This window comes from Pseudomonas sp. GW460-12-10-14-TSB1 (assembly GCF_017349775.1).
Classification (GTDB): Bacteria; Pseudomonadota; Gammaproteobacteria; order Pseudomonadales; family Pseudomonadaceae; genus Aquipseudomonas; species Aquipseudomonas piscium.
The window spans coordinates 1-54,974 of sequence record NZ_JACNAC010000029.1; the positions used below are offsets into that span (position 1 = coordinate 1).

The 54,974-nt window shown below is 64.0% G+C and carries 55 protein-coding genes and 1 pseudogene (1 of these 56 running past the window's edge); 25 read left to right on the forward strand and 31 right to left on the reverse strand.

The window, feature by feature from the left end:
• Positions 1-679: PepSY domain-containing protein (locus tag J4D52_RS17500; RefSeq protein WP_207272144.1), on the reverse strand; the 679-nt coding region annotated here is incomplete at its 3' end.
• The gene (locus J4D52_RS17505; protein ID WP_063428436.1) at positions 676-981 is read right to left on the reverse strand and encodes a DUF3649 domain-containing protein; all 306 of its coding nucleotides are present in this window, start codon (positions 979-981) and stop codon (positions 676-678) included. The genes J4D52_RS17505 and J4D52_RS17500, both read right to left, overlap by 4 nt.
• A 219-nt stretch (positions 982-1,200) precedes the next feature.
• Here J4D52_RS17505 and J4D52_RS17510 point away from each other — a divergent pair, with 219 nt between their 5' ends.
• The 3 genes from J4D52_RS17510 (at position 1,201) to fecA (ending at position 5,162) form a co-directional block, all read left to right on the forward strand.
• Positions 1,201-1,689 (forward strand): sigma-70 family RNA polymerase sigma factor, encoded by a 489-nt coding sequence (locus tag J4D52_RS17510; protein WP_063428434.1) that lies wholly within the window; start codon positions 1,201-1,203, stop codon positions 1,687-1,689.
• A gap of 22 nt (positions 1,690-1,711) precedes the next feature.
• Positions 1,712-2,677 (forward strand): FecR domain-containing protein, encoded by a 966-nt coding sequence (locus tag J4D52_RS17515; protein ID WP_063428432.1) that lies wholly within the window; start codon positions 1,712-1,714, stop codon positions 2,675-2,677.
• Between the two features lie 124 nt (positions 2,678-2,801).
• Positions 2,802-5,162, forward strand: coding sequence for a TonB-dependent Fe(3+) dicitrate receptor FecA (gene fecA, locus J4D52_RS17520; RefSeq protein ID WP_102677218.1), 2,361 nt, complete (start codon positions 2,802-2,804; stop codon positions 5,160-5,162).
• Between the two features lie 221 nt (positions 5,163-5,383).
• On the opposite strand, the gene J4D52_RS17525 is transcribed toward fecA, so the two are convergent.
• Positions 5,384-5,791, reverse strand: a complete 408-nt coding sequence (locus tag J4D52_RS17525; protein WP_009047054.1) for an HPF/RaiA family ribosome-associated protein — start codon at positions 5,789-5,791, stop codon at positions 5,384-5,386.
• 212 nt (positions 5,792-6,003) lie between these two features.
• Complete coding sequence (locus J4D52_RS17530; protein ID WP_007932401.1) at positions 6,004-6,951, reverse strand: LysR substrate-binding domain-containing protein; 948 nt, start codon at positions 6,949-6,951, stop codon at positions 6,004-6,006.
• A gap of 135 nt (positions 6,952-7,086) precedes the next feature.
• On the opposite strand from J4D52_RS17530, the gene J4D52_RS17535 reads away from it, so the two are divergent.
• The 3 genes from J4D52_RS17535 (at position 7,087) to J4D52_RS17545 (ending at position 10,513) form a co-directional block, all read left to right on the forward strand.
• The gene (locus J4D52_RS17535; RefSeq protein WP_102677217.1) at positions 7,087-8,463 is read left to right on the forward strand and encodes an L-serine ammonia-lyase; all 1,377 of its coding nucleotides are present in this window, start codon (positions 7,087-7,089) and stop codon (positions 8,461-8,463) included.
• Positions 8,464-8,663: 200 nt separating this feature from the next.
• Complete coding sequence (locus tag J4D52_RS17540; RefSeq protein ID WP_102677216.1) at positions 8,664-9,965, forward strand: serine/threonine transporter; 1,302 nt, start codon at positions 8,664-8,666, stop codon at positions 9,963-9,965.
• A gap of 218 nt (positions 9,966-10,183) precedes the next feature.
• Positions 10,184-10,513 carry a DUF3509 domain-containing protein gene (locus tag J4D52_RS17545; protein WP_063428423.1) on the forward strand — a complete coding sequence of 110 codons (330 nt, stop codon included), beginning with the start codon at positions 10,184-10,186 and terminating at the stop codon, positions 10,511-10,513.
• Here J4D52_RS17545 and J4D52_RS17550 read toward each other — a convergent pair.
• Positions 10,510-11,010 carry a phosphate-starvation-inducible protein PsiE gene (locus tag J4D52_RS17550; RefSeq protein WP_009042237.1) on the reverse strand — a complete coding sequence of 167 codons (501 nt, stop codon included), beginning with the start codon at positions 11,008-11,010 and terminating at the stop codon, positions 10,510-10,512. The genes J4D52_RS17545 and J4D52_RS17550 overlap by 4 nt on opposite strands.
• A gap of 346 nt (positions 11,011-11,356) precedes the next feature.
• Between J4D52_RS17550 and J4D52_RS17555 the strand changes: the two are divergent.
• Positions 11,357-11,614, forward strand: a pseudogene (locus J4D52_RS17555) (YebG family protein); the annotation flags it as partial.
• 156 nt (positions 11,615-11,770) lie between these two features.
• Here J4D52_RS17555 and J4D52_RS17560 read toward each other — a convergent pair.
• From J4D52_RS17560 to J4D52_RS17575, 4 genes are all read right to left on the reverse strand, one after another.
• Positions 11,771-12,880, reverse strand: a complete 1,110-nt coding sequence (locus tag J4D52_RS17560; RefSeq protein ID WP_063428422.1) for a dihydrolipoamide acetyltransferase family protein — start codon at positions 12,878-12,880, stop codon at positions 11,771-11,773.
• 10 nt (positions 12,881-12,890) lie between these two features.
• Positions 12,891-13,877 carry an alpha-ketoacid dehydrogenase subunit beta gene (locus tag J4D52_RS17565; RefSeq protein WP_063428420.1) on the reverse strand — a complete coding sequence of 329 codons (987 nt, stop codon included), beginning with the start codon at positions 13,875-13,877 and terminating at the stop codon, positions 12,891-12,893.
• Positions 13,870-14,964, reverse strand: a complete 1,095-nt coding sequence (pdhA, locus tag J4D52_RS17570) for a pyruvate dehydrogenase (acetyl-transferring) E1 component subunit alpha (RefSeq protein WP_063428418.1) — start codon at positions 14,962-14,964, stop codon at positions 13,870-13,872. The genes J4D52_RS17565 and pdhA overlap by 8 nt, the downstream gene beginning before the upstream one ends.
• A 99-nt stretch (positions 14,965-15,063) precedes the next feature.
• Positions 15,064-16,083, reverse strand: a complete 1,020-nt coding sequence (locus J4D52_RS17575) for a Glu/Leu/Phe/Val dehydrogenase dimerization domain-containing protein (RefSeq protein WP_025806470.1) — start codon at positions 16,081-16,083, stop codon at positions 15,064-15,066.
• A gap of 183 nt (positions 16,084-16,266) precedes the next feature.
• Between J4D52_RS17575 and J4D52_RS17580 the strand changes: the two genes are divergently transcribed.
• The 3 genes from J4D52_RS17580 (at position 16,267) to J4D52_RS17590 (ending at position 18,475) form a co-directional block, all read left to right on the forward strand.
• A complete protein-coding gene (locus J4D52_RS17580) occupies positions 16,267-17,070 on the forward strand; it encodes a SirB1 family protein (RefSeq protein WP_025806469.1) in 804 nt (267 codons plus the stop codon).
• 68 nt (positions 17,071-17,138) lie between these two features.
• Positions 17,139-17,918, forward strand: coding sequence for a class I SAM-dependent methyltransferase (locus J4D52_RS17585; protein ID WP_173678553.1), 780 nt, complete (start codon positions 17,139-17,141; stop codon positions 17,916-17,918).
• A gap of 89 nt (positions 17,919-18,007) precedes the next feature.
• Positions 18,008-18,475 carry a GNAT family N-acetyltransferase gene (locus J4D52_RS17590; protein WP_102677214.1) on the forward strand — a complete coding sequence of 156 codons (468 nt, stop codon included), beginning with the start codon at positions 18,008-18,010 and terminating at the stop codon, positions 18,473-18,475.
• A 12-nt stretch (positions 18,476-18,487) separates the two neighbouring features.
• On the opposite strand, the gene J4D52_RS17595 is transcribed toward J4D52_RS17590, so the two are convergent.
• The 4 genes from J4D52_RS17595 to hmgA all read right to left on the reverse strand — a co-directional run bounded on the left by J4D52_RS17595 (position 18,488) and on the right by hmgA (position 23,291).
• A complete protein-coding gene (locus J4D52_RS17595) occupies positions 18,488-19,858 on the reverse strand; it encodes an aromatic acid/H+ symport family MFS transporter (protein WP_102677213.1) in 1,371 nt (456 codons plus the stop codon).
• A gap of 166 nt (positions 19,859-20,024) precedes the next feature.
• Positions 20,025-20,663 (reverse strand): maleylacetoacetate isomerase, encoded by a 639-nt coding sequence (gene maiA / locus J4D52_RS17600; RefSeq protein ID WP_025806465.1) that lies wholly within the window; start codon positions 20,661-20,663, stop codon positions 20,025-20,027.
• Positions 20,664-20,678: 15 nt separating this feature from the next.
• The gene (gene fahA / locus J4D52_RS17605) at positions 20,679-21,983 is read right to left on the reverse strand and encodes a fumarylacetoacetase (protein WP_102677212.1); all 1,305 of its coding nucleotides are present in this window, start codon (positions 21,981-21,983) and stop codon (positions 20,679-20,681) included.
• A 3-nt stretch (positions 21,984-21,986) separates the two neighbouring features.
• Entirely contained in the window at positions 21,987-23,291 is a 1,305-nt protein-coding gene (gene hmgA, locus J4D52_RS17610) for a homogentisate 1,2-dioxygenase (protein ID WP_102677211.1), read from the reverse strand.
• A gap of 166 nt (positions 23,292-23,457) precedes the next feature.
• Between hmgA and J4D52_RS17615 the strand changes: the two genes are divergently transcribed.
• Positions 23,458-24,249, forward strand: coding sequence for an IclR family transcriptional regulator (locus J4D52_RS17615; protein WP_063428408.1), 792 nt, complete (start codon positions 23,458-23,460; stop codon positions 24,247-24,249).
• Positions 24,250-24,280: 31 nt separating this feature from the next.
• Here the strand turns inward: J4D52_RS17615 and J4D52_RS17620 are convergent, their stop codons facing one another.
• The 9 genes from J4D52_RS17620 to J4D52_RS17660 all read right to left on the reverse strand — a co-directional run bounded on the left by J4D52_RS17620 (position 24,281) and on the right by J4D52_RS17660 (position 35,138).
• On the reverse strand, positions 24,281-26,827 hold the full coding sequence (locus J4D52_RS17620; RefSeq protein ID WP_102677210.1) for a LuxR C-terminal-related transcriptional regulator: 2,547 nt from the start codon (positions 26,825-26,827) through the stop codon (positions 24,281-24,283).
• Between the two features lie 148 nt (positions 26,828-26,975).
• Complete coding sequence (locus J4D52_RS17625; RefSeq protein ID WP_025806461.1) at positions 26,976-28,343, reverse strand: DUF1329 domain-containing protein; 1,368 nt, start codon at positions 28,341-28,343, stop codon at positions 26,976-26,978.
• A gap of 23 nt (positions 28,344-28,366) precedes the next feature.
• Positions 28,367-30,160, reverse strand: a complete 1,794-nt coding sequence (locus J4D52_RS17630; protein WP_063428405.1) for a DUF1302 domain-containing protein — start codon at positions 30,158-30,160, stop codon at positions 28,367-28,369.
• 493 nt (positions 30,161-30,653) lie between these two features.
• Positions 30,654-31,007 (reverse strand): hypothetical protein, encoded by a 354-nt coding sequence (locus J4D52_RS17635; protein ID WP_025806459.1) that lies wholly within the window; start codon positions 31,005-31,007, stop codon positions 30,654-30,656.
• Positions 31,008-31,112: 105 nt separating this feature from the next.
• Positions 31,113-32,024: an SDR family oxidoreductase gene (locus J4D52_RS17640; protein ID WP_025806458.1), complete on the reverse strand. Its 912-nt coding sequence runs from the start codon at positions 32,022-32,024 to the stop codon at positions 31,113-31,115.
• Between the two features lie 214 nt (positions 32,025-32,238).
• Complete coding sequence (locus J4D52_RS17645) at positions 32,239-33,141, reverse strand: alpha/beta fold hydrolase (RefSeq protein WP_063428403.1); 903 nt, start codon at positions 33,139-33,141, stop codon at positions 32,239-32,241.
• Entirely contained in the window at positions 33,141-33,923 is a 783-nt protein-coding gene (locus J4D52_RS17650; protein WP_063428402.1) for a class II aldolase/adducin family protein, read from the reverse strand. The genes J4D52_RS17645 and J4D52_RS17650 overlap by 1 nt, the downstream gene beginning before the upstream one ends.
• 152 nt (positions 33,924-34,075) lie before the next feature.
• Positions 34,076-34,762 (reverse strand): LrgB family protein, encoded by a 687-nt coding sequence (locus J4D52_RS17655; protein ID WP_025806455.1) that lies wholly within the window; start codon positions 34,760-34,762, stop codon positions 34,076-34,078.
• Positions 34,752-35,138: a CidA/LrgA family protein gene (locus tag J4D52_RS17660; RefSeq protein WP_007929806.1), complete on the reverse strand. Its 387-nt coding sequence runs from the start codon at positions 35,136-35,138 to the stop codon at positions 34,752-34,754. Before J4D52_RS17660 ends, J4D52_RS17655 begins: the two co-directional genes overlap by 11 nt.
• A gap of 110 nt (positions 35,139-35,248) precedes the next feature.
• Between J4D52_RS17660 and J4D52_RS17665 the strand changes: the two genes are divergently transcribed.
• Positions 35,249-36,145, forward strand: coding sequence for a LysR family transcriptional regulator (locus J4D52_RS17665; protein WP_063428400.1), 897 nt, complete (start codon positions 35,249-35,251; stop codon positions 36,143-36,145).
• Here the strand turns inward: J4D52_RS17665 and J4D52_RS17670 are convergent.
• Positions 36,126-36,581, reverse strand: coding sequence for a flavodoxin (locus J4D52_RS17670; protein WP_016701722.1), 456 nt, complete (start codon positions 36,579-36,581; stop codon positions 36,126-36,128). The two genes, J4D52_RS17665 and J4D52_RS17670, sit on opposite strands and share 20 nt — an antisense overlap.
• Before the next feature lie 155 nt (positions 36,582-36,736).
• Here J4D52_RS17670 and J4D52_RS17675 point away from each other — a divergent pair, with 155 nt between their 5' ends.
• Both J4D52_RS17675 and J4D52_RS17680 read left to right on the forward strand, forming a co-directional pair.
• Positions 36,737-37,210: a PAS domain-containing protein gene (locus tag J4D52_RS17675; RefSeq protein WP_063428398.1), complete on the forward strand. Its 474-nt coding sequence runs from the start codon at positions 36,737-36,739 to the stop codon at positions 37,208-37,210.
• A gap of 55 nt (positions 37,211-37,265) precedes the next feature.
• Positions 37,266-37,871, forward strand: coding sequence for a hypothetical protein (locus J4D52_RS17680; protein ID WP_063428396.1), 606 nt, complete (start codon positions 37,266-37,268; stop codon positions 37,869-37,871).
• Between the two features lie 30 nt (positions 37,872-37,901).
• On the opposite strand, the gene J4D52_RS17685 is transcribed toward J4D52_RS17680, so the two are convergent.
• Entirely contained in the window at positions 37,902-38,861 is a 960-nt protein-coding gene (locus J4D52_RS17685) for a MerR family transcriptional regulator (RefSeq protein ID WP_063428395.1), read from the reverse strand.
• Between the two features lie 213 nt (positions 38,862-39,074).
• Between J4D52_RS17685 and J4D52_RS17690 the strand changes: the two genes are divergently transcribed.
• From J4D52_RS17690 to J4D52_RS17715, 6 genes are all read left to right on the forward strand, one after another.
• Positions 39,075-39,644 (forward strand): antibiotic biosynthesis monooxygenase, encoded by a 570-nt coding sequence (locus J4D52_RS17690; protein ID WP_063428393.1) that lies wholly within the window; start codon positions 39,075-39,077, stop codon positions 39,642-39,644.
• A gap of 173 nt (positions 39,645-39,817) precedes the next feature.
• Positions 39,818-40,528 (forward strand): dihydromonapterin reductase, encoded by a 711-nt coding sequence (folM, locus tag J4D52_RS17695; RefSeq protein WP_063429362.1) that lies wholly within the window; start codon positions 39,818-39,820, stop codon positions 40,526-40,528.
• A 21-nt stretch (positions 40,529-40,549) separates the two neighbouring features.
• Positions 40,550-41,110, forward strand: a complete 561-nt coding sequence (gene folE / locus J4D52_RS17700) for a GTP cyclohydrolase I FolE (RefSeq protein WP_063428391.1) — start codon at positions 40,550-40,552, stop codon at positions 41,108-41,110.
• Between the two features lie 2 nt (positions 41,111-41,112).
• Positions 41,113-41,484, forward strand: a complete 372-nt coding sequence (gene folX / locus J4D52_RS17705) for a dihydroneopterin triphosphate 2'-epimerase (protein WP_007929829.1) — start codon at positions 41,113-41,115, stop codon at positions 41,482-41,484.
• Positions 41,485-41,521: 37 nt separating this feature from the next.
• A complete protein-coding gene (locus J4D52_RS17710) occupies positions 41,522-41,818 on the forward strand; it encodes a DUF1244 domain-containing protein (protein ID WP_009047021.1) in 297 nt (98 codons plus the stop codon).
• Positions 41,811-42,149 (forward strand): HopJ type III effector protein, encoded by a 339-nt coding sequence (locus tag J4D52_RS17715; RefSeq protein ID WP_102677209.1) that lies wholly within the window; start codon positions 41,811-41,813, stop codon positions 42,147-42,149. The genes J4D52_RS17710 and J4D52_RS17715 overlap by 8 nt, the downstream gene beginning before the upstream one ends.
• A gap of 164 nt (positions 42,150-42,313) precedes the next feature.
• Here J4D52_RS17715 and trxB read toward each other — a convergent pair whose 3' ends face one another.
• Positions 42,314-43,270, reverse strand: a complete 957-nt coding sequence (gene trxB, locus J4D52_RS17720) for a thioredoxin-disulfide reductase (protein WP_025806445.1) — start codon at positions 43,268-43,270, stop codon at positions 42,314-42,316.
• A 312-nt stretch (positions 43,271-43,582) separates the two neighbouring features.
• On the opposite strand from trxB, the gene cysZ reads away from it, so the two are divergent.
• Positions 43,583-44,338, forward strand: coding sequence for a sulfate transporter CysZ (gene cysZ / locus J4D52_RS17725; protein ID WP_009042209.1), 756 nt, complete (start codon positions 43,583-43,585; stop codon positions 44,336-44,338).
• A gap of 40 nt (positions 44,339-44,378) precedes the next feature.
• Positions 44,379-45,578, forward strand: coding sequence for a glycosyltransferase family 1 protein (locus J4D52_RS17730; protein ID WP_102677208.1), 1,200 nt, complete (start codon positions 44,379-44,381; stop codon positions 45,576-45,578).
• A 121-nt stretch (positions 45,579-45,699) separates the two neighbouring features.
• On the opposite strand, the gene J4D52_RS17735 is transcribed toward J4D52_RS17730, so the two are convergent.
• The 3 genes from J4D52_RS17735 to J4D52_RS17745 form a co-directional block, all read right to left on the reverse strand.
• Positions 45,700-46,803, reverse strand: coding sequence for an NADH:flavin oxidoreductase (locus tag J4D52_RS17735; protein WP_063428385.1), 1,104 nt, complete (start codon positions 46,801-46,803; stop codon positions 45,700-45,702).
• A 207-nt stretch (positions 46,804-47,010) separates the two neighbouring features.
• Positions 47,011-47,493: a glutathione peroxidase gene (locus J4D52_RS17740; protein ID WP_025806441.1), complete on the reverse strand. Its 483-nt coding sequence runs from the start codon at positions 47,491-47,493 to the stop codon at positions 47,011-47,013.
• Positions 47,494-47,628: 135 nt separating this feature from the next.
• Positions 47,629-48,114 carry a peptidylprolyl isomerase gene (locus J4D52_RS17745; RefSeq protein WP_007929845.1) on the reverse strand — a complete coding sequence of 162 codons (486 nt, stop codon included), beginning with the start codon at positions 48,112-48,114 and terminating at the stop codon, positions 47,629-47,631.
• Between J4D52_RS17745 and J4D52_RS17750 the strand changes: the two genes are divergently transcribed.
• The 3 genes from J4D52_RS17750 to J4D52_RS17760 all read left to right on the forward strand — a co-directional run bounded on the left by J4D52_RS17750 (position 48,083) and on the right by J4D52_RS17760 (position 51,489).
• Entirely contained in the window at positions 48,083-48,421 is a 339-nt protein-coding gene (locus J4D52_RS17750) for a DUF3565 domain-containing protein (protein ID WP_080693479.1), read from the forward strand. The genes J4D52_RS17745 and J4D52_RS17750 overlap by 32 nt on opposite strands.
• A gap of 62 nt (positions 48,422-48,483) precedes the next feature.
• Positions 48,484-50,583, forward strand: a complete 2,100-nt coding sequence (pta, locus tag J4D52_RS17755) for a phosphate acetyltransferase (RefSeq protein ID WP_053277482.1) — start codon at positions 48,484-48,486, stop codon at positions 50,581-50,583.
• Positions 50,584-51,489 (forward strand): acyltransferase, encoded by a 906-nt coding sequence (locus tag J4D52_RS17760; RefSeq protein ID WP_063428383.1) that lies wholly within the window; start codon positions 50,584-50,586, stop codon positions 51,487-51,489. It abuts the gene before it with no gap.
• 163 nt (positions 51,490-51,652) lie between these two features.
• On the opposite strand, the gene cysN is transcribed toward J4D52_RS17760, so the two are convergent.
• From cysN to J4D52_RS17775, 3 genes are all read right to left on the reverse strand, one after another.
• Positions 51,653-53,551 carry a sulfate adenylyltransferase subunit CysN gene (gene cysN, locus J4D52_RS17765; RefSeq protein WP_025806438.1) on the reverse strand — a complete coding sequence of 633 codons (1,899 nt, stop codon included), beginning with the start codon at positions 53,549-53,551 and terminating at the stop codon, positions 51,653-51,655.
• 12 nt (positions 53,552-53,563) lie between these two features.
• Entirely contained in the window at positions 53,564-54,481 is a 918-nt protein-coding gene (gene cysD / locus J4D52_RS17770; protein ID WP_007929849.1) for a sulfate adenylyltransferase subunit CysD, read from the reverse strand.
• Positions 54,482-54,741: 260 nt separating this feature from the next.
• On the reverse strand, positions 54,742-54,974 hold the 3' portion of the coding sequence (locus J4D52_RS17775; RefSeq protein ID WP_009042201.1) for a Nif3-like dinuclear metal center hexameric protein. 526 nt of this gene lie beyond the right edge of the window; the window shows 233 of its 759 coding nt (coding positions 527-759); its start codon lies off the right edge, out of view; it ends in the stop codon at positions 54,742-54,744.

A 54,974-nucleotide genomic window follows, 5' to 3' on the forward strand; every position in this document is an offset into this window, starting at 1 on the left:
GAGTGTCGTCGCCGTAGGTGGCCAGGATGCTGGCCGGCATGGCCATCGCCATGAAGATCACCAGGCTGCTGTAGGTGATCATCAGGTGGAACGGCAACACCAGCACGCCCACCGCGTTGTGCCCGTCGAGCCAGGAGCGCTGGCCCTTGCGGGGGCGGAAGGTGAAGAAGTCCTTGAAGATTTTCTTGTGGGTGATGATGCCGCTGATCAAGGCGACGAACATCACCATAGCCGCCGCGGTGGACAACCAGCGGCCCCACGGATGAGGCATCTGCAACTGGAAGTGGAAGCGGTAGAAGAACTCGCCGCCGCGGGTGTCGCGGGCCTGCAGCTCGGCGCCGGTGGCCGGGTCCAGCAGCTTCTGGGTGAAAGCGCCGCGCTCGCCGGGCTTGCCCGGAAACTGCCACATCACCGACAGGCCCGGCTCACGGGCATCGGGCAGGTTGATGAACCAGCGCGAGGCGCCCTGGGCGTGCTGCTGCAGGTAGCTCTGGGCGAGGATCACACTGGTTTCGTTGCTGACCGAGCGCGACGGCACTTCGGGTTGCATCCAGTGGCTGATTTCGTCCTTGAAGTAGGCCAGGGTGCCGGTCAGGAAAATCGCCAGCAGCAGCCAGCCGAATACCAGTCCGGCCCAGGTGTGCAACCAGGCCATGGACTGGCGAAATCCCTCCTTCATGAGAGATTCATCCAGTACGCCAACGCGCAAATCGCCGCCAGCACCAGCGCCGGCAGCAGCAACCCGAACCAGGCCTGCCAGGCCGTGCGGCAGGCAAAACACCAGAGCACCGCCACCAGATAGAACAGGAAGGACGCCATCATGCTGCCGAACACCGCATCGGCGCGGGAGATGGGGAGCAACAGGGTCATGCAGACGCTGGACAACGCCGCCAGCAGGTAACCGCCGAACACCGCGGCCAGCACCCGCGACGTCACGGCCAGACGATAGGAAGAGGGAATCGCAGCAACTTTGCTTTTCATGTTTCGACCTTGAAACCAGGACCGCCCGGCGCAGGAAATACCCCACCCGGACTCAAGTCGGCGCAATATTAATGATAAATATTCTCATGTGCAAAAAATCACTGACCCGCCGCGGGATCTTCCGCCGGTCCGGGTTGATTGCCCAATGCCATGCCGGGCCACTACAATGCGAACAATTCTTGTTCTCTTAAGCATTTTCATGCTGCCGGAGCGTTCGGCTTGGCTCACTCCTCTACCGTCGAAGTCCTCTATCACGCCCATCACAGCTGGTTGAACAGCTGGTTGCGGCGTCGGCTCGGCTGCCCCGACAGCGCCGCCGACCTGGCCCAGGACACCTTCATGCGGGTGCTCAGCGCCCGGGAAACGCCGTCGATCGTCGAGCCACGGGCGTTCCTCACCACCATCGCCAAGCGGGTGCTGTACAACCACTACCGGCGCCAGGACCTGGAACGGGCCTACCTCGAGACGCTGGCGCAGATGCCGGAACTGCTGGCGCCATCCGAGGAGGACAAGGCGATCATCCTGCAGACCCTGCTGGAGCTGGACCAGTTGCTCGACGGTTTGCCGCGCCTGGTGAAACACGCGTTCCTGCTGGCCCAGGTCGATGGCCTGAAACACGGCGAGATCGCCCGCGAACTGGGGATATCCATCGCCACGGTCAAGCGCCACCTGCACAAGGCAGCCCTGCGCTGCTACTTCGCCCTGTGAACCACGCCATGAACCCAACCCTATGAACGCCGCCCTTCCCCGCCCGCCGGACATCGGCGCCCAGGTCGCCGAACAGGCCGTGCACTGGCTGATCGAAATGCAGGCGGGGCCGCTCAGCCCACGCCAGCAACTGGCCTGGCAGCAGTGGCACGACGCCCACAGCGAACATCAGCGCGCCTGGGAGCATATCCAGCGGGTCAATTCGCGGCTGCGCGGCCTGTCTTCGCCCCTGGCCCATGCCGCGCTCAACGCGCCGAAGTCCTCCAGCCGGCGCCAGGCGCTGAAACTGCTGCTGATTCTCGGCGCCGGTTCCGCTGCGGCCTGGGGCTTGCGCGAACACAATCCGCTGCCCCCGCTGATGGCCGACTACCGCAGCCCGGTGGGCCAGCGGCGCAAACTGCAACTGAGCGATGGCAGCCAGTTGCAGCTCAATACCGACAGCGCGGTGGACGTGAGTTTCGACGGCCAGCAACGGCTGATCCGGCTATTGGCCGGGGAGATTCTGCTGACCACTGCGGCTGACAGCCGGCCGCTGCTGATACAGAGCGCCCAGGGTGTTTTACGCCCGCAAGGCGTACGGCTGAACCTGCGCCAGTTCAGCCAGCGCACCCAGCTGGCGGTGTTCGAAGGCAACGTCAGCCTCAGCCCGTCGGATTATTCGGGAACGCCGTTGCTGGTAAACAAGGGACAACAATTGAGCTTCACCCGCAGCACCTGGGAAAACCCGCGGTCGCTGGACGCCGGCAGCGGCGCCTGGAGCGAGGGCATGCTGGTGGCCGCCCATATGCGCCTGGCGGACTTCCTCGACGAGTTGGGGCGCTACCGTCGCGGCCAGCTCAACTGCGATCCACGGGTCGCCGACCTGCTGATCTCCGGCAGTTATCCACTGGACGACAGCGAACGGATTCTCGACCTGCTGGAAATCAGCCTGCCGGTGAAGGTCAGGCGCTTCACCCGTTATTGGGTCACGGTCGAGGCCCGCGCCTGACGGCGCCGATTCAATGTTTTTTCCCCAACGCCAGTTTTTTTCATTTTGTGTGAGCCGTTTTCCAGCACTCGCGTGACAGAGAAGGAAAGCCCCCTTGACTGCAACCTTCTCAGGATCGATGTCCATGCCCCAGCATCCCACCCGCCTTACGCCCCTTGCCCGTACCCTGCGCCAGTTGCTGCTGGGCGCCAGCCTGAGCTTGGCCGCCCTGCCGCTGGCCATGGCCGCCGACGGCCCGGCGCGTGACTATCACATCGCGGCATCGTCGCTGGAAAACGCCCTGAACCAGTTCGGCCGTGAAGCCGGGGTGCTGATTTCCTTCGGCTCCCAGGTCGCCAGCGGCGTGCAGAGCCAGGGCCTGGAAGGCAGCTACACCACCGAAGAGGGTCTGAATGCCTTGCTCAAGGGCACCGGCCTGCAGGCCCGCGCCGAAGGCGGCAATGCCTTCAGCCTGCAACCGATAAGCGCCGAGGGCGCACCGGCGGCCCTGGAGCTGGGCGCGTCCAGCGTGGTCGGCGACTGGCTGGGCGATGCGGCGCAGACCAATGTATTCGAACACCCGGGTGCCCGTGACGTGATCCGCCGCGAAGAATTCGAACGCCAGGGCGCGACCCAGGCCCGCGATGTGCTCAACCGCATTCCCGGGGTCAACGCCCCGGAAAACAACGGCACCGGCAGCCACGACATGGCGCTGAACTTCGGCATTCGCGGGCTCAACCCGCGCCTGGCCTCGCGCTCCACGGTGCTGATGGATGGCATTCCAGTGCCCTTCGCGCCCTATGGCCAGCCGCAGCTGTCCTTCGCCCCGGTCAGCATGGGCAACATGGACGCCGTGGACGTGGTACGTGGCGGTGGCGCCGTGCGCTACGGGCCGCAGAACGTCGGCGGTATCGTCAACTTCGTGACCCGCGCCATCCCCGACGCGCCCACGGTCAAGGGCGGCTTCCAGACCGAGACCAGCCCGTCCTCCAGCCACGACGGCTTCAAGACCACCGGCAACCTGCTGGCCGGCGGCACCGCCGACAACGGCCTGGGCGGCGCCCTGCTGTACTCCGGCACCCGTGGCGGCGACTGGCGCGAACACAGCGACACGCAGATCGACGACCTGATCCTCAAGGGCCACTACCAGCTCGACGACGCCAACAGCTTCAACGCCATGGCCCAGTACTACGAGGGCGAGGCGGACATGCCCGGTGGCCTCAACGTTGCCGACTACAAGGCCGACCCGTATCAGTCGACCCGCCCGTACGACAAGTTCTGGGGCCGCCGTACGCTGATCAACTTCGGCTACCGCTACCAGGAAGATCGCCGCGAATTCACCGTCAACAGCTTCTTCACCAAGACCCTGCGCAGCGGCTACCTGGACCAGGGCAGCTTCCTTTCGCTGTCGCCACGCGAATACTGGGTGCGCGGCGTCGAAACCCGCTTCGCCCAGGGCTTCGACCTCGGGCCGACCAGCCATGAGCTGGGCATCGGCTACCGCTACATCAACGAAGCCGGGCACGAGTTGCGCTACCGCACGCCGATCAGCGCCAACCAGCAACTTCCGAACACCAGCAGCCGCAACGACCGCGATACCCGCGGCGGCACCGAGGCCAATGCGTTCTTCGTCGACGACCGCATCGACATCGGCAAGTGGACCCTCACCCCGGGCATCCGCTACGAGATGATCGAGTCCCAGCAGACCAACAATCTGACCAACGTCAAATACAAGGGCGACTACAACACCGCGCTGCCGGCGCTGAACGTGATGTACCACCTGACCGACAGCTGGAACCTCTACGCCAACACCGAGGGTTCGTTCGGCAGCGTGCAGTACAGCCAGATGCCCAACCGCGTGAGCAGCGGCGAAGTGAAACCGGAGAAGGCCCGCACCTGGGAAGTGGGTACCCGCTATGACGACGGCAGCCTGCGGGCGGAGATCGGCGCGTTCCTGATCAACTTTGACAACCAGTACGACAGCAACCAGACCAACGACTCGGTGATCGCCCGGGGCGAAACCCGTCACCAGGGCATCGAGACCAGCGTCAATTACGCGCTGGACGGCCTGAGCCCGGCGCTGGCCGGTTTCGATGTGTATGCCACCTACGCCTACGTCGACGCCACCATTCGGGAAGACGGGCCGAACAAGGGCAACCGCGTGCCGTTCTCGTCCAAGCACAAGGGCACCCTCGGCATCGGCTACACCGAAGGCCCGTGGAAGCTGAACTTCGACAGCAGCTACCAGAGCAGCCAGTTCGCCGACAACGCCAACACCTCCGCCGAAAGCGCCGACGGCAGCACCGGGCGGATTCCCGGCTATATGCTGTTCAGCAGCCGCGCCGCCTACGACTTCGGCCCGCAACTGTCGGACCTCAACGTAGCGGTCGGGGTGAAGAACATCTTCAACCACCAGTACTTCACCCGCTCGTTCGACGACAACAACAAAGGCAAATACGTGGGCGAACCACGGACCTTGTACGTACAGACCTCTGTGGCATTCTGATCCACGGCCATCGCCAGCAACGCGCCTTGCCCCGCGTCTGTAGGAGCGGCCGGTCGACGCTCGATTGCCCGCGATGCAGACGCCGCGGTGTGTCAGTCCGAACGCCATCGCGAGCAAGTCGGATCGCCGCCCGTTCGCTCCTACAGAAACGCGGCACAAAAAAAGGGCCTGCATTTGCAGGCCCTTTTTGTTGAGTACTTCTTTGTGGAGTGTTTCAGCCGTCAGCTATTGAGCGCGGCCTGTTCGTTTTCCAGGAATTCCTCTTCAAGCAAGGCGTCGGCCTGACCGGCGCGGGCGCTTGGCGCTGCCGCGGCGCGCTTGTTGCGCAACCGGCCGAACAGGTGTTCCAGGGAATTCTCCAGCTTGGTGGCCGCTCCTTCGATGGCCAGTTCCAGGGATTCGGCTTTATGGGTCACGGAAATCGGTTGATGGCCTTTTGGCCGCGCCTCCAGTTGGCAGCGCAAATCGTGGGGACCGGGCTTGTCGCCGTTCTCGTCCCGCAGATGAACCTCGACTCGGGTCAGGTCCTCCTCGTAGCGTTCGAGCGTGCTCTCAATGGTAGTACGTACCCACTCCTCCAGTCGGATGCTGCTTTGAATATGGTTATCGCTATTGACCTGGATTTGCATAGTTCTTCCCTTATTTCAGCTAGCTCGCGAGAGGAACCGCGTGCCCCTGAGGGCGTACTTTTTGCGGCCTCTTGCTTACAGAGTTGGGCAGAGCGCAGAACAATTCAACCCCTTAAAAAAGATAAATATCTATTCGCAAATAAAGCCGGACAAAGCGCAAAAGCGCTGTTAATGTCGGGAGTTGGGTCGCCCCACTCCCCTGTCCTTTCTGCTTACCCGTGCCCCCCTCCCAGCGGGTGCAAACCGCGAAATATCTCCGCCTCTTCCACCAGCCAGTCGTGCACCGCGCGCACGCCCGGATGGCTCAGCGCGCCCGGCGCATACAGCAGCACATAACGCTTGTGATTGGGCACCGCGAGGCCAAACGGCACGATCAGGGTGCCGCGTTCCAGTTCATCGTTGAGCAGGGTACGTCGGGCAATCGCCACCCCCATCCCGGCAGTCGCCGCCTCGATGGTCAGGTGGTTGCGGTTGAAGGTGTGCCCGCGCCGCACATCCGCGCCCTCGAAGCCGATGGCATTGAGATAGAACTCCCACTCCGCGTACTCATAGCTGCCGCGCCAGGCGGTGATGTCGTGCAGCAACGGGAAATGCACCAGGTCCGCCGGACCGTGCAGCGGCGGCCGTCCGCGCAACAGGCCCGGGGCACAGACCGGGAAGATCTGCTCGTCCAGCAGGGCTGTGGATAACAACCCCGGATAACTGCCGTCGTTAAGGTCGATGGCCAGGTCGAAATCGCCTTCATGCAAGGCCACGCTGCTGTCCTCGGCCACCAGCCGCAGCTGAATGTCCGGAAAACGCTGCTGCAGCCTGGGCAAACGCGGGGTCAGCCACTTGCCGAGAAACGACGGGATCGAGCGCAGGCGCAAGGTCCCGCTGATCATTCCGGCATCCAGCCGGCGCAGTTCGGCGTCGATGCTGCCATAGGCCTCGTTCACCGTGATCGCCAGCCGCTGCCCTTCGGCGCTCAGTTCCACCCCACGGGCGCGCCGGTGAAACAGGCGAAAGCCGAGCCGCTCTTCCAGCAGGCGGATCTGCTGGCTGACCGCCCCCGGGGTGATGTGCAGTTCTTCCGCGCAACGGGTGAACGACAAGTGCCGCGCGGCACAGGAAAACACATGCAGCCAGACGTAGGTCTGGGCATGAAACTGACGACTCATCGTTTAGTCCTGCTAAAGGCTGTCTTAGGAAAATTCGTTGGTCAGTATTGACCGAGCTAGGCAGTATCGCCGACCTAACGCTCGGCCTACAAAAAATGGCAGCGATTTCTCTTCCATTGCTTGTAAGGCTTTAGCATGGCTATCAGTGTTTTCGATCTCTTCAAAGTCGGTATCGGCCCGTCCAGCTCCCACACCGTCGGCCCGATGCGCGCCGCCGCGACCTTCGCCCAGGGGCTGTTCGAGCAAGGGTTGCAGGCGCAGGTGCAGCGGGTGGAAATCCGCCTGTACGGCTCGCTGTCCGCCACCGGCGTCGGCCATGCCACCGACCGCGCCTGCGTCATGGGCCTGATGGGCGAATGGCCCGACAGCATCGACCCAAGCAGCATCGGCCCGCGCATCCAGCAACTGCGCGAAAGCGGCGAGCTGAGCCTGGGCGGGCGCTCGAGCATCGCCTTCGACTGGCAGCGCGACCTGCTGCTGCTCGACGAAAGCCTGCCCTACCACCCCAATGCCATGTCACTGTCGGCCTTCGCCGCGGACGGCCCGTTGTGGCAGCAGACCTACTACTCGGTGGGCGGCGGTTTTATCGTCGAAGAAGCCGAAGTGACCGAAGGTGCCCCGGCGGCCAACAGCGTCGAGCTGCCCTACGACTTCAACAGCGCCGTGGAACTCCTGGCCCTGTGCCAACGGCACCAGTTGCGGGTCTCGGAACTGATGATGGCCAACGAACGGGCCTGGCGCAGCGATGCCGAAATCCGCAGCGGCCTGCTGCACATCTGGTCGGTGATGCGCGAATGCGTCGAGCAGGGCCTGCGCCACGAAGGCACCCTGCCCGGCGGCCTGGATGTGCCGCGCCGCGCGGCCAAGCTGCACCGCAACCTGCTGGAAATCGGCAAGCCCAACGTCATCAGCTCGACCCTGTCGGCCATGGAGTGGGTCAACCTGTTCGCCCTGGCGGTGAACGAGGAAAACGCCGCCGGCGGACGCATGGTCACCGCACCGACCAACGGCGCGGCGGGGATCATCCCGGCAGTGCTGCATTACTACATGAAGTTCAACCCCGAAGCGTCGGACGACGACGTGATCGACTTCTTCCTCGGCGCCGCCGCAGTGGGCATCCTCTGCAAGAAAAACGCCTCGATCTCCGGCGCCGAAGTCGGCTGCCAGGGCGAGGTGGGCTCGGCCTGCGCGATGGCTGCGGCGGGCCTGGCCGAGGTGCTCGGGGCCACGCCGGAACAGCTGGAAAACGCCGCCGAAATCGGCCTGGAACATAACCTCGGCCTGACCTGCGACCCGGTCGGCGGCCTGGTGCAGGTGCCCTGCATCGAGCGCAACGCAATCGCCGCGGTGAAGGCGATCAACGCCACCCAGATGGCCCTGCGCGGCGACGGCAAACACTTCATTTCCCTGGACCGGGTGATCCGCACCATGCGCGATACCGGCGCCGACATGCACGACAAATACAAAGAAACTTCACGGGGCGGCCTGGCCGTGAGTTGGGTGGAATGCTGATCAGCCTCCCCCAGGCCGTATGAAAACTACTGCGCTCGACAATACTGCGTTAAAAACAGGCTCGGAATGCTCATTTAGGTGCCTAAACTCCGCTTCCTCGCCTGTTTTTGCCTTGTCTTGTCTTCGCTCGCTACGTTTTCAAACGGCCTGACTGTCCGCCCCACGTGAGCCCGAGCAAAAATAATAACGAGGCAATACCGATGACCGATGTACGAACACCCGCTGCCGAAAACCCCGCTGTAGAGACTGCCCGCGACACCACGACCACCAGCCAGGGCTGGAGCAAACACGACACCACCTGGATGCTCGGCCTGTACGGCACCGCCATCGGCGCCGGTACCCTGTTCCTGCCGATCAACGCCGGGGTCGGCGGCTTCTGGCCGCTGATCGTGCTGGCACTGCTGGCCTTCCCGATGACCTTCTTCGCCCACCGCGGGCTGACCCGCTTCGTCCTGTCCGGGCGCTCCGGCGACATCACCGAGGTGGTGGAAGAACACTTCGGCATCGGCGCCGGCAAGCTGATCACCCTGCTCTACTTCTTCGCCATCTTCCCGATCCTGCTGGTGTACAGCGTGGCGCTGACCAACACCCTGGGTAGCTTCATGGAACACCAGCTGCACATGACGCCACCGCCGCGGGCGATCCTGTCCCTGGTGCTGATCCTCGGCCTGATGGCCATCGTGCGTTGCGGCCAGGGCGTGATCGTGCGGGCCATGAGCGTGCTGGTCTATCCCTTTGTCGCCGCGCTGTTGTTGCTGGCCCTCAGCCTGATCCCGAACTGGAACGGTGCCTTCTTCGCTTCGGCCAATGACGGCATGTCCATGCCGCTGTTCCTCAAGACCCTATGGCTGGCGATCCCGGTGATGGTGTTCTCGTTCAACCACTCGCCGATCATCTCGGCCTTCGCCGTCGACCAGAAGCGCCACTACGGTGCCCAGGCCGAACGCAAGAGCAGCGGCATCCTCGCCGTGGCCCACGGCATGATGGTGCTGACGGTGATGTTCTTCTGCTTCAGCTGCGTGCTGGCCCTGTCGCCCGCCGACCTGGCCGCGGCCAAGGCGCAGAACATCTCGATCCTGTCGTACCTGGCCAACCACTTCCAGACCCCGGTGATCGCCTACGCGGCGCCACTGATCGCACTGGTGGCGATCACCAAATCCTTCCTCGGCCACTACATCGGCGCCAGCGAAGGTTTCCAGGGGCTGATCGTGAAAAGCCTGCGCAGCCGTGGCCGGAGCCTGTCGTCGCGCTGGCTGGAGCGTTGCACCGCGCTGTTCATGGTCCTGACCTGCTGGGCCGTGGCCACCTTCAACCCGAGCATCCTCGGCATGATCGAAACCCTGGGTGGGCCGGTGATCGCCTGCCTGTTGTTCCTGATGCCGATGTACGCGATCCGGCGGGTGCCGTCGCTGCGCCAGTACTCGGGGCAGCTGTCGAATCTGTTCGTGGTGCTGATCGGCCTGATCGCACTGTCAGCGATCATTTATTCGTTCATGCCCTGAAACGGGTAGCCAAAGAAAAACGGACCATTTGGTCCGTTTTTTTTCGCCCCCGGGTTTATTGGTCGGCGGTTTTCCCGGCATGCCCTTTGCTTTGCAAGACCTGAGGAATACGGACGTTAACAAACCTCAGCGAACGGCCTGCCAGTGGTCTGGACATGCGAACTAATCCCGATCCCGGCCGGTCAATGACTGCACGATCCAATCAAGCGGTGACGCACATGGACAACCCCTTTCAGCTGATTACCGATGCCTTCGCCCCGGAATACCGGGTCAACCTGAGCATCCAGGGCCTGGACGGCAGCATCATGCTGACCCTGTCCAAGGCCGGCCGGGTCGTGGCCAAACGCATGATCAGCGCCGAGCAGCGCAACGATCCGCAGCGACTCAAACGCCTGGTGCAAAGCATTCAGTTCGGCATCGCCATCGAGCAGGGCCACAGCGCCGTGGCCATCCTCGAAGCCATGACCAACAGCGACAGCTTCAAGCTGCCGCTGCCGACCGCCAAGGGCCGGCCCGCTAACCGGCCGCCCCTGACCCTGGCGATTTAAAGCTCGCCCTTCTCGACTTCAGGGTGCTCGCTGGAACCCGCGCCGACCTTGCGTTGCGGGTGTTCGATCTTCACCGACGGGAACTGCGACGAGGCATAGCGCACCACCAGGATGGAGAAGGCCAGCAGCAGGATGCCGCCACACAGGTAGATGATCCCCAGGTCCGGCGGGTTGTGGTGCGACACGTTGGAGATCAGCAGGCGGGTCAGCGCAGTGATCGCCACGTAGATCAGGAAGCGCACCGGCATGTGGTTGGTCTTGAAGTAGATGCCGACCATGGCGCCCAGTTCGAGGTAGATGAACAGCAGGAGAATGTCATCGATCTTGATATGACCTTCTTCGAGCATCCCGAGAAATTCCATCACCGCCGCCCAGGCCGTCACCGCGCCGATGGCGAACAGCGCCAGGTAGTGAAAGGTCTCGACGAACAGGTTGCCCAGGGACTCGGCCAACTGATGGACGTTCTGCCGCAGTTTCTCGGCCCAATTGATTTTCACGATGGTTTTTCCTTAGGTCGACTCGACCGGATGATGCGGGTTGGACGTGACGGTTGTTCTGCATGCAGAAAAAAGGCCAGCGTCTGGGGAATGAGATGGCGGCCGGGGTCGACTGGACACTTCTGTGGTGCTCTCAAGGGCGTCTTCGCGGGCAAGCCTCGCTCCTACAGAAGCACACGCGTCTGCTTGCCCGAGGTGGGATCGAGGCGGATCACCTGACAAACCCTGAAACCCGGCTAGATTAAAAAGCCACTATTCAAAGCAGCAGGATTCGCTTATCCTGCGTGCTGTATATAAATACAGTAGTAGCAAAGACCCATTATCGTGAAGGCATGTGAGGTGGTGAATGGCCGTCGAAGTGGTATACCGCAGCAGCCGAGATCTGGAGCGCTTGTTCATGGATAAAGCCGAAGCTGACCGTCATGACAAAATGCTCGAACTGGCTGAATTGCTGGCGCAAGTGTTGCAAAAAGCTGTGCCGTCCCTGAGCGAGCAGCAGGTGGAAGAGGCCGGGATCTACATGGCGAAGAACCGCGATGTGTTCGCCAAGGCCTTCAAGAGCCAGCCGGACGCCCTGTCCGAACTGCTCAGCGCGCCGGTTGCGGCGGCCGAGCCAGAGGCTCCGCTGGCAGCGCCCGAAGCCGCTGAACCCGCAGCACCGGCCAAGCCCGCCAAGGCGAGCAAAGCCGCCAAGTAAGCAGGCTCGAATTGAACAGGCCCTGAGTCTTTGGCTCAGGGCCTTTTTCATGCCTGTGGAAAACTAAAGCTCGGGTTGCTCCAGCGCTTCGACCAACGCCTTGAAAAACCGTGCCGCCTCGCCACCGGTGACCACCCGATGATCGAAGGTCAGGGACAGCGGCAGCAGCGGATGCACCGCCACCGCGCCGTTCACGGCCACCGGCTCGTCGCGGATCACCCCGGCGGCGAGGATCGCCACTTGCGGCGGCACCACCACCGGGTTGGCATAACGGCCGAACAGGGTGCCGAAGTTGGACAGGGTCAGGGTCGCGCCCATCATCTCCTTGGGCGGGATCGAGCGTGCCTGCACATCGGCGCGCAAGCGCGTCACCCCTGCCTTGAGATCCGCCGCGTCGCGCTGGCCGACATTGCGCAGCACAGGCACGAACAAGCCATCGGGAGTGTCCACGGCGATGCCCAGGTCGAGGTGCTGGTGCTGCTTGATCGACAGGGTCTTGCCGTCGAACGCGCTGTTGAGCGCCGGCTCCACCGCACAGGCCGCCGCCAGCGCCTTGGCCAGGCGGATCAGCGGGTCGCGGGCCTGGCCCCAGCGGTGCAGGTCGGCATCGCCGTAAATCGTCACCGGCACCACCTCGGCATGGGAGCGGGCCATGTTCAGCGCCATGCTGCGGCGTACCCCGCGCAGCCGGTCGCCGCCGAACCGCTCGCGTTCCTGCTGCGCGGCGCTTTCCACATCGCTGCGGGTGACCAGCCCGTCCTTGGCCGAACCGCTCAAGGCATTCACGTCCACGCCCAGTTGCCGGGCCAGTTGGCGCACCGCTGGCGTGGCACGGGCCGCCATGTGTTCGCGGGTCGAGGGCGCGGCACCGACAAAAAACCGGTCTTCCTGACTGGCCCCGCCACCTTCGAGGCGCCCGACCACGGTGCCGGCATCTGCCTCGCCTTCGTAACCGAGCAAGGGTTCGCCGACATGCAGGATGTCACCCGGCGCGCCGTAGGTTTTCGCCACCACGCCGTCATAGGGCGCGGGGATGTCCACCAGGGCCTTGGCGGTTTCCACCGACACCAGCAACTGATCGGCCTTGACCACATCGCCAGCCCTGACGTGCCATTCGACGATCTCCGCTTCCTGCAGGCCTTCGCCCAGATCGGGCAGTTTGAAATATTTCATCGCAGCCTCCTCAGGCGAAGTTCAGGGTGCTGTCGCAGGCGTGAAGAATGTCTTCGACGCCGGGGATGTACAGCGACTCCAGGCGATACAGCGGCGGTGGAATGTCCGGCGCGGTGACCCGCAGGATCGGCGCCTGCAATTCCAGCAACGCCCGCTCGTAGAGGCTGGCGGCGATTTCCGCGCCGACGCCGCAGGTGCGCGGCGCCTCGTGCACGATCACGCAGCGCCCGGTCTTGCGCACCGAGGCTTCCAGGGTGTCGAGGTCCAGCGGCTTGATGCAGGCGACGTCGATCACCTCCGCCGACACGCCCTGCTCGGCCAGCGCGCTGGCAGCCTGCAGGGTCTCGACGATGCTCGCGCCCCAACTGACCAGGGTGATGTCGCTGCCTTCGCGCAGGGTGAAACAACTGTCCAGCGGCAGGCGCTTGCCGTCGTCCACCAGCGGTTGCGGGTTCATGCGGTAGAGCCGGGTCGGCTCGAGGAACAGCACTGGGTCGGGATCGTCGATGGCCGCCAGCAGCAGGCCGTAGGCCCGCGCCGGCGAGGACGGCACCAGCACCCGCAGCCCCGGGATATGGGCGAACAGCGCCTCGGTGCTTTCGCTGTGGTGCTCCGGCGCGCGAATGCCCGCGCCCATAGGTGTGCGCAGCACCATCGGGCAGGTGATGCGCCCGCGGGTGCGGTTGCGCATGCGGCTGGCATGGGACACCAGGTGCTCCATGGTCGCGTAGATAAACCCCATGAACTGGATTTCCACCACCGGCTTCAGGCCTTGGGCGGCCATGCCGATCACCAGGCCGCCGAGCATGGTTTCCGCCAGTGGCGAGTCGATCACCCGCTTGAAGCCGAAACTGTCGCGCAGCCCCAGGGTGGCGCGGAACACCCCACCGTTCACCCCCACGTCCTCACCCAGGACAATCACGTTCTCGTCCTCGGCCATGGCCCGGTGCAGCGCCAGGTTCACCGCTTCCAGCAGGCTGAATGTGCCGTTACTCATGGTCCCTACCTCCCGCACGCCGTGCCAGCCGTTCGAGGAACATCTCGCGCTGTTCGGCCAGGGCCGCCGGCCACTGTGCGTAGACATGGTCCAGTATCGACTCGGGGGCCTGGGTGCCCGCCGCCTCGAAGTTATCCACAGCACGCTGCACCAGCGCCTGGCATTCCACCATCAGCGCCTGCTCGCGGTTTCCCTCCCAGACGCCCTGCCCGACCATGAAGCGTTGCAGGCGTTTGATCGGCTCTTCCAGCCAGGCCTGCTTGACCTCATCCGCGGCGCGATAGCGCGTGGAATCGTCGGCGGTGGTGTGGTCGCCCAGGCGATAGCTCAGGCATTCCAGCAGCACCGGTCCCTTGCCATGCCGGGCACGCTCCAGGGCCACCTGCACCCGGTCGTACACCGCGAGCATGTCGTTGCCATCGACCTGTTCGCCGTGGAAGCCGGCGCCGATGGCCTTCTGCGCCAGGGTCGGCGCGCCGCACTGGATACGCCGTGGCACCGAGATCGCCCACTGGTTGTTGTTGACCACGAATACCACCGGCAACTGCCAGGTGCCCGCCACGTTGAGGGCCTCGAGGAAGTCGCCCTTGCTGGTGGCGCCGTCGCCACAGGTGGTCACCACCACCCGATGCTCGCCACGGATCTTGAACGCACTGGCCACGCCGCAGGCATGCAGGGCCTGGGTGGCGATCGGCACACAGATCGGGAAATCCTCGGCCACCGCCGGGTCGACGAAATCGCTGCCGCGCTCGTCGCCGCCCCAGTACAGCAGGATCTCCTCCATGCGCACCCCGCGCATCAGCTGCACGGCGGTGTCGCGGTAATAGGGCACCAGCACGTCTTCGGGTCGCATCAGGCTGCCAATGGCCACGCCAATGGCTTCCTGGCCGAGGGTCGGCGCGTAGGTACCGATGCGTCCGGTGCGTTGCAGGGCCACGGCTTTCTGGTCGAACAGGCGGGTCAGGACCATCTGCCGGTAGAGCCGGGTCAGCAGATTGAAGTCGTCGGCCCAGGCCGGCAGGTCGCCGAGCAACTGGCCGTCCGGGGACAAATAGCGGGTATAGGGAAGTGCAACCTTGTGAGGCATCACATGGCTCCTGGCACGCCGGGTCAGCGTGCAGTTGTTGCGCCTCGCGCTTGTGGCGCGGGGCCTACAGGACGCAATGGCCGGGTAAGGCCTTCGCCCCTAGCGGTACAGCACGCGCTCCGCCAAGTCGTCGGCCACCCGCGCCGGGGAGCGCTTTTCAGCCTGGGCGTGGGCGAAGACTTCGGTGAGCCGCTGGCTGATCTTCGACAGGTGGGCGGTGATGGTCGCCAGGTCTTCACCGCGATGCTTGAGCGAAACGTAGATCAGCCCGCCGGCGTTGATCACGTAATCCGGCGCGTAGAGGATGCCGCGGTTTTCCAGCTGGTCGGCGACCTGCAGATTGGTCAACTGGTTGTTGGCCGAGCCGGCCACCGCCGAGCAGCGCAGTTGCGCCACGCTGTGGCTGTTGAGCACGCCGCCCAGCCCGCAGGGCGCGAGGATGTCGCACGGCGTGCTGAGCAAGGCTTCGTTGGCGATCGGGTGGGCGCCCAGTTGCTCCATGGCCAGTTGCACCTTGCCGGAATCGATGTCGCTGACCAGCAACTCGGCACCCGCGGCATGCAGTTGTTCGGCGAGGGCGAAACCGACATTGCCCAGGCCCTGGATAGCGACCCGCAAGCCTTCGAGGTTGTCGCTGCCGAGGCGGGCCATGGCGGTGGCGCGAATGCCGGCGAACACGCCCATGGCGGCATGCGGTGCCGGGTCGCCGGAGGCGGTGGTGCTGGTGACGTGCTGGGTGGTTTGCGCGATGCAGTCCATGTCGGCGACCGAGGTGCCGCTGTCGATGGCGGTGATGTAGCGGCCATCGAGTTGCTCGACGCAACGGCCGAAGGCTTCGAACAGCGCGGCGCGGCTTTCGACATGGGGCGGACGGATGATGACGGCCTTGCCGCCGCCATGGGGCAAGCCGGCCAGGGCGGCCTTGTAGCTCATGCCCTGGGCCAGGCGCACGGCATCGACCACGGCACTTTCGTCGTCGGGGTAGGCAAGGTAACGACAGCCTCCCAGGGCAGGCCCCAGGCGGCTGCTATGAATGGCAATCACCGCCTTCAACCCGGTGGCCGAGTCAACGCTCAGGTGCAGCGATTCAAGGCGAGTGCTTTGCATGAGAGCGAACATCGTCGGGCTCCCGAATCACTTCTTGTAGTCGCCAGTATAGGCTTGTGCATGAAAATTGCTGGAGTGCGCGGGAATAAGCCGGACACCTTTTCAGGCTTTAGGAAATAACCTGCTACGGCATGTGTGCGGCACTGGACGAACGCCCGCGACGGGGCTAAAACGAGGCATTCGCCGGAGATTTCGATGAACCCGCGTCAAGCTTTTTTCGCCTGCCTGCAACAATCCCCGCCCGCCCTTTTCGAGGCGGCGCTGTGGATCGCCGCCGAGCACGACAAAGAGGTGTCGACCGAGCAGTTGCTGCAGGATTTCAAGGAGCTGCAACAGCGGGTCAGCTCCGGCTTGCCGCTGCTGCCGGTCAGCGAACTGGGCCAGCCGCTGCTGCGGCGCATGAACGACCTGGGCTTCCAGCAGGACGAGTTCCTGCCGCTGCGCCCGCAGGCGGCGCTGCTGGACAAGGTGCTGCACACCCGGCGCGGGCAACCGCTGGCGTTGGGGCTGATCGCCCTGGAGCTGGCGCGGCGCCTGGAAATCCCCATGGTCGGGGTCAACTTCCCCGGGCACTTTCTACTGCGCGTCCCCGGTGCCGATCACCTGCTCGATCCCTGCGGCGGGCGCCGCCTGTACCCCAACGACTGCCGTGAGCTGCTGGAGCGCCAGTACGGGCCGAACATCAAGCTGGCCGCCGAGCACCTGGCCACGGCCAGCCCGCAGCAGATGCTCCAGCGCCTGTCGCGCAACCTGCGCCAGTTGCACCTGAGCCACGACGACCACCTCAATGCCCTGATCGATGCCGAGCGGGTCCTGGAACTGGGCAACGGCAGCGCCTCCGACTACCTGGCCCGCGCCAGCCTCTACCAGCACCTGGACTGCCCCAACGCCGAACGCTTCGACCTGGAGCACGCCCTGCTGCTCAGCGAAGACCCGATCCAGCGCCTGCGCCTGACCGAACGCCTGGGGCACCTGCCGCCCAACAGCATCGTCCACTGATGGGTCGCTCTGCCTCCCATGCCACAATGCCCGGCGACGACTCTCCGTTTGCTTCAAGGATGAACAGCATGAACAGCGCCGAACGCTTTCTTCAGGACTTTCACCAGCGTCGCCCCGGCACCACACCGCCGGCCTTTTCCGGACTGAGCCTGCCAGGGCGCGGTTCATCCTACGAGATGCTGGCGGCCACGCTCGCCACCGCTCAGCCTCCCGCACGGGTGCTGGACCTTGGCTGCGGCGACGGTTTCCTGCTGGATCTGCTGGCCAGGGAGTATCCCGAAGCCCGGTTGATTGGCGTGGACATGAGCGCAACCGAACTGCAGGCAGCACACACCCGCCTCGCGAACCGCAGCGTGCTGCTCAATGAGCGGGCCCAGTGCCTGTCGATTGCCACCGGCAGCGTCGATGCCGTGGTATCGCACCTGGCCCTGATGCTGATGAGCGATATCGAACAGGTGCTGGAGGAGATCCATCGGGTCCTGGCCAAGGGCGGACAACTCTCGGCCATCGTTGGCCGGGCCTTTCTGTTGGGCGAGCCGGGCCAGCGCTACTTGCAGGCCTTGCGCGCCGCCGCCCGACGCGACCAGCTCCGTCCCCTGCCCCTGGTGGATCCCCGTACTCAGTCACAGAGTGGATGGCGGGCACTGTTGGGCCACCGCTTCACCTCACTGCAATTCGAGGAACTGGACCTTGAGTGGACGCCCACCTTCGAGGAGCTCTGGGACTCGTTGGGAGAAACCTACGACCTGGATCGCCTGACACCGGCCAATCGCGCATTGATGAAGAGCGAACTGCGCACGGCCACACGCCCCTTGCTACGGGCGGACGGCACGCTGCTGACCGGCTGAGGACTGCTGCTGATCCAGGCCAGGGCGGCATGACAGCCCCGCCCGGGCTCTGGCAGGATGCTCGGCTCACACCAGGGAATGGGCACAGCATGCTGATCAGAAAAGCTCATGGCGACGACGCGCAACGAGTCTTCGTCATTCGCAACCAAGCCATCAACCACCAGTGCAGCGGCCACTACCCCGCCGCCGACCTGCAAGTCTGGACCGCTGGCAGCCTGGGGGACTACTTCATCGAGGTCCTGGAGAAGACCGGGCACGTAGCCGTCATCGACGACCAGATCACCGCTAGCGGCATGCTCGACCTGGAGTCGGGGCAGGTCGATGCGGTGTTTGTCGATCCGGCGTACATGGGCCGCGGGATCGGCCGGCAGATGATGGACTACCTCGAACAACTGGCACTGCAGGCCGACCTGCCGCACCTGATCCTGGACTCGACCCTGAACGCCGCGGACTTCTATCGCCACTGCGGCTTCGTCGGCGAACGGATTGCCCAGTACCAGTCGCCCCGTGGCCTGACCCTGGCCTGCGTGCCGATGATCAAGCATCTGGCACGCTGAGCCCGCGCTCGTTCAGGGTTTGAGCGGTGCCTGCAGTTCCGGGGCCGGCCCCGCGCCTGCCGAAGAAGCCTCGGACGGCGAGCGCACCTGGATGATCAGCAGCGCCGCAATCACCGCAGGAATCGCGCAGAAGAAAAAGATCTGCTGCACCGGGATGTGCATCGCCAGCAGCAGGCCGCCGAACAGCGGCCCGAGGATCGAGCCGAAGCGACCGACGCCCAGGGCCCAGCCGGTGCCGGTGGCGCGCACATGGGCCGGGTAGAAGTTGCTGGCGAAGGCGTTGAGGGTCAGTTGGCCGCCGATGATGCAGAAGCCGGCGGCGAAGACGAAGGCCACCAGATAGCGCGGGTTGTCGTGGTTCAGGCCCAACAGAAGGGTGCACAGCGCCGCCCCGGCCAGCACCGCCGAGAGCAGCCGTACCTTGCGTTTCAGGCGGTCGGCGAACCAGGCCATGCAGATCGCCCCCAGGGTACCGGCGAACAGGAACATCGAGGTCACCAGGTTCGCTTCGTTCAAGCCAAGGCCACTTTCCAGCAGCAGCGACGGCAACCAGCTGATCATGAAATACAGCAGGATCAGGCTGACGAAAAAGGTCGACCAGATCAGCAGCGTCGGGCGCGCATAACCGTGGCGGAACAACTCGATCACCGTGAGCTTGCTGCCCTGCTCGGCCTGGTTCTGCGCGGCCGAGGCGGCCGGTGGCTGCCAGTCCGGCAACATGCGCGCGGTGACCTTGCGCAGGCGTGCATAAGGCGGCTGATCGCGCAGCAGGCGCGGCAGCGACTCAGGGAGGAACCAGACCAGGAACGGGAACAGCAGCAACGGCGTGACACCGCCGGCGAGGAACACCGCCTGCCAGCCGAAGCTGTCGATGAAGCCCGCGGCGACAAAACCGCCGGCCGCGCCACCGAAGGAGAAACCACAGGCGGCCAGGGTCACCATCAGGGTGCGCAGACGCGGTGGCGAGTATTCCGACATCAGCGCCATGGCGCTGGGCATCGCCCCGCCCATGCCGATGCCGCAGATAAAACGCGCGACCATCAGGCTGTTCAGCGAATCGGCGAACACCATCATCACGGTGAGGCTGGCGTAGATCAGCACGCAGGCCAGCAGAATCCGCCGCACGCCAAAACGGTCCGCCAGCGGCGTCACCGCCAGCGAGCCCAGGGTCAGGCCCAGCAGGTTGGCACTGAACACCGGACCGAACGCGGCTTTCTCCAGGCCCCAGTCCTGGGCCAGGGCCGGCACCACATAACCCAGCACCTGGGCGTCGTAGCCGTCGGTGACCAACAACAGGGCCAGAAGCAGAAGAAGCAACCACTGATAACGCGACACGGGACGGGCGTCGAGCGCCGCCCGGAAGCTGGCAATCTGATTGTGCATCGCAAGGTACCTGCTGGTTTTTATGGTTATGGGAGCCGGCAGACCGTCATTGCTCTTGGGCGGCAATGATCGGTCTTGTGTACGTCTTCAAGTGCGGGAGCGGGCTTGCACCTACGGGCATATCTTCTATTGCCGCTGCCACAGGCCGTGGCAGCGGCAATAGAGGTCAGGCAGGCGTATCGGGCTGGTTGGCCGGGTGGGCCTTCTGGAACGCCGGGTGTTCGGCGGCCAGGGCGGCGACCCGGCGAATCCGCGGGTAGGCGTCCAATGGCACCTTGAAGCGCTCGGCCGCGTACAGCTGGGGAATCAGGAAGGTGTCGGCCAGCCCCGGTTGTTCGCCGAAGCAATACCCCTGCTCGCCGATCAATTGCTCGACCGCCGCCAGGCCGTTGCTGATCCAGTGGCCAATCCACTCCAGCACCCGGGCCTCGTCGTAGCCCCACTGGCGCAACAGGTTCTGCGTGCTGGAGTTGTGCAGCGGATGGATATCGCAGCCGATCAGCAACGCTACCGCCCGCTCGTGGGCACGGGCCGCCAGCTCCTGGGAGAGCAGCGGCACCTGTGGATAACGTTCCTCCAGGTACTCGATGATGGCCAGCGACTGGATCAGCAACTCGCCGTCATCGGTGCGCAAGGCCGGCACGCGGCCTTGGGGGTTGATCCGCAGGTATTCCGGCTGGTGGTTGGCACCGCCAGCGGGTACCAGCAGGTTGACCGGCAGCGCCTGGTAATCCAGGCCCTTGAGCGCCAGGGCGATGCGCACCCGGTAGGAAGCGGTCGAGCGGTAGTAGGTATAGAGCTCCATTACGCGCACCTCTTCTTAACGGGCAGGCAGGATTTTGCCGCGGCATTCGCCGAAACCGATGGAAGCGAAACCCTCGCGGCGGCAGCGGCCGCGCAGGATGATTTCGTCGCCATCCTCGAGGAATTTGCGCACTTCGCCGGAGGCCAGTTCGATCGGCTTCTTGCCGCCTTCGGTGATCTCCAGCAGGCTGCCGAACTGGTTGCTTTGCGGGCCCGACAGGGTGCCCGAACCGAACAGGTCGCCGGCCTGCAACTGGCAGCCGTTGACGCTGTGGTGGGCGACCATCTGCGCCACGGTCCAGTACATGTACTGGGTGTTGCTCAGGGTCAGGCGGTGGGCCGGCAGGCCTTGCTCGCGCATCTTCTCGGTGAGCAGCAGCACTTCCAGTTCGATATCGAAACCACCGGCGGCCTGGTCGCGCTTGTCCAGCAGGTACGACAACGGCTGCGGGTCGCCTTCGGGACGTGGCGTCTGGGCACGGCGGAACGGCTCCAGGGCTTCGGCCGTCACCACCCACGGCGAGATGCTGGTGATGAAGCTTTTCGACAGGAACGGACCCAGCGGCTGGTATTCCCAGGCCTGGATATCCCGCGCCGACCAGTCGTTGAGCAGGCAGAAGCCGGCGATGTGCTCGGCGGCGTCGCCAATGGCAATCGGCTCGCCCATTTCGTTGCCCTGGCCGATCCAGATGCCCAGCTCCAGCTCGTAGTCCAACCGGGCGCATGGGCCGAAGGTCGGCTCGCTCTGGCCGGCGGGCAGAGTCTGGCCCTTGGGCCGGCGTACGTCGGCACCAGAAGTACGGATGGTAGACGCGCGGCCGTGATAACCGATCGGCACGTACTTGTAGTTCGGCAGCAGCGGGTTGTCCGGGCGGAACAGCTTGCCGACGTTCTGCGCGTGCTCGATGCCGACATAGAAGTCGGTGTAGTCAGTGATCTTCGCCGGCAGGTGCATCTGGCAATCGGCAGCCAGGGGCAGCAGCTTCGCGCCCTGGGCCTCGACCTTGCCGCGCAGGCTGCTGCCTTCGCCGAGCAACTCCAGCAGGCGTTCGCGCAGGGCGGCGCGGGCCGGGCGGCCCAGTTCGAAAAAGGCATTCAACTGGCCGCCACGGGTGGCTTCCACCGCGGCCTTGGCCGGGCCCTCGAACAGCCCGGCGTCGAGCGCCGCTTCCAGGTCGAAGATGTGCTCGCCGATGGCCACGCCGCTGCGTGGCGCCGAACCCTGGAGGCTGAACACCCCCAGCGGCAGGTTCTGCAACGGGAAGTCGGCATGATCGTTGGCGGAGGCAACCCAGCTGCGGGTGATGGTTGGCTGATTCATGGGTTATTTCCGATTCGGGTTGAAGGTGGCGGGCAGCGAGGCCCAGCAAGCATCGTAGTCGTTCTGCAATTGCGGGCACTCCAGGGCGAACTGGCTCGGGCGCATCACTTGGCTGGTCTCGAACATGAAGGCCATGGTGTTGTCGATCTTGGCCGGTTGCAGCTCGGCGTTGATGGCCTTGGTGCAGCTTTCGCCATCCGGGCCATGGGCGCTCATGCAGCTGTGCAGCGAAGCGCCGCCGGGCACGAAACCTTCGGCCTTGGCATCGTAGGCACCCTGGATCAGACCCATGTATTCGTTCATCAGGTTGCGGTGGAACCACGGCGGCCGGAAGGTGTTCTCGGCCACCATCCAGCGCGGCGGGAAGATCACGAAGTCGAGGTTGGCCAGGCCGTGCACGCTGGTGGGCGAAGTCAGCACGGTGAAAATCGACGGGTCCGGGTGGTCGAAGCTGACGGTGCCGATGGTGTTGAAACGGCGCAGGTCATATTTGTACGGCACATTGTTGCCGTGCCAGGCCACCACGTTCAGCGGCGAATGATCCAGCTCGCAACCCCACAGCTCGCCAAGGAACTTCTGCACCAGGGTGGTGGGCTGCTTGAGGTCTTCGTAGTGGGCGACCGGGGTCAGGAAGTCCCGCGGGTTGGCCAGGCCGTTGCTGCCGATCGGCCCCAGGTCGGGCAGGCGCAGAGGCGCGCCGTGGTTTTCGGCAATATAGCCACGGGCCTGCGGGTCCAGCAGCTCGACGCGGAATTTCAGGCCGCGGGGCAATACCGCGATCTCCAGCGGCTCGACTTCCAGCACCCCCAGCTCGGTGGCGATACGCAGGCGGCCCTGTTCGGGCACCAGCAGCAACTCGCCGTCGGCGTTGAAGAACACTCGCTCCATGGAGCGGTTGGTGCGATAGGTGTAGATGCTGATCCCGGCCGGTTTCTGCGCTGCCGAGTTGGCGACCATGTTCACCAGGCCGTCGATGAAATCGGTCGGCTCACTCGGAATATCCAGCGGGTTCCAGCGCAGCCGATTGGGCGTGATCTCGCCCAGCGGCCCGCCCGCCAGCTGGCGATCCAGCTTGACGAACGCCGGGTGGTTGGCCGATGGCTGGATGCGGTACATCCAGGTGCGCCGCGCTTCGCTGCGGACCATGGTGAAGGCCGTGCCGGAGAAGAGTTCGGTGTAGAGGCCGTAGGGGGCTTTTTGCGGGGAGTTCTGGCCGACGGGCAAGGCGCCTGGCAGGGCCTCGCTGGAAAACTGGTTGCCGAAGCCCGACTGGTACGCAAGCCCGGACGCCGTGGAATCGAGGTTCATGGAGCCTCCTGGAAGTGGAGTTGGCAGCGGCCTGCGACTCCATGGGAAGAGCTCTCGGCACGCCTGCGTTATTTTTATCGTAATCCAATTACGGATAACGTAATTTGATTGGTATTGACCGTCAAGCTATAAAGACGCCCATTCGTCCCGGGATCACACCGCCTCCATGGAAAAGCCGCGCAGCACCAGCGATAGCAACGGTAAACAGAAAGTTCGCTCGGCCGAGGTCGGCACCGACATCCTCAAGGCGCTGGCCGAGCTGTCGCCGGCCACCTCGCTGTCACGCCTGGCCGAACACGTGCAGATGCCGGCGAGCAAGGTCCACCGTTATCTGCAAGCGCTGATCGCCAGCGGTTTCGCCGAACAGAACACCGCCACCAACCACTATGGCCTGGGTCGCGAGGCCTTGCGGGTGGGCATGGCCGCGCTGGGCAGCATGGACGTGTTGAAGGTCGCCGCCCTGCCCCTGGCCGAGCTGCGGGATGAGTTGAACGAGACCTGCTTTCTCGCGGTATGGGGCAACCAGGGCGCGACCGTGGTGCATATCGAACCCGCCGTGCGCGCGGTGACGGTGGTGACGCAACTGGGTTCGGTGCTGCCGCTGCTCAGCTCGTCCACCGGGCTGGTGTTCGGCGCCTACCTGCCGAACCGCGAGACCGTCGATTTGCGCGAACAGGAACTCAAGGCCCACGCGCCTCACGCACTGGCGGACGATCAGGTGTATACCGCCCTGTGCGAGCAGATTCGCCAGCGTGGCCTGCACCATGTGCACGGTCTGCTGATGCCGGGCGTGGATGCCTTGTCGGCGCCGGTGTTCGACGCCACCGGCAAGGTCGCCGCCGTGCTGACGGTGGTCGGCCCGACCTCGCTGTTCCACGCCGACGAAAACGGCCCGGCAGCGCAGCGCCTGCTGGCGGCGTCCCAGGCGGTGAGCTGGCGCATGGGTTACCAGCCCTGAGACAACCTGTAGCCGCTACCTGAGCCAGCGGTTACAGCATCAACCCCAACGTCTTGGCCTTGGCCACCGCCTGAGTGCGACGCTCCACGCCGAGCTTGCTGTGAATGCGCCGCGCGTGGGTTTTCACCGTGTGCAGGGAAATGAACAGTTGCTCGGCAATCTGCTGGTTGGAGCTGCCCAGGGCAATCAGTTGCAGCACCTCCAGTTCCCGCTGGCTCAGCGGGCTCTCCCCTGCCGCCGGCAGCAGTACCGGCGTTTCGAGTTCGGCCACCGGCTGGAAGTCAAACATCCGCGGCTGACGCAGGCGCAACTCATGCAGTGCCTGATGCAGGTTGCAGCGCGCACTGAGCTCCAGCCCCTCCTGCAAGGCACCGGCGGACAACGCCCGATCCCCCAGCAGGAAAGCGACCTCGGCCAGGGCCAGGTGCAACTCGGTCTGCAGGCACAACATGCCCCGTTGCCGGGCCTGTTCGAGCAGGCGCTGCAGGCTTGCCACTGGTGCCTCGGCGCGCTGCAGGTACACCTCGGCCAGCACCAGCAGGTACTCGATACGCGGAATCAGCTCGAGGCTGGCCGGTGGCGCCTGGCGCGCCTGCGGTCCACGGTAGTGACGCAGCACCCGCCTCAAGGCCTCCTGGACCAGTTCCGGCCGCCCCTGCTGCAACCAGAACACACTGCTGACCTGCAGCAGCACGGCGCGGTACACAGTGTCGGGAATCTGCCGTTGCTGCATCAGTCGCTCGGCATCGCGCAGGCGTACAAAGGCATAGGCGTAATCGCCCTGGTTGGCGGCCAGAAACGCCTGGCCGAGAAATCCGTACAAGGCGCGTTTGTCATGGCTGAGCAGACAGAGCTCGAGCCCGTTCTGGAAATGCCCGGCGGCCTGTTCCGCCTGGCCCTGGCGCAAGGCCAGGCGCCCGCGGCGCAAGGCGATACGACCGAGCAGCGGACCGACCCGATAAGCCTGGCGACTCAACAATTGCTGCACCTCGTCCAGCAGGCTCTGTGCTCTGTGGGGCGCCCCACGCTGCTCCAGCAACTGCGCATGGTCCAGCTCCAGCAGCGCTTCGAACACCAATGAATCCTGGGCCCGAGCCAGGCACAGCGCCTCGCGGCTGAGCATCTGCGCCACGTCCAGTTCGCCCCTGAGCAAGGCCTGCTGGGTCAGCCCCGAAAGGCACAGCAGGCGGGTCGGCCAGGCATGGGCCGGCAGTTCGGTCAGCGCCTCGAGAAAATGCATCCGCGCCGGTTCCATCAACCCTTGCAGATGCAGCAGCCACCCTTGCTGCGCCTGCCAGCGCGCCACCAACTGCCGCTGTCCGGAGGCCGTCGGCTGCGGCGCGAAACGCGCCATCTGCGCCACACAATGTTGCGCCTGGTCAAAGCGCCCGACGAACAGCAAGGCCGCCGTCAACAACCCCACCAACTGCGGGCTGCCGAGCAGCAACTCGTCGCCCTGCTGCTCATGCAGACGCAACAGCAACACCACGTTCTGCTGCTCGAACAGCTGCTCGAAGCTGAAGTGCTGCAACAGGCTGACCGCCACTTCGTATTCCTGCGCCAGCAACGCCTGCTCGAACGCTGCCTGCCAGTCCTCCTGCGCGGCGAACCACTGACAGGCCCGACGATGCCAGGAGCGTCCCGCCGGCCAGGGCTCGTCGCGCATCAGCCGGGCCAGGGGGGCGAACACTTGCAGCCACCCCGGCGCAGGGTCCCAGGGCTCGATAAAGCAACCCAGCTCCTGCAGCGCCCGCAGGTACTGGGCGCCCTCCCCGGCGCCGAACAGGTGCTCGCACAACGCCGCATTGAAACGCGGCAGGTGCGCCAGCACATGCCAGACCTCGGACAGTTCCGCCGGCAACACGCTGAACAGCTCGTGCTCCAGGTATTCCAGCAGGGTATTGGGCCGCCCCTGTCGGCACGGCGAGGCCGCTAGGTCGCTGCCTTCGAGCAGGGCGATGCGCACGCCGGCGCACCAGCCGGCACTGCGCTGGAAAATCCGGCTGGCGGTGTGGATCGACAAGGGTTGCGGCAGTTGGCGCAGCAGTCGCTCGATGTCCTCCTGGGTGAAGGCCAGCTCGGGCCCCGTGCATTCGTAGAGCTGGTCGTCGAGCAGCAGCCGCGGCCAGTTGCATTGCGGCCGGCGGCGGCCGCCCAGCCACCAGGTCAGCGCCGGGTTGCCGATCGCCAGCAGGCGGTCGAGCAGCAGGTCCAGCTGCGGCGCCGCGACCCGGCAGTAGTCGTCGAGGAACAGCCAGGTCGGGGTCTGCACATGCGCCAGGTGGTCCAGCACCGTAGCCTCGTCCGACGCGGCCAGGCCCAGCGCCCGCGCCAGCTCGCCGCACAGTTGCAGCGGTGTCTGCATCGCCCCGGCCTGTGGTAACCAGCACACCCGGCATTCGGTCGGCGCCTGCAACAGGCACTCGGCGAGCAAGGCCGTCTTGCCGCTGCCGGCCGGCGCACAGAGCAGTTTCACCCGCGCCGGCGATGCCAGAAGAGGGGCACTCAGACGGCTGCGGGACAGGTGGTGGGAGGACAAACGAGGCAGGAATCCAGGACAGGGGGTCATGGCGGTCATTGCGGCGTGCCTTTTTATAGTTTTAGCCTGCGTGCCCTCACCCTAGCCTTGTCGCCGGTGCTTGTTGAGAAGTATTCAGCGCGCTGATCCGCGCCCATAAAAAAGGCGACCGATCGGTCGCCTTTTGCCATCGTTTGTATCCTGAGTCTTACCGAACACCGGCTGCACGCAGGGCGGCCGGGGTATAGTCGGCAGCCTTGGCGGCGAAGCCGAACTCGAAGCTGTGCTTCTCTTCGTTCTTCATCCCCAGGGCGATGTAGCGCCCGGCGATGATGTCGTACAGCGCTTCGAGGGTGTAGGCCGGCACCTGGGCGTTGTAATAGAACTGCGCATGCCCTTCGGCCACCCGCCACAGCTGGCCACGACCGTCGTAGTGATCCACCAGGGCCACCTGCCAGCTGTCCTCGTCGATGTACATGTGGCGCTTGGCGTAGATATGCCGCTCGCTCGGCTTGACCGTGCCGACCACTTCCCAGACCCGGTGCAGCTCGTAGCGGGTCAGGTCCTGGTTGATATGCCCGGCCTTGATGATGTCGTCATACTTGAGGCTCGGCGAATCCAGCTTGTAGCTGTTGTAGGGGATGTACATCTCCTTCTTGCCCACCAGCTTCCAGTCGTAGCGGTCCGGCGCGCCGGAGAACATGTCGAAGTTGTCCGAGGTGCGCAGACCGTCGGCCGCGGTGCCCGGCCCGTCGTAGGCCACTTGCGGGGCGCGGCGCACCCGGCGCTGGCCGGCGTTGTAGATCCACGCCAAGCGTGGCTCCTTCACCTGGTCGAGGGTTTCGTGCACCAGCAGTACGTTGCCGGCCAGGCGCGCCGGAGCGGTCACCGCCTGCTTGAAGAAGGTCAGCACGTTGGCACCTTTTTCCGGGTCCAGGTCCGGGATCTGCTGCGGCACCGCCACTTCTTCCTCGAAGCGGATCGGCGTGTAGCTGCCATTGGTCTGCGGCGTGGCCTGGGTGATGATCCGGCGCAGGTTGCCGCCGCGATAACGGGTGGTGTGGTTCCACAGCACTTCCACGCCGGTCTTCGGAATCGGGAAGGCGTAGTAGCGGTTGCCGGTGAAGTTGGCCAGGCCGTTGCCTTCGTTGATCGAGGTGACGTTCAGCGCGCTGCGCTTGGCCGACTCGTAGATGTCCGCCGGCAGGCCGACCGTGCGATGGGTCGGGTAGACCGGGATCTTGTAGGTTTCCGGGTAGCGCTTGAACATCGCCACCTGGCCGTCAGACAGCTTGTCCTTGTACTTGTCGACAGTCGCCGCGGTGATGGTGAACAGCGGCTTCTCGCTGGCGAACGGGTCGGCGAGGAAGCCCTTGGCGTCCACCGCCCCGGCGTTCTTGCCGATGCCGCCAGTCCAGGCCGGGATCGAGCCGTCGGCATTGCCGGCCTTCTCCGCGCCGAGCGGGGTCAGGCTGGTGCCAAGCTTGTCCGCTTCCTGCGGGGTGACCGCCGCCATCACGTTGACCGCCAGCAGGGTCAAGGCCAGGGCACCGCATTGCAAAATCGTCTTGCGCATAAAGTTGTCCTTCCTGGGTCGGGTCAGAAGTTCACGCCAAAGCTCAACGCGAGGAAATCGCGGTCTTTGAGGGTGTTGTAGTCACCGCCGAAAAAGTCGGTGTAACTGAGGCTGGCGGTGTAGGTGTTGCGGTAATCGGCATCGACCCCGAGGCTCACCGCCTTGGCGCCTTCGTTGAACAGGCCGTTGGGCCCGTAGCCGTTGACGTCGTGGGACCAGGACAGGTTGGGCTTGAGGTTGATCCCGGCGATCAGGTTATTGTAATCGAGGATCGCCCGGGCGCGATAACCCCAGGACGTGGCCGTGACGAAACCGTCGGTATCGCCGCCGAAACCGTACTGGCCGTAGACCGAATCGCGGCCGTAGCGCAGCTGGCTTTTCGACTCCAGACCACCGACATGCACGATGGCCGCCTCGCCCACCAGGGTCAGGCGGTCGGCGCCCAGCACCTGGTCGAAGAACTGGGTCAGGGTGCTCTGCACCTGGGTGATTTCCTTGCGCCGGTAACCGGTGTTGTCGGCCCCCGCCGAGGTCCGCACCGGCGATGCCAGGCCACCGGCGATGGGGTTGACCAGGGCCAGGGTCAGGTCGTTGGTGTTGACCTGCACCGGGGCATTGGGCCGGTAGCTGATCTCGCCGGTCCAGGCGGTACCGGTGGGCAGCGTGGTGGAGAAGCTGGCGCCGTACAGGCGGATGTCTTCCGGGTATTCGAGGTAGTACTGGCCGCGCCCGAGCATCACGCTCTGGGCCAGGGCCGAACCGGTGCCCGGGGCGATCCTGTTGGCGGTGCTGACGATCCCCGGGATGCTCGCCAGGGTGCTGCTCCCGGCGGTGATGGTGCCGACCGTCGGGGTGCGGGCATGGTAGTTCATGAAGTACAGGCCGTACTCGGTGTCGTCGCCCAGCCAGCGCAGGGCGGTGCCCCACTGCCCGGAGTCGCGGGCATCGCGGTCGCCGGCGCGGCCGATCACCACGCCTTCGGGGGCCACGGTGAAGCCCTGGCCGAACGCCGCGGCAATCGGTTGCAGCGGCCGGATCGCCGGGCTGCCAACGGTGTAGCCAGTGGTGCAGCCGTCCGCCACCACGTCGTTGCCGAAGAAGGTGCCGCAGTTGTCGACCACGGTCTGGTCCCACTCCAGCTGATAGAAACCTTCCACGGTCAACTGGTCGGTCAGGCCCTGGGAAGCGAACAGCATGTTCACCGGGATCAGGCCTTCCTTGATCTCGGCACCCGGGCGGCGAAACGCCGAGACGTCGATCGGGTTGATGCTGTTGATCGAGTTGCCGATAAAGGTGCTCTCGCCCCAGCTGACCACCTGCTTGCCGGCGCGCACGGTGCCCGGCAGGTCGGCGATGGAGTAGTTGTGATAGATGAAGGCATCGAGGATCTGCCCGCCGGAAGACTTGGCGCCCTCCTTGCGGTTGTGGTCGCTGATGGGCTTGAACTCGCGGTCTTCGTCCTTGAGTTCGAAGTCGTACCAGTATTTGCCCCGGACGAAGACGCCGGTGTCGCCGTACTTCAGTTCAAGGTCGTGGATGCCCTTGAAGATCTTCGAGAAGGTCTCGCCCTTCTTGAAGTTCAGGCGCCCGTCGTCGCCGGTGGAGGACTGCCCGCGACCGCCGTTGGACACACCCACCAGGTCCTTGTCGGCATCGCGCATGCCCCAGCTGGCGCCGATGGACAGCGAAGAATCGAACTGCCCCTCTATCTCCCCGATGTTGAATGAAACGGCCTGCGCCTGGGCGCAGCCCCCCAAGGCCACCGCGACGGCCAGCGCCCGCGGTGTGAAGATGGCGCGCATTGTTGTTTTTGTCATGCGTCTTCCCCGGTGAGTGACAGAAGGCCTCACCCTACTGCCGGCGCACAGGAGCGATAAGCGCACCAAGGAGGTATTCGCGTTGTCGCTCGAAAGGATGAATGCCCTCGCCAGCCGGGCCTTTGCGCGGCGCATCGACGGGCTGGATGGACGGGTATCAGGTGGATGGATTGCGCCCTTGCCGGGCATATCCGCGCGGTGTGCACTACTATTGCCCAGGCTGTAACAGTCCTTGTCCGCAATCGCTATTTTTCATTGAGCAGCCAGCCCTTATTCTGGCCTCGCTCTCACGGCAAACAGCCACGCAGAGTCGCCCAGAGGTGTGATCACGCCACCTTGGAGGCAAGAGGATTCAGAAGGTTTGAAGCAAGGATATTCAGATCTTCACCGGGTGTTCACTGACGTTGATTTGTTGCTCCTTGATCTAACGTCTTCCTTCGGCCGCTGCCTTGCAGCGGCCTTTTTTATGCCCGGGAGAAAGTCCGGTTGGCGCTCAAGGTGCCTGGTCGCCGTCGCAATGGAAACGATGCAACAAACGATGGGCCACCGGCGCCAGGATCAGGCCGAAGGCGGCGACGAACACCAGGTTGGTATAGAGGCCGTAGCTGGCGAAGAACAGCTTGCCCCCCGCCGTGGCGGGCATGGCCGCGGGCCCGATGCCGCCAAGCATCATCGCGGCGTTGAACAAGGCGTCGTAGCCGCTGACACCCGGCTCGAAATACAGATGCCCGGCAATCCCCAGCAACAGCGAGACGCCGATCAGGCCCAGGGTGGCCAGGACGTGCAGAAACAAGCGGCGCAGAAACAACAGGCGCGATAACAGCGGCTGGGTCTTGGATTCGTACATGGGCTGCGTGTCCTTATGCGGTCGATGTTCGACGAGCATAGTGACCCACGCATCAGGCGTACAGCCGCGCGGGGCGCGGCTGTACGGGTCGGCCGGAGGGCTGCTTCAGATCGTGTATTTCTGCAGGTTCTGCATCATCTCTCTCAGGGCTTCGATATTGTCCTTGGGGTGCGCCGCGCCTTCGAAATCGCAGATCTGCTGCCAATTGGCGGCGACATCTTCCGGGGAGAAACCTTCGCGCGGATCGAAGCCCAGGCCCAGGCTGCGCTCCCAGCGCACCTTGCCCATCCAGCCGCCGCCGACTTCGAATAGGCCGGACGTCTCCTGGCAGTTCTCGCTGCCCAGGTACACCACCAGCGGGCTGACCAGCTCCGGCTTGAGTTGCTCGAACACCTGCGGCGGGATCAGCCCTTCGGTCATCCGCGTGCCGCCGGTTGGCGCGATGGCGTTGACCAGGATGTTGTTCTTGCGGCCTTCGATGGCCAGGGTGCGGGTCAGGCCGTAAAGGCCGAGCTTGGCCATGCCGTAGTTGGACTGGCCGAAGTTGCCGTAGATGCCGGACGTGGACGCGGTGAAGATCACCCGGCCATAACCCTGCTCGCGCATGTGCGGCCAGGCGGCGCGGGTCACCTTGTAGGCGCCTTCGACATGGACGCGGTACACCAGGTCCCAATCGGCGTCTTCCATCTTGTGGAAGGTCTTGTCGCGCAGGATGCCGGCGTTGTTCACCACCACATCTACCCGGCCGAAAGCATCCAGGGCGTTCTGTACGATCTTGTCGCCGTCAGTCACCGAGTCATGGTTGGCCTCGGCGATGCCGCCGGCTTCGCGGATCTGCGCCACCACCCGGTCCGCCGCCGAGGCATTGGCGCCCTCGCCCTGGGTCGAGCCGCCCAGGTCGTTGACCAGGACCTTCGCCCCGTGTCTGGCGAACAGCAATGCATGAGCCTGCCCCAGACCGCCGCCGGCACCGGTGACGATCACGACTTTATTCTCGAAGCGCACAGACTCACTCATACCGAACTCCCACAGGCCAGATGGACAACAGACGGACAATGGCTTCGAGTGTCAGGCACGCGGCTGACGGTCACAATAAACACGGCTGGAGCTGAATGGTGCGCAATAAGGCAGGGGGATGATCGAGGGGTAACGATGTGGCGGGGCGCATCAGCGCCTGGCGCGCACAGGCCAAGGTCGCAGAATCGCGGTCGCTACGGACAGCTCGGGTCTCTCAGGAGCAGGCCAGTTTGCGCGGTGGAAACTCCAGGCTGTCGCGAAAGGCCAGATAGTGCTTGAGCACCTGGACCGGGGCTTCGGTCTGCGGGTAGTGACCGATACCGGCCAGCAGCACGGTATCCGGGTTGGGAATCAGTTCGCAGTAACGCTCGACCATGTGCGCCCCGGAAATCGGATCCACCGCGCCGTCGATCACCCGCAGCGGCACCTCGCCGCGCTGCATCGCACTCACCCAGCGGTCGCGCTGCACCCGGCGCTCGGGAATGTAGCCGATCAGCTTGTGCAGGATCCGCGGGCCGTTATTGGCCTCCACCAGGCTCCAGAAGTCATCCAGGGCGCTTTCGCTGGGCCGGGTCTGCGGGCCGAAGATCTGGCTGAAACTCCTGGCCAGCCCCTCCCGGCTGAAGGCGCGGCCGAGCATCCAGCCCAGCGGGCTGAGCAGCAGCTTCTGCGTCAACACCGGACGATGGGTTTCCGGGAACAGGCCGCCATTAAGGAAGACACAGCTGGCCAGGTTGCAGCGGTCTTCGTAGTGCCGGGCGAGCATTTCCTGGGCGACGCTGTCGCCGTAGTCGTGGGCCAGCAGGTGCACGGGGGTATCGACACCCAGATGCTTGAGCAAGGCCTGTTGCAGGTCCGCCTGCTCCAGCAGGCTGTACTCGTGGTCCCGCGGCTTGGCCGAATCGCCAAACCCCAGCATGTCGCAGGCGATCACTCGATAGCGCTGGGCCAGGGGTTGCCACAGGTAGTGCCAGTCCCAGGCAGCGGTGGGAAAACCGTGGATCAGCAGTAGCGGCTCGCCCTGCCCCGCGGTCCAGTAGCGAATGGCGTGACCGCGAAACACGAAGCTATGTCCGCGCTTGCGCCACACGCACAGAGGAATCTCGGCCATAGGCATCAGAGTTTATAACCCGCGTCTTGTTTATCGAGTTTGCGCAGCAGTGCCGGCCATGCCAGCGCGCCACCCATGCCTTGAGCACTTTTGGTGACCCCGGCGATCATCGCCTTGGCCCCGGCCAGAATCTGCGGCTCGATGGCGATCAGTTGTGCCGCACCGTTCTGCGCCAGCACCTGGATCTCGCAGGCGCGCTGGAAGGTGAACATCATCAGGAAGGTGTCGGCGATGGTGCCGCCACAGGTCAGTAGACCGTGGTTGTGCAGCATGAGGAAATTGCTGTCGCCGAGGTCGGCCTGCAGCCGGGCCTTTTCCTCGTGGTTCAGGGCCACGCCTTCATAGGCGTGATAGGCCAGGCTCGACAGCACGAACAGCGATTGCTGGCTGATGGGCAACACCCCCTGCTGCTGCGCGGACACCGCGACCCCGGCCGCGGTGTGGGTGTGCAGCACGCAGGCCACATCGTGCCGCACTTCGTGCACGGCGCTGTGGATGGTGTAGCCGGCGGGATTGATTTCGTAGGGGCTGTCCATCAGTTTGTTGCCGGCCTGGTCGACCTTCACCAGGCTGGAGGCGGTGATCTCATGGAACATCAGGCCGAACGGGTTGATCAGGAAATCTTCGGTGCCAGGGACCTTGGCGGAGATGTGGGTGAAGATCAGATCGTCCCAGCCATGCATCGCCACCAGGCGATAGCAGGCGGCCAGATCGACGCGGGTTTGCCATTCGGCGGCGCTGACCAGGTCTTTCACACTCGATGTCGGCTGAACGGAGGATAGGCTCACGGCAAGGACCTCAGTGACGGCAGTTTTTATTATTTTTTTGGGACGTGGGGATCAGTCTAGTCAGCCACCCGGATTCAGGTAGTTGCATTGCCAGCCAGCTTACTGACCGAGCGAGTCATTGGTCGCTTTAATTCAAAACGGTGCGGGCAACGTCAAAGCAACGACGCCAATAAAGGAGCGGCGAACAGGTTCAGCAGGCCCGTGAGAACCATCACCAGCCCCGCCACCGAGCCCTCTTCACCGCCGACTTCATGGGCGCGGCTGACCCCGGCGCCGTGGGCGCCGACCCCGAACAAAGCACCGCGAGCCAGGGCGCTGCGCAGCGGCAGCCACTTGAGCAGGACACCGCCGAGCATGGCGCCGAACACCCCGGTGAACATCACGAACACTGCCGTCAGTTCGGGCACGCCGCCCAGGTCATGGGCCAGCGGCATGGCGAAGGGAGTGGTGATCGAACGCGGCACCAGCGACATGGTCACCGAGCTGTCCAGGGCCAGCACCCGCGCCAGTCCGAAGGAGCTGGCGATGGACGCCGCGCTGCCCGCCAGCATGCCCAGGAGCAATGCCGACCAATGGCGCATCAATAGTTGCCGCTGCTGCCAGATCGGCACCGCGAAAGCCACGGTGACCGGTCCCAGCACCAGCATCAGCCAATGGGTGTTGGCGGAATATTCGGCATAGGCGGTGTGCAGCGGCACGGCGATCGCCAGCAACAGGGCCGGCACCAGGATCAGCGGCGACAGCAGGTAACGCCCGGTGCGCCGGTAGATCCAGCGACTGAACAGATAGGCCGCGAGTGTCAGCAACAGCCAGAACATCGGCATGGGCTCAAGCGTCATGGCGCATTCTCCAACGGCACACCCATTCCACCGTGAACGCGGTGACCAGCATCACCATCAGCGTACTGACGCCAATCACCAGCAGGATCCGCCAGCCGTCCTGGCGCAGCAGGCCACCGTAGTCCAGCAGGCTCATCAGCGCCGGAATGAAGAACAGCAGCATCTCGGCCATCAGCAGGCCCGCGCCCATCTGCAATGCCGCCGGCTTGACCCAGCCCAGGGCGAACGCCAACAGCAGCAAGGCCAGGCCGATCACCCCGCCAGGAATCGGCCACGCCAGCCACCCGGCCAGCTGGCAGCCGAACAGATAAATAGCCAGCAACACCGCCAGTTCGGATAACAGGCGACCCAGGTGTTTCAAGGTGGAAGCGTTCATGGAATTCGGTCCTCGCAGGCCTGCATTTTATGCAAGCGCCTACCATCACCGAAGCGAATTGTTAGACTGGAAGTCATTCCAGAATGGAATTCAGAGCACGGACCCGAAACATGGACTTCAAACAGCTGCGCAGTTTTGTCGAAGTGATTCACCAGGGCGGTTTCACCCAGGCCGCCAAGACCCTGCACATCAGCCAATCGGCGGTGAGCAAGCAGATCGCCCAGCTGGAACAGAGCCTGGGCACGCCGCTACTGGATCGCCAAGGCTCGCACATTCACCTCACCGCCGCGGGCAGTGTGGTACTGCAACGCGCCGAAGGCATGCTGCGCCTGCGCAACGAGCTGCTCAGCGAACTGGACGACCTGAGCCAACTGGCCCGTGGGGAATTGCGCCTGGGCCTGCCCCTGCTGGGCAGCGACGCACTGTTCGCCAGCCTGTTCGCCGAGTACCGCCGACGCTACCCGAACATCAGCGTGCAGTTGCTGGAAGGCGGCAGCCTGAACATCGAGCAGGCGGTGCTCAACGGCGAACTGGAGATCGGCGGCAGCCTGACGCCCAAGGACCCGACCTTCGCTTACCAGCCGTTCTGCGACGAACCGCTGGATGCCTTGCTACCGGCCGATCATCCGTTGGCGATCAAGGCCCAGGTGCGCCTGGAGGAATTGGCGGACACGCCGTTCCTGCTTTATCAGCGCAGCTTTGTGCTCAACGACCGGTTGTTGCAGGCCTGTCAGCAGGTGGGGTTCACCCCGAAGGAAGGTGGGCGCAGCGGCCAGGCGGACTTTCTCGCCGCCCTGGTGGCCGCCGGGCAAGGCGTGGTGCTGTTGCCCAGCGTGGTGGCACGCGGCCTGGTGCGGCCCGGCGTGGTGCGCCTGACGCTGAAAGCCCCCGACTACCTGCGTTGGGACATCGCCTTCATCTGGCGTCAGGGCGCCTATCTGTCCAAGGCCGCGCAAGCCTGGCTGGCGCTGCTGCGCGAGCGTCCGGTCAGCCGCGCAGAGCGCTGATCAGTTCGGCCAGCCAAGGCTCGGCGTCGGTTTCCGGGGTCACGCTTTCGCTGGCGTCCAGGCGCAGCATTTCCAGCACTTCCCGCACGCCCAGCTCGGCGAACAGCTCGCGCATCTGCTCGCCACCGCCACAGAAGGTGTCGCCATAGCTCGAATCGCCCAGGCCGATCACCGCGCCAGGCAAACCGCGCCAGGCCGCCGGCAGTTGATCGCGAATGGCCGAATACAGCGGCAGCAGGTTGTCCGGCAGCTCGCCCATGCCAGTGGTCGAGGTCACGGCCAGGAAAGCCTCGGGGCCGAATGCCTGGACGTCCGCCAGGGTCGCGCGCGGGTTGTGCCAGGCCTCGAAACCTGCGGCATTGAGGAGCTTGGCGGCGTGCCGGGCGACTTCTTCAGCCGTGCCGTACACCGAGCCGGAAAGGATGGCGACTTTCATCAATCTGTTCCTGAAGCTGAGTAAAAGACTGGGATATTAACAGTTGCACGAAAAAATCCAGCCTTGTAGCGCGATTTACCCATAATGGCCAGTGGACAGCTTCGCGCCATGTCTTAGAATTGCCGCCACCTGCCGATCGCTTGCGGAAGCTCCCGATGATCAACGCCCATCTGCTGCAACTGGTGATCAACGCCTCCAACGACGGGATCGTCGTTGCCGAACAGGAAGGCGAAGACAACATCATCATCTACGTGAACCCGGCGTTCGAAAGGCTCACCGGCTACAGCGCCGACGAGGTGCTTTATCAGGATTGCCGCTTTCTCCAGTCGGGCGATCGTGACCAACCGGGAATCCCGCTGATTCGCCAGGCCCTGGACAGCGGCCAGCCCTGCCGCCAGGTGCTGCGCAACTACCGCAAGGACGGCAGTCACTTCTGGAACGAGCTGTCGATCACCCCGGTGTTCAACGAAAGCGACCAGTTGACCTATTTCGTCGGTGTGCAGAAAGATGTGACAGCCCAGCTCAAGGCCCAGCAACGGCTGGCGCAGGTGGAAAAGGAGCTGGCCGAAGCCCGCGCGGAACTCGCCGTTTTCCAGGCGACGAGCGGCTCTAACAAGATGCCGAATTAGTTGTCAGTACGCTTAATCACCAATGATTTTGTCACTTTCTCCGTCGAGCAACATCATGCGCCGTGACGCTCTCCTCACCCAGGATGAACTGGACTTCATTCAGACCATGCAGCACAACCCGCAACTCAACGTGCGGGATGCGAACTCGAGCCTGCTGGTCAACGGGGGCTCACAGATCCGCGACCTGCTCACCCGCCTGGCGGCCAACGAGCAGGTGACCATCCAGGCGCACTTTGAAAACCAGCAGATGACCTTTCCCCTGCACCTGGTGGAAGACGAGTTCCACGCCCTGCATCTGCGCCTGGGCGTGCCGAGCATCTTCGAGGACGGACCGAGGGTCCGCCCATGGCGCCTGACCCTGGCGGAGCCGGTGGCCTTGGAAAACGCCAAGGGGCAGCCCACCGCGCTGTGGGTGCATGAAGTGTCGTTCAACAGCGTGTTGCTGGAGATTCGCAACCGGGCCAAACCACCGAAACAGTTCGCCCAATGGTTCAGCCCGTCGGGCTACGAGCGCATTGCCCTGCGTGGCCGCCTCGAACGCCAGACCGACGCTGGCTTCTATGCCTATAGGTTGAACCAGAGCGACAAGGATGAAACCGAGCGCCTGCGCCAGTTCATCCTGCAGCAGCACCGCCTGGCACACCCCAACCTGCACGTCTGAGGTCGCTCTTTTCCCGACCTGGGCATGAACTCAGGTATCGAGCGTACCGCTGAGAAACTGCCGCAGGCGCTGCATCATCAAACGCCCGTCATTGCCCAGACAGCCCACCGGCGAAGCGCTCAGGCTGTCCTGGGCCAATTCGGCGACATCCCCCGCCAGCATCAGCGGACACTCCAGGGTCAGCGCCAGGCGATTCAAACGCCGAGGCAGTTCCGGCGCCGGGGCGTGATTGGAAAACAGCACCAGCGCCTGGGGTTTGATCTTCTCGCAGACCAGGGTCAGTTCGTCGAACGGCTGCCCCAGCGCCAGTACCCGGACTTCCATTTCAGCACTGCCCAGCATCAGCGCCGCCACCAGCAACTCCAGCTCCCGACATTGCCCGGCAAGCGCCGCCAGCAGCACCGGGCGCGGCTGGCTGCCGCGCTGCAACAGCAGGCGCTGGGAGATTCGCGAACGCAGGAACTGATCGAAGAACAGCCATTCGCTGGTGTGGCCGTAAGGTTCCTGGTGCTGCGCCAGCTGCCGCCAGAACGGCATGAGGATGTCCTGGAACACCACCGACAGCGAATAGCTGGAGAAGATCTGGCCGTACAGCCGCTCCAGGTGCGTCTCGTCGAACCCGCCGACCGCCCGCTTGAGTTGCCCCTGCCACGGCAGGTAATCGCCCGATTCGCTGTCGCCCGGCATGGCCTGCGGTGCCTCGCCGGCAGCCCGGGTTTTAGCGAGGATCTTGCCGACCTTGCTGACCGCGACACCACGGTCGATCCAGCCAAGGATCTCGCGGACTGTCTCGACATCGTGCATCGAATACAAACGGTGCCCACTTTCGGTGCGTGTCGGCTGGATCAGCCCATAACGACGCTCCCAGGCCCGCAGGGTCACCGGGTTGATCCCCGTGAGCCGTGAAACTTCCCGGATTGGAAACAGATCGTCCTGCGAGGCTTGGCCGAGGGGCTGTGCCGGGCGGGCAAGTTCAGTAATGACGGGCATCTGGGCAGGAAACACCGATGGATAAAGTGACGGCCATTCTACTCCCCATCGGTGACAGTTCCTCAACACAGGGCAAAGCGACCGCTGCCTCTGGTGTATTTGTCACAATCAGGAATAATCCTTGCTTGCTTCCAAGACGCAGCCCAATACCCCGGTGCTGCGTCCGGCGTATTGCCTTACCCAGGCAACGCATTGGTTTTACGGAGATACATAATGTCTACCTCACCCGTCACCCTGATGGTCGCCCGGCGTGTCGCCGATGGCCGTTACCAGGACCTGATCGCCTGGCTGCGCGAAGGCGAACAATTGGCTACCGACTTCCCCGGTTATCTCGGCTCCGGCGTGCTCGCTCCGCCGCCCGACGATGACGAATTCCAGATCATCTTCCGCTTCGCCGACGAGCAGACCCTGCACGTCTGGGAACACTCCGCCTCGCGCACCGCCTGGCTGGCCCGCGGCAGCGACCTGTTCGCCCATCCCCATGAACACCGGGTCAGCGGCATCGACGGCTGGTTCGGCGCGGTCGGCCAGCGCCCACCCCGCTGGAAGCAGGCGGTGGCCATCTGGCTGGCCTTCTTCCCGGTGTCGCTGATCTTCAACTTCATCCTCAACCCGCTGCTGGGCGAACTCAGCCTGGTGCCGCGCGTGCTCGTCAGCACCCTGGCCCTGACGCCGCTGATGGTCTACTGGTTCATTCCGCTGTCCACCCACCTGTTGTCCGGCTGGTTGAACAGCACGCCGGCCCGCCCGCTGCCAGCGGCGCCTTCCACGCAGAATCATTGACCCCCTGTAGGAGCGAGGCTTGCCCGCGATGAACGATAACGCGGTCTGACAGACAGACCGCAGCGCCATCATCGCGGGCAAGTCGGATCGCCGCCCGCTCGCTCCTACAGCGGCCCGGGCGAACCCTGCCCGGCGCTGGTATAGTTTTGCTCTACCTGCGACGCGAGCCGTTCATGACTACTTCCCCTGCCCCGATCCTGATCACCGGCGCCGGCCAGCGTGTCGGCCTGCATTGCGCGTTGCGCCTGCTGGAAGAGGGTCACCGGGTGATCATCAGCTACCGCACCGAACGCCCGGGCGTGCAGGCCTTGCGCGAGCGTGGCGCGATTGCTCTGTTCGCCGACTTCTCCAGCGAAGCCGGGATCCAGGCCTTCATCAGCCAACTGCACGACCACACCGACAGCCTGCGGGCGATCGTGCACAACGCCTCGCAATGGCTGGAAGAAACACCCGGCCAGGAAAGCGCGGCCTTCGCCGACATGTTCAGCGTGCACATGCTCGCGCCCTACCTGATCAACCTGCATTGCGCCGACCTGCTGCGGCGGTCCAGCCCCGCCGACATCGTGCACATCGGCGACGACGTTACCCGCCGCGGCAGCAGCAAGCACATCGCCTATTGCGCCACCAAGGCCGGCCTCGACAGCCTGACCCTGTCCTTCGCGGCGAAATATGCCCCGACGATCAAGGTCAACGGCATCGCCCCGGCTCTGTTAATGTTCAATCCCGACGACGACGCGGCCTACCGCGCCAAGGCCCTGGCCAAGTCCGCCCTGGGCATCGAGCCCGGTTGCGAGGTGGTCTACCAGAGCCTGCGTTATCTGCTCGACAACCCTTATGTCACCGGCACTACCCTGACCGTCAACGGCGGGCGGCACCTCAAGTAAGGCTTCCCGCGAGGACGTTGCATGACTCTTTCCCTGCCCCAGCATTACCGCGAGATCCTCAAGGATCTCGGCGAAGACCCCGAGCGCGAAGGCCTGCTCGACACCCCGCAACGCGCGGCCAAGGCCATGCAGTACCTGTGTCATGGCTACAGCCAGTCGGTGGACGAGGTGGTCAATGGCGCGCTGTTCGCCTCCGACAACGATGAAATGGTCATAGTCGCCGACATCGAACTCTATTCCCTGTGCGAACATCACCTGCTGCCCTTCATCGGCAAGGCCCATGTGGCTTATATTCCCACCGGCAAGGTGCTGGGCCTGTCGAAGATCGCCCGGATCGTCGACATGTTCGCCCGCCGCCTGCAGATCCAGGAAAACCTCACGCGGGAAATCGCCGACGCGGTGCAGCGGGTGACCCAGGCCGCCGGGGTCGCGGTGGTCGTCGAAGCCCAGCACATGTGCATGATGATGCGCGGCGTCGAGAAGCAGAACTCGACCATGCACACCTCGGTGATGCTCGGCGCCTTTCGCGATTCGAGCACCACACGCCAGGAATTCCTGCAATTGATCGGACGGAGCAAGTAGCAATGCCACAACTTCAGCCAGGAATGGCTCGCATCCGGGTCAAGGACCTGTGCCTGCGGACCTTCATCGGAATCAACGAGGACGAGATCCTCAACAAGCAGGATGTGCTGATCAACCTGACCATCCTGTATGCCGCGCAAGAAGCCGTGCGCGACAACGACATCGACCATGCGCTGAACTACCGCACCATCACCAAGGCGATCATCGCCCACGTGGAGGGCAACCGCTTTGCCCTGCTCGAGCGCCTGACCCAGGAAATCCTCGATCTGATCATGGCCAACGAATCGGTGCTGTACGCCGAGGTCGAAGTCGACAAACCCCACGCCCTGCGTTTCGCCGAGTCGGTGTCGATCACCCTCGCGGCCAGCCGCTGATATCATCCGCGCCACATTTGATTGCACAGAGCCGAACATGACCGAGCAACAACGCCTGGAACTCGAAGCCGCCGCCTTCCGCCGCCTGGTCGCGCACCTGGACAGCCGCAAGGACGTGCAGAACATCGACCTGATGAACCTCGCCGGCTTCTGCCGCAACTGCCTGTCCAAGTGGTACAAGGCCGAGGCCGACGAGCGCCAGATCGAGGTCAGCCTCGATGACGCCCGTGAAGTGGTGTATGGAATGCCCTACGCCGAGTGGAAGACTCTCTACCAGAAAGAAGCCAGCGCCGAGCAGCAAGCGGCGTTCGCCAAAGGAAAACCCCATGACTGACCTGAACACCCTGCGCGCCAGCCTCAAGAGCGGCGAGCACGCCTTCACCGACACCCTGGCCTTTATCGCCGCCGGCTACGACTACCAGCCACAGGCCTTCAACAACGGCGGCGTGGAAAATGCCGCCGGGCAGAACGAAGGTTCGTGCAAGACCCTGGGCCTGGCCCTGCTGGAAGGCTTGAGTGACGAAGAAGCGCTGTTGGCGTTCGGCGAGCATTACCGCTCGGTGCTGGCCACCCCTGAAGGCAGCGACCACGGCAATATCCGCGCGCTGATCGCCCATGGCCTGGCGGGTGTGAAGTTTGTGCAGCAGCCACTCAAGCGCCGCTGATCCTGTAGGAGCGAGGCTTGCCCGCGATGGGCAGCATGCGGTCTATCTGAAGCACCGCGTTGTCTGGATCGCGGGCAAGTCGGATCGCCGCCGCTCGCTCCTACGGAAGAACAGATACAAAAAAACCGGCCTGGGCCGGTTTTTTCATTTCAACGGACTGAGAATCAAGCGTTCTGCAGATTGTCCAGGTAACGCTCGGTGTCCAGGGCAGCCATGCAGCCGGCGCCGGCCGAGGTAATGGCCTGGCGGTACACGTGGTCGGCCACGTCGCCGGCGGCGAAGATACCTTCGATGCTGGTCGCGGTGGCGTTGCCTTCACGGCCGCCCTGCACCACCAGGTAGCCGTCCTTCAGCGCCAGCTGGCCTTCGAACAGCGAAGTGTTCGGAGTATGGCCAATGGCGATGAACACGCCGTCGACCTTGATCTCGTCGAAGCTGCCGTCGTTGTTCTTCAGGCGCGCACCGGTGACACCCATGTTGTCGCCCAGCACTTCATCCAGGTTGGCGTTCAGCTTGAGCTCGATCTTGCCTTCGGCAACCCGGGCATTGAGCTTGTCGATCAGGATCTTCTCGGCGCGGAAGGTATCGCGACGGTGGATCAGGGTGACCTTGCTGGCGATGTTGGCCAGGTACAGGGCTTCCTCGACAGCGGTGTTGCCGCCACCGACCACGGCCACTGGCTTGTTGCGATAGAAGAAACCGTCGCAGGTCGCGCAGGCCGATACGCCCTTGCCCATGAAGGCTTCTTCCGAAGGCAGGCCCAGGTAACGGGCGCTGGCGCCGGTGGCGATGATCAGGGCGTCGCAGGTGTAGGTCGCGCTGTCGCCGGTCAGGGTGTAAGGCTTGGCGGCGAAGTCCACGGCATTGATGTGATCGAAGACGATTTCGGTTTCGAAACGCTCGGCGTGTTCACGCATGCGCTCCATCAGTGCCGGGCCGGTCAGGCCGTGGACATCGCCCGGCCAGTTGTCGACTTCGGTGGTGGTGGTCAGCTGACCGCCGGCCTGCATGCCGGTAATCAGCAGCGGCTTCAGGTTGGCGCGGGCGGCATAGACCGCGGCGCTGTAACCGGCAGGGCCGGAACCGAGAATAATCACACGCGAATGACGTACATCAGACATGACTCACTCCTATCGACCGGCCCGGATCACTGGCGCGGAACGCCGGATTGCCGGCTGGAATAAAAAAGGACGGCGAAAGCACTTGGGGAAGGCTTCAGGTTCGCCCGTCCGAAAAATAATGGGTGCAGCGTATAGAGGGGGCGAAGATTAAGGAAATACGGTTTAACAATCCAGCTCATAGGAGGTCTCTATCCGGTATCGGCGTATTTACCGGCGCCTTTGTTACAGTTGATGTCGACCTAACGACCGCGCTTTCGCCGGTGGGGCAAAGCCGGTAAGGTCGGCGCGTTTTCCCCTTGCACGGAGCTCCTTATGCCCGCCCCCGTTCTGTCCGGCCCGCAATACCTGCGCGAAGGCCTCAAGCTGGTGCTCAGCCCCGGCCTGCGTCTGTTCGTCCTTTTGCCCCTGGCCATCAACCTGGTGCTGTTCGTCGGATTGATCTATTTCGCCGGCCACCAGTTCAGCCTGTGGGTCGACACCCTGATGCCTTCCCTGCCGGACTGGCTGAGCTTTCTCAGCTACATCCTCTGGCCGCTGTTCGTGGTGCTGGTGCTGCTGATGGTGTTTTTCACCTTCACCATGCTGGCCAACGTGATCGCCGCGCCCTTCAACGGTTTCCTCGCGGAGAAAGTCGAAGTGGTGGTCCGCGGCACCGACGACTTCCCGCCCTTCAGCTGGGCCGAACTGCTGGCCATGATCCCGCGCACCCTGGCCCGGGAAATGCGCAAGCTGGGCTATTTCCTGCCGCGGGCCATCGGCCTGTTCATCCTGTCCTTCATTCCGGTGGTGAACCTGGTGGCCGCGCCGCTGTGGTTGCTGTTCGGCGTATGGATGATGGCGATCCAGTACATCGACTACCCGGCGGACAACCACAAGCTGGGCTGGAACGAGATGCTCGCCTGGCTGCGGGAAAAGCGCTGGCAGAGCATGAGCTTTGGCGGGATCGTCTATCTGGTACTGCTGATCCCGGTGGTCAACATCCTGATGATGCCGGCGGCGGTGGCCGGCGCGACGCTGTTCTGGGTGCGCGAGCGCGGCGCGGAAAACCTGGTGGCCCAGCAACGCTGAGCGGGTCACAAATCCATCATCGCAACGTCACAATGACGACATGGCCTCGGCTGACACTGAGGCCATGACGACAGCTCTGCATATCACTCTGATCACCGAAACCTTCCCACCGGAAATCAATGGCGTGGCCAATACCCTTGGCCGCCTGTGCGATGGATTGCGCGCCCGTGGACACCAGGTGGAACTGATCCGCCCGCGTCAGGGCAGCGATCAGAGCCGGGTCAGCGACGAGGGTTTGCTGCTGTGCCGTGGCTGGCCGCTGCCGGGTTATCCGGGGCTGCAATGGGGCCAGTCGTCGATGCACAAGCTGCTGCGGCGCTGGAAACGCCATCGCCCGGATGTGCTGTACATCGCCACCGAGGGCCCGCTGGGCCTGTCCGCGCTGCGGGCGGCGCGGCGCCTGGGGATTTCCGTGGTCAGCGGTTTCCACACCAACTTCCAGCAGTACTCCAGCCAGTACGGCCTGGGTTTGCTGACGCGCCTGCTGACCCACTACCTGCGCTGGTTCCATAACCGCTCCAAGTTGACCCTGGTGCCCAGCGCCAGCCAGCGCCTGGAACTGGAGCGGCGCAACTTCGAGCGCCTGGCGCTGCTGTCGCGCGGGGTCGACAGCCAACTGTTCCACCCGGCCAAGCGCCTCAACGAGCTGCGCGAAAGCTGGGGCCTGGGCAACGACGATATCGCGGTGATCCATGTCGGCCGCCTGGCGCCGGAGAAGAACCTGGGCCTGCTCAAACGCTGCTTCACCCAGCTGCAGAACACTTATCCGCAGCAGGCCATGAAGTTGATCGTGGTGGGCGATGGCCCGCAACGCGCAGTCCTGCAGAAGGAGTTGCCGAACGCCGTGTTTTGCGGCTCGCAACGCGGCGAAGCGCTAGCCAGTCACTATGCGTCGGGGGATCTGTTCCTGTTCCCAAGCCTGACCGAAACCTTCGGCAACGTGGTGCTCGAGGCCCTGGCCTCGGGGCTGGCCGTGGTGGCTTACGACCAGGCCGCGGCGGCCCAGCATATTCGCCATGGCTACAACGGTGTGCTGGCGATGCCCGGGGACGAATGCGCGTTCTGCGATGCGGCCAACTGGCTGCTGGGGGAGCCCGAGACTTTGCGCCGGGTACGCCTCAATGCCCGCCAGCACGCCAGCCGCCAGGGCTGGGCAGCGATCATCGAGCAGTTTGAAACCCAGCTGCGTGGTGCCTGCACGGAAGAAGTGGTGGTGCCTCAAGGGCGGTTGTTGCCTTAGCGCTGAAAACATCAGTTGCAAAGCATCGCGGGCAAGCCTCGCTCCTACAGAATCACCGTTCGTGTAGGAGCGAGCGGGCGGCGATCCGACTTGCCCGCGATAGCGCTTCCAGGGGCTGCGCTTAGACCAGCGTCATCAACGCCTCACGGCTGAACGGCAGGATGTCCTGCTCGCGCCCCTCACGCACCTTCTGCGCCCAGTCCGGGTCCACCAGCAATGCGCGCCCTACCGCCACCAGGTCGAACTCATCATTGTTCAAGCGCTCCAGGAGCTTTTCCAGGCTCGCCGGCTGCGCCACCTTGTCGGTGTTGACCATGAACTGCAGGAACTCGCCGTCGAGGCCGACGCTGCCCACGGTGATGGTCGGCTTGCCAGTGAGCTGACGAGTCCAGCCGGCCAGGTTCAGCTCGGAGCCCTCGAACTCCGGCTCCCAGAAACGGCGGGTGGAGCAGTGGAAGATATCCACACCGGCGTCTGCCAGCGGCTTGAGGAACTCGCCCAGGGCCTCGGGGGTTTGTACCAGGCGGGCGCTGTAGTCCTGCTGCTTCCACTGCGAGAAGCGGAAGATGATCGGGAAGCCAGGACCCACAGCGGCGCGCACGGCCTGGATCAGCTCGATGGCAAACCGCGAGCGCTGGGCCAGGTCGCCACCGTACTCGTCGGTACGCTGGTTGCTGCCTTCCCAGAAGAACTGGTCGACCAGGTAGCCGTGGGCGCCGTGGATCTCCACGCCGTCCATGCCGATGCTCTGGGCATCCTTGGCAGCCTGGGCGAAGGCGGCGATCACTTCGCGGATGTCGTCCTGGGTCATGCCATGGACCACCACCTGGCCGTCCTTGAGTTTTTCCGACGGGCCGTAACCCGGCACGCTGGCATCCGGCTCGGTGCCCAGGCGGCGCACGTTGCCCACATGCCACAGTTGCGGAACGATCTTGCCGCCTTCGGCGTGCACCGCGTCCACCACCTTCTTCCAGCCGGCCAGGGCCGCTTCGCCATAAAAGCGCGGTACGTTCGGATAACCGTTGGAGGCCTTGTGCCCGACCGTGGTGCCTTCGGTGATGATCAGGCCGACCCCGGCCGAGGCGCGACGACGGTAGTACTCGATGACTTTCGAGTTCGGCACGCCACCCGGGGAAAACGACCGGGTCATCGGCGCCATCACCACACGGGTCGACAGCTCCAGGGCACCCAGCTGAAAGGGTTTGAACAAGGCTTGAACGGGCATGCTGTACTCCAGGGCTGAGGGTCTGAATCGCGGGAAGCGGCAGGTCGGGCGGGTACGCCGACGGCCTTATGATGGCGATAATATTCCGTGCCCCAGGCAACGCCCAGCACTATTGATCAGGGTGATTAAGGTGCCAAAGCGCAGAGAGGCGAGAGGTGCGCGAACGCGCGGTAAAACTGGCCGGGCAGCGGGGCCCGGCGTGCAGATTCAGCTCAAGGCTTTTTCGATGGCCTGGACCACAGCCGGATCATCGGGTGCAGTGCGCGGGGAGAAACGCGCCAGGACGCGGCCGTCCTTGCCCAGCAGGAACTTCTCGAAGTTCCAGGTGATGTCGCCCGGAAATTCCGCCCCTTCGCCCGCCAGCAGGCGGTACAACTGATGGCGCTCCGGACCGTTGACTTCCAGCTTGCCGCTCAACGGAAAGGTCACCCCGTAGTTGAGGCTGCAGAACTCCTGGATCTCCTGCTCGGAGCCCGGCTCCTGCCCGGCGAACTGATTGCACGGCAGGCCCAGCACGCTGAAACCCTGGCCCTTGTATTGCTGGTAGAGGTTCTCCAGCGCCGCATATTGTGGTGTCAGACCACACTTGGAGGCGACGTTGACCACCAGCACGACGTGCCCCTTGAAAGGCGCGAGCGGTAGCTCCTGACCATCCAGGGCTTTCAATTTAAGGTCGTGAAAAGCACTCATGACGAACTCCAAATTCCCGTGTTCTTCCAGAAAACAGCCACTCGACAGTACCGCCTGTTGCCCGGCAAGAAAAGTCGCCGACTAAAAAGGCGCCCTCGGGCGCCTCTCCAGTCAGACTTGAGCTTAGCGCAGAAATCAGTGGTGATGGCCACCTTCGCCATGGACGTGACCATGGGCGATTTCTTCCTGGCTGGCGTCACGGATGTCGACAACCTTGACCTTGAAGTTCAGGCGCTGGCCGGCCAGCGGGTGGTTGCCGTCAACAGTCACGTCGTCGCCGTCCAGGTCGCGGATGGTGACGATCTGCATCTGGCCGTCCGGAGCGGAAGCGTGGAACTGCATGCCCACTTCCAGTTCGTCGACGCCTTCGAACATGCTGCGGCTCAGGGTGCTGACCAGTTCGGCGGCATATTCGCCGTAGGCATCTTCCGGCTCAACGGCAACGCTCAGCTCGTCGCCGACGTTTTTGCCTTCCAGGGCCTTTTCCAGGCCAGGAATGATGTTCCCTGCGCCATGCAGGTAGACCAGCGGAGCGCCGCCGGCAGAGCTGTCGATGACCTCACCAGCGTCGTTGGTGAGGGTATAGTCGATGGAGACAGCCTTATTGGCGGCGATCAGCATGGGGCGAGACCTTTTGCATAAGAATGAAGAACGTCCAAGTTTAGCGAAGCAATCGCCCGAAAGCGAACGGAACCCGGACAAACGGAACTTAACGCCAGGCCCGACTGTCGTCGGCTTTCATCAGGATGAAGACGGCCACTGGGTCGTCGAGCTGTCCTGTGGCCATACCCAGCACCTGCGCCACCAGCCGCCCTGGCAATCCCGGGCCTGGATCCTGGATCCGCTAAAACGCAGGGAAAAAATAGGCCAGCCCTTTGCCTGCGGTTGGTGCGCACAAGGCTCAGTTAGCGCTAACCTTGGCGCCTGAATTTCCGGTAGAGCATTAAACCTAAGCGCCTCACCGTTGCCATGCACCCGTCGAGAATCCGCATGCAAACTTTTTTTATCGCGCCCACCGATTTTGGTGTGGGTCTGACCTCCATCAGCCTCGGGCTGGTGCGTACCCTGGAACGGGCCGGCCTCAAGGTCGGCTTCTTCAAACCCATTGCCCAGCCTCACCCTGGCGATACCGGCCCTGAGCGCTCGACCGAGCTGGTGGCCCGCACCCATGGGTTGAAACCGCCGCAGCCCCTGGGCCTGGCCCATGTCGAACGGATGCTCGGCGACGGCCAGCTGGATGAACTGCTGGAAGAAATCATCACCCTCTACCAGCAGGCGGCCGTCGGCAAGGACGTGCTGGTGGTCGAAGGCATGGTACCGACCCGCAGCGCCAGCTATGCCGCACGGGTCAACCTGCACCTGGCGAAAAGCCTGGATGCCGAGGTGATCCTGGTGTCCGCCCCGGAAAACGAAGTGCTCACCGAACTGTCCGGTCGCGTGGAGTTGCAGGCGCAGCTGTTCGGCGGCCCGCGCGACCCGAAAGTGCTGGGGGTGATCCTCAACAAGGTGCGTACCGACGAAAGCATGGAGGCCTTTTCCGCTCGCCTGAAAGAGCATTCGCCCCTGCTGCGCAGCGGCGACTTCCGCCTGCTCGGCTGCATTCCCTTCCAACCGGAACTGAACGCGCCGCGCACCCGCGACGTGGCCGACCTGATGGGCGCCCAGGTGCTCAACGCCGGCGACTACGAAAGCCGGCGCATGACCAAGATCATCATCTGCGCGCGCACCATGCGTAACACCGTGGAGCTGCTCAAGCCCGGCGTGCTGGTGGTGACGCCCGGCGATCGCGACGACATCATCCTCGCCGTGAGCCTGGCAGCGATCAACGGTGTGCCCCTGGCCGGGCTGCTGCTGACCAGTGACACCCTGCCCGATCCGCGGATCATGGAGCTGTGCCGCGGTGCCTTGAATGCCGGCCTGCCGGTGCTGTCGGTGAGCACCGGCTCCTACGAGACCGCCAACCAGCTGAACGGCCTGAACAAGGAAATCCCCATCGATGACCGCGAGCGCGCGGAGATCATCACCGACTTCGTCGCCAGCCACCTGGACGCCAAGTGGCTGCACCAGCGCTGCGGCACGCCGCGGGAAATGCGCCTGTCGCCAGCGGTGTTCCGCTACCAGTTGATCCAGCGCGCCCAGGAAGCCAACAAGCGCATCGTCCTGCCCGAAGGCAGCGAGCCGCTGACCGTACAGGCCGCGGCGATCTGCCAGGCGCGCGGCATCGCCCGTTGCGTGCTGCTGGCCAAGCCGGCGGACGTCGAGGCGGTCGCCCGGGCCCAGGGCATCGAGTTGCCGCCAGGCCTGGAGGTGATCGACCCGGACCAGATCCGTGAACGCTACGTCGAGCCGATGGTGGCGCTGCGCAAGAGCAAGAGCCTCAACGCGCCGATGGCCGAACAGCAACTGGAAGACCCGGTGGTGATCGGCACCATGATGCTGGCCCTGGACGAAGTCGATGGCCTGGTGTCAGGGCTGATCCACTCCACCGCCAATACCATCCGCCCGGCCCTGCAACTGATCAAGACCGCGCCGGGCTGCACCCTGGTGTCGTCGGTGTTTTTCATGCTGTTCCCCGAGCAAGTGCTGGTCTACGGCGACTGCGTGATGAACCCGCACCCGAGTGCCAGCGAGCTGGCCGAGATCGCCCTGCAAAGCGCCGACTCGGCGGCTGCGTTCGGCATCACCCCGCGGGTGGCGATGATCAGCTACTCCAGCGGCGAATCGGCCAGTGGCGAAGAAGTGGAGAAAGTCCGCGAAGCCACCCTGCTGGCCCATGAAGCTCAGAGCTCGCTGCTGATCGACGGCCCGTTGCAATACGACGCCGCAGCCAACGAGGCCGTGGCCCAGCAACTGGCGCCCAACAGCCAGGTCGCCGGCAAGGCCACGGTGTTCGTGTTCCCCGACCTGAACACCGGCAACACCACCCACAAGGCCGTGCAGCGCAGCGCCGACTGCGTCAGCCTCGGGCCGATGCTGCAAGGCCTGCGCAAGCCGGTGAACGACCTGCCCCGTGGCGCCCAGGTCGACGACATCGTCTACACCATCGCCCTGACCGCGATTCAAGCCGCCAACCGACCTCTGGATGTGTAAATGCTGGATTTTCTACCTGCACCTCTGCGAGGCGTGATCGCCTCGCTGTTGTTGGCGCTCAACACCATCGTCTGCTGCACCCCGCTGTTCGTGGTGGCGATCTTCAAGTTGCTGCTGCCCTTCCCCGCGGCCCAACGCTTCACCGACTGGCTGATGAGCCACATCCATGAAGCCTGGATCAGCAACAACAAGGCCTGGATGAACCTGCTCGGGCACACCCGCTGGCACCTCAGCGGGCTCGACGGCCTGGACTACCGGCACTCATACCTGATCACCAGCAACCACCAGAGCTGGGTCGACATCATGGTTCTGCAGTACGTGCTCAACCGCCGTATCCGCCCGCTGAAGTTCTTCCTCAAGCAGGAGCTGATCTGGGTCCCGGTGATCGGCCTGGCCTGGTGGGCCCTGGGCTTCCCCTTCATGAAGCGCTACTCCAAGGCCTACCTGGAAAAACACCCGGAGAAAAAGGGCAAGGACCTGGAGACCACCCGCAAGACCTGCGCAAAATTCCGCGACAACCCGGTGGGCATCTTCAACTTCGTCGAAGGCACACGCTTCACCAAGGCCAAGCATGCGCAACAGGCCTCGCCGTTCCGCTACCTGCTCAAGCCCAAGGCCGGTGGCATCGCCTTCGTGCTGGACGCCATGGGCGAGCAACTGGAGTCCATCGTCAACGTCACCATCCACTACCCGGCGGGCCAGCCGGGTTACTGGGACCTGCTGTGCGGCAAGGTCAACGAGGTGGTGGTGCATTTCGAGGAACTGCCGATTCCGCCGCAGTTCATTGGCAAGAACTACGACCAAGATGGCGCGTACCGCCTGGAGTTCCAGGGCTGGATCAACCAGCTGTGGCAGAACAAGGATGCGCTGCTGGAGCAGATGCATCGGGAGTATCCGGGGAAGTAATGAAGCGTCTGTAAGGGCCTCATCGCGGGCAAGCTTCGCTCCTACAGAAGCGAGCGTGTTGCTCCAGTGCAGGAGCGAGGCTTGCCCGCGATAACTTTCTCAAGGCCACAAAAAAGCCCGCCGTCGATCACTCGACAGCGGGCTTTTTACTGACCGCTAAGGCTTAGATCGCGCCGCGCTTGCGCAGCAGTTCCAGCACTTGCTTGACGCCCTCTTCCAGCGACACGGACTGGGTGTCGATCACCAGATCGGCATCCAGCGGCACGTCGTACGGGAAGGACTCGCCCGGGATGTTATCCCCAGCAGCGGCGTACAAGCCCTGCGGATCACGCTCGGCGCAGACCGCCGGCGAGGCCTGGACGTAGACCGTCAGCAGACGCTCCTTGCCGATCAGGTCCCTGGCCTGTTCACGACCCTCCGCACTCGGCGCGACAAACGCCGCCAGGGTCAGCAGGCCGGCTTCGTTGAACTGACGCGCCACGTGGGCAGCACGACGCCAGTTCTCGGTACGCCCGGCGCGATCCTGGGGCAGGCCCTTGTTCAGGTCGTGACGCAGGTTCTGGCCGTCGAGGACGAACACCGCACGGCCCAGGTCGAACAGCTTGCGCTCGACCGCATAGGCCAGGGTGCTCTTGCCAGCGCCGGACAGGCCGCTGAACAGCACGGTAGCCGGTTGCTGGCCGAAGCGCTGGGCGCGCTCCTCGGTGGCTACATGGGCCAGCTTGCCATGGTGCGTGGCGCTGCCATGGACCACAGGCTGGGCGACGATCATGCCGGCACCGACGGTGCCGTTGGTCAAGCGATCGATGACGATGAAGGCACCGGTGGTGCGGTTGCTGTCGTAACCGTCGAGGGCGATCGGCGCGTCGAGGGCAATCTTGACCTTGCCGATCTCGTTCAGCTGCAGAGCGCTGGCCGGACCTTCTTCAAGGGTGTTCACGTCGACCCTGTTGACGATGCTGGCGATGGAGCCCGGCACGTAACTGGTGGCGCGCTTGATGTCGTATTTCTTGCCCGGCAGCATCGGCTCTTCGGCCATCCATACCAGCATGGCTTCGAAGCTGTCGGTCACCGGCGGTACGTTGTCGGCATGCACCAGCAGGTCGCCACGGGAGATGTCGATCTCGTCTTCCATGGTCAGGGTCACGGCCTGGCCCGGGCCGGCATGTTCCAGCTCGCCTTCGAAGGTGACGATGGATTTCACCCGGCTGCTCTTGCCCGACGGCAGCACCACCACTTCGTCGCCCTTGTGCACGATGCCGCTGGCCAGGGTCCCGGCGAAACCGCGGAAGTTCAGGTTCGGACGGTTGACGTACTGCACCGGGAAGCGCAGGTCGGTGAAGTTGCGGTCACCCGCCACTTCCACGGTCTCGAGGATTTCCATCAGCGACTGGCCGGTGTACCACGGCGAGCGCTCGGACTTGTTCACCACGTTGTCGCCCTTGAGGGCCGACATCGGCACGAAGTGCAGGCTGGTGGGCTTCATCTTCAGGCCTTCGGCGAACTTCAGGTAGTCGGCCTTGATCGACTCGAACACGCCCTGGTCGAAGTCCTTGAGGTCCATCTTGTTGATGGCCACGACTATGTGCTTGATGCCCAGCAGGGAGGCGATGAAGCTGTGGCGACGGGTCTGGGTCTGCACGCCGTAACGGGCATCCACCAGGATGATCGCCAGGTCACAGGTGGAAGCACCGGTGGCCATGTTGCGGGTGTACTGCTCATGGCCGGGGGTGTCGGCGATGATGAATTTGCGCTTGGCGGTGGAGAAGTAGCGATAGGCGACATCGATGGTGATGCCCTGCTCACGCTCGGCCTGCAGGCCGTCGACCAGCAACGCCAGGTCGATGTCGTCACCGGTGGTGCCGACTTTTTTCGAGTCGCGGGTAATGGCTTCCAGATGGTCTTCGTAGATCATCTTCGAGTCGTGCAGCAGGCGCCCGATCAGGGTGCTCTTGCCGTCGTCGACGTTACCGCAAGTCAGGAAGCGCAGCAGTTCTTTGCGTTCGTGCTGGGCCAGGTAGGCGAGGATGTCCTCGCTGATCAATTCGGATTGATGCGACATGTTAGACCCTACTTAGAAATAGCCCTGACGTTTCTTGTCTTCCATGGAACCGGCGCCATCGTGATCGATGACCCGGCCCTGGCGCTCGGAAGTTCGCGTCAGGAGCATTTCCTGAATGATGTCCGTCAGGCTCTCGGCTTCGGACTCCACCGCGCCCGTCAACGGGTAGCAGCCAAGGGTACGGAAACGCACCTTCTTCTTGACGATGCGGGCCTTCTCTTCGTCGGAGAGGTGCTCGAGGATGCGCTCGTCGTCGATCATGATCAGGGTGCCGTTCTTCTCGATCACTTCACGCTCGGCGGCGAAGTACAGCGGCACGATCGGGATGCCTTCGAGGTAGATGTATTGCCAGATGTCCAGCTCGGTCCAGTTCGACAGCGGGAAGACGCGGATCGACTCGCCCTTGTTGACCTTGCCGTTGTAGACGTTCCACAGCTCGGGGCGCTGGTTCTTCGGGTCCCAGCGATGCTTGCTGTCGCGGAACGAGTACACGCGCTCCTTGGCGCGGGATTTCTCTTCGTCGCGCCGGGCACCGCCGAACGCCGCATCGAAACCGTACTTGTCCAGCGCCTGCTTGAGGCCCTCGGTTTTCATGATGTCGGTGTGCTTGGCACTGCCGTGGGTGAAGGGGTTGATGCCCTGCGCAACGCCTTCCGGGTTGACGTGGGTGATCAGTTCCAGGCCCAGCTCTTCGACCATGCGATCGCGGAACTTGTACATCTCCTGGAATTTCCACTGGGTGTCGACGTGCATCACCGGAAACGGCAGCTTGCCCGGGAAGAACGCCTTGCGCGCCAGGTGCAGCATCACGGCGGAGTCTTTACCGATGGAGTACAGCATCACCGGGTTGTCGAACTCGGCGGCCACCTCGCGGATGATGTGGATGCTTTCCGCCTCCAGCTGTTTCAGATGCGTCAGTTTGTCGACCATGGCTACTCACGAAAGCTTTCTTATGGACGGCCTGCGGGCCGTGTTCGAGCGGGGCATGCTAGCACAGCGACCTCTTCTAATCAGGACGCCGGCTAGATCGAAACGGTATATGAATATACCCGCCTGTTTGTTGTGTTCAGGTCCTTCTGTAGCCGCTGTCGCGGGCTGCGATCGACTGTGTGGCAGCGTGCTCTTGAAGGTCCTTCGACCAGAGTGGCCCGGGCCATCGCAGCCTGCGGCAGCGGCTACAGGACAAGACTTTATATAGGGTTCGGGCAGTCGATGAACAAGTGCTCGAGGGCGAAGCGACGGGCCAGGTAATCCCCCAGCGCCTGCACGCCGTAACGCTCGGTGGCGTGATGGCCGGCGGCGATAAAACTGATGTCGTTTTCCCGGGCGCTGTGGAAGGTCTGCTCCGAGGCCTCGCCGCTCAGGTACAGATCGACGCCGGCCAGCACCGCCTGGTCGATGTAGCCCTGGCCGCCCCCGGTGC

What these genes read in the sequence shown, in the direction of transcription:
- J4D52_RS17505 (WP_063428436.1), bottom strand. Translation starts at nt 981, where the DNA reads ATGAAAAGCAAAGTTGCTGCGATTCCCTCTTCCTATCGTCTGGCCGTG.
- J4D52_RS17515 (WP_063428432.1), top strand. Translation starts at nt 1,712, where the DNA reads ATGAACGCCGCCCTTCCCCGCCCGCCGGACATCGGCGCCCAGGTCGCC.
- fecA (WP_102677218.1), top strand. Translation starts at nt 2,802, where the DNA reads ATGCCCCAGCATCCCACCCGCCTTACGCCCCTTGCCCGTACCCTGCGC.
- J4D52_RS17525 (WP_009047054.1), bottom strand. Translation starts at nt 5,791, where the DNA reads ATGCAAATCCAGGTCAATAGCGATAACCATATTCAAAGCAGCATCCGA.
- J4D52_RS17530 (WP_007932401.1), bottom strand. Translation starts at nt 6,951, where the DNA reads ATGAGTCGTCAGTTTCATGCCCAGACCTACGTCTGGCTGCATGTGTTT.
- J4D52_RS17535 (WP_102677217.1), top strand. Translation starts at nt 7,087, where the DNA reads ATGGCTATCAGTGTTTTCGATCTCTTCAAAGTCGGTATCGGCCCGTCC.
- J4D52_RS17540 (WP_102677216.1), top strand. Translation starts at nt 8,664, where the DNA reads ATGACCGATGTACGAACACCCGCTGCCGAAAACCCCGCTGTAGAGACT.
- J4D52_RS17545 (WP_063428423.1), top strand. Translation starts at nt 10,184, where the DNA reads ATGGACAACCCCTTTCAGCTGATTACCGATGCCTTCGCCCCGGAATAC.
- J4D52_RS17560 (WP_063428422.1), bottom strand. Translation starts at nt 12,880, where the DNA reads ATGAAATATTTCAAACTGCCCGATCTGGGCGAAGGCCTGCAGGAAGCG.
- J4D52_RS17565 (WP_063428420.1), bottom strand. Translation starts at nt 13,877, where the DNA reads ATGAGTAACGGCACATTCAGCCTGCTGGAAGCGGTGAACCTGGCGCTG.
- pdhA (WP_063428418.1), bottom strand. Translation starts at nt 14,964, where the DNA reads ATGCCTCACAAGGTTGCACTTCCCTATACCCGCTATTTGTCCCCGGAC.
- J4D52_RS17575 (WP_025806470.1), bottom strand. Translation starts at nt 16,083, where the DNA reads ATGTTCGCTCTCATGCAAAGCACTCGCCTTGAATCGCTGCACCTGAGC.
- J4D52_RS17580 (WP_025806469.1), top strand. Translation starts at nt 16,267, where the DNA reads ATGAACCCGCGTCAAGCTTTTTTCGCCTGCCTGCAACAATCCCCGCCC.
- J4D52_RS17585 (WP_173678553.1), top strand. Translation starts at nt 17,139, where the DNA reads ATGAACAGCGCCGAACGCTTTCTTCAGGACTTTCACCAGCGTCGCCCC.
- J4D52_RS17590 (WP_102677214.1), top strand. Translation starts at nt 18,008, where the DNA reads ATGCTGATCAGAAAAGCTCATGGCGACGACGCGCAACGAGTCTTCGTC.
- J4D52_RS17595 (WP_102677213.1), bottom strand. Translation starts at nt 19,858, where the DNA reads ATGCACAATCAGATTGCCAGCTTCCGGGCGGCGCTCGACGCCCGTCCC.
- maiA (WP_025806465.1), bottom strand. Translation starts at nt 20,663, where the DNA reads ATGGAGCTCTATACCTACTACCGCTCGACCGCTTCCTACCGGGTGCGC.
- fahA (WP_102677212.1), bottom strand. Translation starts at nt 21,983, where the DNA reads ATGAATCAGCCAACCATCACCCGCAGCTGGGTTGCCTCCGCCAACGAT.
- hmgA (WP_102677211.1), bottom strand. Translation starts at nt 23,291, where the DNA reads ATGAACCTCGATTCCACGGCGTCCGGGCTTGCGTACCAGTCGGGCTTC.
- J4D52_RS17615 (WP_063428408.1), top strand. Translation starts at nt 23,458, where the DNA reads ATGGAAAAGCCGCGCAGCACCAGCGATAGCAACGGTAAACAGAAAGTT.
- J4D52_RS17620 (WP_102677210.1), bottom strand. Translation starts at nt 26,827, where the DNA reads ATGACCGCCATGACCCCCTGTCCTGGATTCCTGCCTCGTTTGTCCTCC.
- J4D52_RS17625 (WP_025806461.1), bottom strand. Translation starts at nt 28,343, where the DNA reads ATGCGCAAGACGATTTTGCAATGCGGTGCCCTGGCCTTGACCCTGCTG.
- J4D52_RS17630 (WP_063428405.1), bottom strand. Translation starts at nt 30,160, where the DNA reads ATGACAAAAACAACAATGCGCGCCATCTTCACACCGCGGGCGCTGGCC.
- J4D52_RS17635 (WP_025806459.1), bottom strand. Translation starts at nt 31,007, where the DNA reads ATGTACGAATCCAAGACCCAGCCGCTGTTATCGCGCCTGTTGTTTCTG.
- J4D52_RS17640 (WP_025806458.1), bottom strand. Translation starts at nt 32,024, where the DNA reads ATGAGTGAGTCTGTGCGCTTCGAGAATAAAGTCGTGATCGTCACCGGT.
- J4D52_RS17645 (WP_063428403.1), bottom strand. Translation starts at nt 33,141, where the DNA reads ATGCCTATGGCCGAGATTCCTCTGTGCGTGTGGCGCAAGCGCGGACAT.
- J4D52_RS17655 (WP_025806455.1), bottom strand. Translation starts at nt 34,762, where the DNA reads ATGACGCTTGAGCCCATGCCGATGTTCTGGCTGTTGCTGACACTCGCG.
- J4D52_RS17660 (WP_007929806.1), bottom strand. Translation starts at nt 35,138, where the DNA reads ATGAACGCTTCCACCTTGAAACACCTGGGTCGCCTGTTATCCGAACTG.
- J4D52_RS17665 (WP_063428400.1), top strand. Translation starts at nt 35,249, where the DNA reads ATGGACTTCAAACAGCTGCGCAGTTTTGTCGAAGTGATTCACCAGGGC.
- J4D52_RS17670 (WP_016701722.1), bottom strand. Translation starts at nt 36,581, where the DNA reads ATGAAAGTCGCCATCCTTTCCGGCTCGGTGTACGGCACGGCTGAAGAA.
- J4D52_RS17675 (WP_063428398.1), top strand. Translation starts at nt 36,737, where the DNA reads ATGATCAACGCCCATCTGCTGCAACTGGTGATCAACGCCTCCAACGAC.
- J4D52_RS17680 (WP_063428396.1), top strand. Translation starts at nt 37,266, where the DNA reads ATGCGCCGTGACGCTCTCCTCACCCAGGATGAACTGGACTTCATTCAG.
- J4D52_RS17685 (WP_063428395.1), bottom strand. Translation starts at nt 38,861, where the DNA reads ATGCCCGTCATTACTGAACTTGCCCGCCCGGCACAGCCCCTCGGCCAA.
- J4D52_RS17690 (WP_063428393.1), top strand. Translation starts at nt 39,075, where the DNA reads ATGTCTACCTCACCCGTCACCCTGATGGTCGCCCGGCGTGTCGCCGAT.
- folM (WP_063429362.1), top strand. Translation starts at nt 39,818, where the DNA reads ATGACTACTTCCCCTGCCCCGATCCTGATCACCGGCGCCGGCCAGCGT.
- folE (WP_063428391.1), top strand. Translation starts at nt 40,550, where the DNA reads ATGACTCTTTCCCTGCCCCAGCATTACCGCGAGATCCTCAAGGATCTC.
- folX (WP_007929829.1), top strand. Translation starts at nt 41,113, where the DNA reads ATGCCACAACTTCAGCCAGGAATGGCTCGCATCCGGGTCAAGGACCTG.
- J4D52_RS17710 (WP_009047021.1), top strand. Translation starts at nt 41,522, where the DNA reads ATGACCGAGCAACAACGCCTGGAACTCGAAGCCGCCGCCTTCCGCCGC.
- J4D52_RS17715 (WP_102677209.1), top strand. Translation starts at nt 41,811, where the DNA reads ATGACTGACCTGAACACCCTGCGCGCCAGCCTCAAGAGCGGCGAGCAC.
- trxB (WP_025806445.1), bottom strand. Translation starts at nt 43,270, where the DNA reads ATGTCTGATGTACGTCATTCGCGTGTGATTATTCTCGGTTCCGGCCCT.
- cysZ (WP_009042209.1), top strand. Translation starts at nt 43,583, where the DNA reads ATGCCCGCCCCCGTTCTGTCCGGCCCGCAATACCTGCGCGAAGGCCTC.
- J4D52_RS17730 (WP_102677208.1), top strand. Translation starts at nt 44,379, where the DNA reads ATGGCCTCGGCTGACACTGAGGCCATGACGACAGCTCTGCATATCACT.
- J4D52_RS17735 (WP_063428385.1), bottom strand. Translation starts at nt 46,803, where the DNA reads ATGCCCGTTCAAGCCTTGTTCAAACCCTTTCAGCTGGGTGCCCTGGAG.
- J4D52_RS17740 (WP_025806441.1), bottom strand. Translation starts at nt 47,493, where the DNA reads ATGAGTGCTTTTCACGACCTTAAATTGAAAGCCCTGGATGGTCAGGAG.
- J4D52_RS17750 (WP_080693479.1), top strand. Translation starts at nt 48,083, where the DNA reads ATGGAGACAGCCTTATTGGCGGCGATCAGCATGGGGCGAGACCTTTTG.
- J4D52_RS17745 (WP_007929845.1), bottom strand. Translation starts at nt 48,114, where the DNA reads ATGCTGATCGCCGCCAATAAGGCTGTCTCCATCGACTATACCCTCACC.
- pta (WP_053277482.1), top strand. Translation starts at nt 48,484, where the DNA reads ATGCAAACTTTTTTTATCGCGCCCACCGATTTTGGTGTGGGTCTGACC.
- J4D52_RS17760 (WP_063428383.1), top strand. Translation starts at nt 50,584, where the DNA reads ATGCTGGATTTTCTACCTGCACCTCTGCGAGGCGTGATCGCCTCGCTG.
- cysN (WP_025806438.1), bottom strand. Translation starts at nt 53,551, where the DNA reads ATGTCGCATCAATCCGAATTGATCAGCGAGGACATCCTCGCCTACCTG.
- cysD (WP_007929849.1), bottom strand. Translation starts at nt 54,481, where the DNA reads ATGGTCGACAAACTGACGCATCTGAAACAGCTGGAGGCGGAAAGCATC.